This window comes from Deltaproteobacteria bacterium, from assembly GCA_016235345.1.
GTDB lineage: Bacteria > Desulfobacterota > Desulfobacteria > Desulfobacterales > Desulfatibacillaceae > JACRLG01.
Genome location: JACRLG010000002.1, coordinates 212,308 through 269,978, shown reverse-complemented (window position 1 = coordinate 269,978; position 57,671 = coordinate 212,308). Strand labels below are relative to the sequence as shown.

The following is a 57,671-nucleotide window of genomic DNA, read 5'->3' as shown; positions in this document are numbered from 1 at the left end:
CCCCTTCCTCATGGTGCTTCTGGGAGCGCTCCTTCTCATCACCTACGTGCCCGACTTGAGCCTGTGGCTGGTGGAGGCTTTGGGGCAGAAGGCGGAAGTTTTGCCGATGTAAGATTTGATGGTCGATAACAGCGGACCTTTGACGTTGGGTTGCATAAACCGTTCATCCAAAAAGGGAGAAAAGACTCATGCGCATGAAGAAAAAATCCAATAGGTTTTCCGCAGTGGCAGCACTTCTTCTGGCCGCCTTCGTGCTCATCGGGTCCGGGTGCAGCCCCACCATGATGCGCTCGGCCACCATTGGCGCAATTGGCGGGCCTGCTGTTCTGGACATCCTGGACGTTCTGCTTGACAGCCCCAACGCGCGGGTGCTCCAGGAAGCCATGCCCGGCAACATAGCCCTCATCACCGCCGTCACCGAAATGGCCCCCACCCGCGACCTTTACCAGGTCTGCTGCTTTGTCTACACCTCCTACGGGATCATGGTTGAAGACAAGGACGTGCCCTACGCCAAAGACCTTTATGTCATCGGCAAGGAATACGGCATGAAGGCCCTTTGCATGGATCACGATTTCAAGGCGGGCATCGACGAGGGCAAGAAGATTCCCGAACTCACCGCCGGCCTCGACAAGCGCTACACCGCCTCCCTGGCCTGGGCAGGACTTGCCACCGGCCTTCTCATCATTCACCAGATGGACGACCCGCTTGCGCTCATGGGCCTTCCGGACGCCGTGGCCCTGGTGAACCGCTCCGTCGAGCTTGACGACAAGTATTTCTTCGGCGTGGGCAAGGCCTTTTTGGGCGCCTACTACGCCCTCATGCCCGAATTCCTGGGCCTTGGCGGCGGCCCCGTTGCTTCCGCTGAAATGTTCAACAAGGCCCGCGCCATTACCGGCGGGAAATTCCTTCTGGTGGACGTGTTCGAGGCCCGGTATCTGAAAACCTACATCGACGACCGCGAAGGCTTCGACGCCCTTTTGAACAAAGTTCTGGCAGCCGACTCCAAGGAGTTGAAAGGCGGACGGGCTTTGAACGAAATGGCCAAGGTGAAGGCCAATTACTTCATGTCAATAGCCGACACCCTGTTCTGATGAGCGGGGCCATGTTGGCCGTATAGATCGATTCCGCCCCAAGAGGCGGGAGGATGAATGAAAAGGGGGGGATGGTCCGCAAGGACTGTCCCCCTTTTTTTGTGTCAGGCCGTCCACAATCGCGATCTGCTGTGTCAGACTTCGCCGGGCGCGGTACGCACTTACGCGATACGCTTACGCCCGCACCCGGCTCGTCTTCCTTGCGGCTCATCGCTTGTGATCAGCCTGACATGGTGCAGGGAAACGGGACGGGGGTAAAAGATTTATTCCCGGCTGCTGAAAACGAAAGGTAGGCTGGGTGGTTCCGGGCCGAAGGCCCGGGGTCACCCAACATTTTTCACTCTGTTGAGATGTTGTGCAATTTTATCCGGTTGTTACAATCGCAGCAGGAGGTAGTAAAGCAAGGAGAGAACAAGGCCAGCAGTGAAGACCGTGGCGCAAAGGGCGAAAAGTTTCCGCCAGACGGAGGAAAAACCGGAGTGGAAATAGGCCAGGGTAAGGGCCAGGCAGGCGTGGACAGGGGTGATCAAGACCCCCGTGTATCCGGCGCAGAAGGCCAGCGCAACGAGGGGAAGAAGGTTCGCGCCGGGGCCGGAAGCGGCGGCGAGCCCCAGCACCACCGGGAAGGCCGTGCCCACAAAAGCCACGGTGATGCCTGTAACGAGGCCCACGATGAACGGGAGGATTATGGCGGCCAGGGCAACCGGCACCCGGTATCTTACGAGGTCGGCGCTGATGGAGGCCACAGTGCCGCTTTTTTCCAGCACCGCTGAAAACACCATGATGGCCACGATCATGTAAACCATCACCCATAGGGCCTTTTGGGTGAAGACCTCCTTGAAAAGCTCCCTTCCTACCCTGTCGGCCACGGCGGTCCAGGCGATGGAAGCGGCGAGCGCCATGACCAGGGGCACCTCCGAGGGCAAACGGCCAAGGGCCGGGAAGGCCCCTGAAAGCGCCCTGGCCGCTATTTCCAGAACCGCGAAGCCTGCGATCACCACCGCTATGGGCAAAAACTCCCACAAAAAGGGCTTCCAGCCGCCCTTTCCGGCATTTTCGCCCTCTTCCACGCTTCCTGACACTCCCGGAAGAAGCACCCTGTAGCCCGCCAGAAGCGCGATTATAGTCAGGGGCAGCATGGCCGGGGCAAGCCGGGCGAGGCTTATTCCAGAGAGCTTGGATGCCAACAGGATTCCCGGATAGAGCGGCCAGGAAAACTCCCAGATGTGCCGGAACCAGTAGTTCACCAGGGCCTTGTCGGGCTCCGTGAGGTTCTGCTGGCGGGCCGTGGCCTCCACCAGGGGCGCGGAAAACACCGCGCCGCCCGGCATGGGCAGAAGGCCGATCAGGACCGGGAAAAGGATCAGGTTGGCCTTGGCGTTCCGGCTTATTCCACGGAAGGCCGTGAGAAGGCGGGCCATGTGGCCGGATTTTTCCATGAAATGGGAAAGCACCATGATGAGAAAAACCACGGCTGAAATAAGAAGGGTGTCCGGGGCCACAAGGGCCAGGGCCATTGCCGATACAAGCTCGAAAGGCGAAAGACCGGCGGCGAGGCCCAGCACCACGGCTCCGGCCATGAGGGCCGAACCCAGGGAAACCCAGCGCATCAGGACCAGGATAAGGGCGAAGACCAGGGCCAGTATCAGCATTTCACCGCCTTTTCCACGCGGGAGAAAACGTCGGATGAAAGGGGCGTGGGGCCGGATTCGTCAAGAAAGTGAAAACCCGCCGCCGCAATCATTGCCGCGTTGTCCCCGCACAGGTCAAGGGGCGGGATGAAAACTTCGATTCCGGCCTCCTTCGCAGTTTCAACGGCCTTTTCCCGGAGCCTTGAGTTCGCCGCCACCCCGCCCGCCACGACCAGATGATTCAGGCCGTATCGCTGGCAGGCGGCCACGGCCTTTTGGGCCAGAACCTCGCACACGGCCTCCTGAAACGAGGCGGCCACGTGGGCGAGGTCCGTCGAAAGGGCGTCGGGGTGGGTCTCAACGTGGCGAAGGACAGCGGACTTGACCCCGGAAAAGGAAAAGTCGAAGCCGTTCCTGTCCAGAAAGGCGCGGGGAAAGCGTATGCGTTTGGGGTCGCCGGATTTCGCCAGCCGGTCTATGGCGATTCCGCCGGGGTAGCTGAGTCCCAGGATTTTCGCGGCCTTGTCGAAGGCTTCGCCCGCCGCGTCGTCCCTGGTCTGGCCCAAAAGCTCCATTTTCACCGGGGACACCACCCGGTAAAGGGCCGTGTGGCCGCCCGAAACAAGGAGGGCGATGAATGGGTAGGCGGGATGGGGAGGGGGGGCCAGGAAAACCGAGTGGATGTGGCCGTAGAGGTGGTTGACGCCTACGAAGGGGATTTCAAGGGAAAAGGCCAGGGCTTTGGCGAAGGAAAAGCCCGTGAGCAGCGACCCCACAAGGCCGGGGCCCTGGGTGGCGGCAACGGCGTTTATATCCTTAGGGTTCAGATTCGCCTTACGCAGAGCTTCCCGGAAAACCGGCGACAGGGCCTCCACGTGCATCCGGGACGCAAGCTCCGGCACCACTCCACCATAGGGGCCGTGCATGTCGGTCTGGCTTCTCACCACCGAGGAAAGGACGCGCTTTCCGTCTTCCACCAGGGCGGCTGCGGTCTCGTCGCAGGAAGTCTCGATTCCCAAAACTATCATGGGGCCGTGTCCGCGTCCAGAACGCTCACTGCGAAGCGCTTGAGGAAGAGCCGGCGTTTTCGGCAGAATTCCCGTATGGCGGCAAGTTTCTCCGGGTCGTCGTCCTGGAAGCTGATCACGATTCCCGCTATGCCGTGGCGCTCCACAAGGGCCGGGAGATCGCTCCACTGCCCCAGAATGGTGAAGCCCTGGAGGCGCTTTCCGGCCTTCAAGGGGTCGTCGTCTATGAAGCCAGCAGGCTTCAAGCCGATACGCCGGTTATTCAAAATTTCCCGCAGAAGGATTTCCCCGCCCCGTCCGGCTCCGTAGATGAGCACGCTTTCGCCCTCCAGGCGGCTTTTTTTCATGGCGTCCAGAAAAAGCCGGAAGGATGCCCTGGTGCCAAGCAGAAAGCCCGTGGCCAGGAACCAGTCGATGACGAAAATGCCCTTGGAGAAATTCTCGAAACGGTAGGCGTAGGTGAAGACCGCCACGCAGAAAAGGGTCCCCAGGGTGGTGGCCTTCACGTACACGTAGATGTCGTTGAAGCTTAGAAAACTCCAGATTCCCCGGTAGACCCCCATCAAAAAATAAGCGAACAGGCGGCAGGCGATCACCGCCGGGTAGCTTTTTAAGAAGACCGGGAAGAAATGCGAGAATTCGGGCCGGGAAAAGCGCAGGCGGTAGGCCAGGTAATAGGAAAAGGCCACCAGGGCGAAGTCGAAAAGAACCAGCAGAATCTGGCGCTTGTAGGTAAGCTCCATCAGGATGGGCGTGAAGGACTTGTCCCTTAAAACGGAAAATTCCTTTTCCGGGTAAACCCTAAGCTGGGCCAGATACAGCCCCATAAGAAGAAAGGCCGCAGCCACCGGCACCATCACGGCGGGGGATGTGAGGGAATCCTCGGTATGCACGAAATTGGCCGAAAGCCCGGCCACCGCCGCCACTGCGTAGAGAAAGAGCACCGCCCGCTTTTCGGAAAGGCCGATCAGAACCAGCCGGTGCGAGGTGTGGTCGCGGCCTCCCACCGAGGCCTTGCGGCCCGAAAGCGTTCGGATGAGGGTGACTAAGGTGGTGTCGAAAATGGGCACCATGAGGCAGAGGACCGGCACGGCGAACCGGGCGAGGCTCCCCGCTTTGGGCTCGGCGTAGCCAGCGTAGCACACCGAGAGAAAGGCGAGCGAAAACCCGATAACGAGCGACCCGCAGTCGCCCATGAAGATGGAGGCCGGGTTGAAGTTGAAAACCAGAAAGGCGAGAAGCGCACCGCCTAAGATGAGGGCATACTGGGCCACCTGGGGATGGGCGTCGGAAAGCACCAGGAAGAGGAAGAGGCTGGCCACCGCCCCCACGCCCGCCGCCAGCCCGTCCATGTTGTCCAGAAGGTTCAAGGCGTTGGTTATGCCCACGATCCATAAAATGGTGACTAGGGTATCGGCGGTGAGGGAGTTCAGCCAGTGGAGCCGGAACCCGTAATAGGCCACCAGGGAGGCCGTCATTATCTGGCCCAAAAGCTTGGTCTGGGGTTTTAAACGCAGGCGGTCGTCAACGAAACCTAAGATGAACATGAGCGCGGCCCCGCAGAAAAGCACCGCTCCTGCGAAAAGGGCGGATTCCGGGCCGTCTTTAAGGTTTATGGCGGCGCTTCCCGGTAGCAGCAGGTCGGGAAAGGCGCTTCGGCAGATGTAGGCAAGGGGCAGGGCGAGGCCAAAAAAAATGGAGATGCCGCCCATGAGCGCCGTGGGTTTTTTGTGCCAGCGGTCGGCGGTGGGGCGGGCTATCCACTCCCTTTTCCGGGCAAGGATTTTCACCAGGGGGGTGAACAGAAGGACGATTGAAAACGCAGCAAGGGGATAAATGAAGGAGGACATTGGAATGTTTCAGCCGCCCTGAATGGGGATGTCATCCGTTCTGCCGTTTGCGCGGGACATCTATTGAAAGATTATCCTGGGCTCGTCGTTTTTCCGGTCGCTAACCTCGCCAATGAGCCAGGCCTTTTCGCCCAGGGCGTGCAAAAGATCGATGGCGTCGGAAACCTCGTTTTTGGGCACGACCGCCACGAAACCCACGCCGTTGTTGAAGGTGCGAAGCATCTCGAACTCGGTTATCTCCCCGGTTTTCTGCAGAAAGCCGAAAATGGGCGGAACCGGCCAGGAGCCCTTGCGGATCACGGCCTTGCAGGACTGGGGAATGGTGCGCGGAATGTTGTCCACAAGCCCGCCGCCGGTAATGTTGGCAAGCCCGTGAACCTTCACCTGCCGGATCAGCTTACTTATGGTTTCCGAGTAGATGCGCGTGGGGGCGAGAAGCACCGATGAAAGGGTGGCGTTCAGTTCCGGGATGAAGTCGTTGATCCCAAGTTTCGCGCGGTTGAAACAGACCTCCCTTACAAGGGAGTAACCATTGGCGTGAATGCCGGACGAGGCCACCCCTATGATCTGGTTGCCCACCCCAACCATTGAGCCGTCTATGATCTTGGAGTTGTCGGCGATTCCCACCGCGAAACCCGCAAGATCGTAGTCGCCCTCGCGGTAGAGATCGGGCATCTCGGCGGTCTCCCCGCCTATGAGCGGGCAGGCGGCCTGGCGGCAGCCCTCGGCCACGCCCTCCACCAACTGGGCCGCGACCGACACGTCGAGCTTTCCCATCGCAAGATAATCGAGGAAGAAAAGGGGCTTGGCTCCCTGCATGGCGATGTCGTTCACGGACATGGCCACAAGGTCGATGCCCACGGTGTCGTGCTTTCCGGCCATTATGGCGATCATGAGCTTGGTGCCGACCCCGTCTGTGGAGCTTACCAGTATGGGCTTTTCGAACTGGGACGCGTTTAAGGAAAAAAGCCCGCCGAATCCGCCGATGTCGCCCATCACGCCGTTGCGGGGCGTGTTCTTGGCGATTTTCTTGACCACCTGGACGAACTCGTTGGCCTTTTCTATGTCCACGCCGGAATCCGCGTAGGTGAGGGGCTTTGCCATGAAGATATCGCTCCGAAAAGACTTGGGGCCGCCTGTTGGGGACGAGCCCGAAGCTGTTGGTGAAATTTTTTTTCCGGCCCGCCGAGTGCCGGGCCGGCAAGCCTGAAGGGGCCTCCTTCGGCTTGCCGCAACTCCCAAACGCTTGAAATTAAATGCCACGCCTCAAAAAGTCAAAACAAATCTTTGCATCAAGGCACACGGGCGCGGGCGCAGCGGGCCGGTTCCCGCACCGCCGGATACACATCAATTCTTTTGACAGGAAAAAAAGATTGGACTAAAAATGAAGTCTTATCGGTCCACTCACAATATCGGTAACGAGGAAAGATCATGAAAGATTTCGCAAGACTGGACAGGCTGCCCCCCTACGTTTTCGCACAGGTCACCGAGTTCAAAATGGAGGCCCGGCACAGGGGCGAGGACATCGTCGATTTCGGTATGGGCAATCCCGATCTGGGAACCCCGCCCCATATAGTTGCAAAATTGGTCGAGGCGGCGCAGAGGCCCATCAACCACCGCTATTCGGCGTCAATGGGCATACCAAACCTCAGGAAGCAGATTTCGGCGTGGTACAAGCGCCGCTACGACGTGGACATCGACCCCAACCAGGAGGCCATCGTCACCATCGGCGTCAAGGAGGGCTTAAGCCACCTGGTGCTGGTGACCGTGAGGCCCGGCGACGTGGTGTTCACCCCCACGCCCACCTATCCCATCCACCCCTATTCCGCAATCATCGCGGGCGGCGACGTGCGGGGCATCCCGGTGGGGCCGGACCAGGATTTTTTCGAGAACCTGATGACCGCCACCAAGCAGACCTGGCCCAAGCCCAAGGTGCTCATCCTCTCCTATCCGCACAACCCCACAACCGAGGTGGTGGACCGGGACTTTTTCGTGAAAATCGTGGATTACGCCAAAGAGCACGACATAATGGTGATCCACGACCTTGCCTATGCGGACATCACCTTCGACGGCTACCGCGCCCCCAGCTTCCTGGAGGTTCCGGGGGCCAAGGACGTTGGCGTGGAGTTTTTCTCCATGTCCAAATCATACAACATGGCCGGCTGGCGCGTGGGCTTCTGCGTGGGGAACAAGGACATCATCTTTGCCTTGCGGCGCATAAAAAGCTATCTTGATTACGGCGTTTTCCAGCCCATTCAGATAGCCTCCATCATCGCCCTGCGCGAAGACCAGGCCTGTGTTGCGGAAATCTGCAAAACCTACGAAACCCGCCGGAACGACCTTTGCGACGGCCTTAACCGAGCTGGCTGGCCCATCACCCCGCCCAAGGGAACCATGTTCGTGTGGGCGAAAATTCCCGAAAAATTCCGTAAAATGGGCTCGGTGGAGTTTTCCAAGTTCCTGATAAAGGAGGCCAAGGTGGCGGTGTCGCCGGGCCTTGGCTTCGGGGCCTACGGCGACGATTACGTGCGCTTCGCCCTCATCGAAAACCGCATGAGGACCAATCAGGCCATACGCGGCATAAAACAAGTACTCCAGGGATAGCGCCCGTCTAAAAACGCGAATCGCTGTGTCGCGTTTCAAAGCCAACTCCGCCACGTACATTTAGTACGCTTGCTCGTTGGCTTTTCACGCTCCTTGCGCTTCATCGTTTTTAACCAGGCTTCATATTCAGACTGTTTAAAAGGGGTTAAACCAATTTTTATTTTCCCTTGGGGGTTCGGTCTTGAAATCCGGCAAAAAAGAAATCGGCGTGGGGCTTTTGGGTTGCGGTACGGTGGGCGTGGGGGTGGTGAAGATTCTCACGGGCCGGTCCGAGCTCATAAAGGACCGGGTGGGGGTGGCCATCCGCCTTCTCAAGGTGGCGGATCCAAGGCCCGAAGCGGCGGACGGCCTTGGACTCGCCGAGGGCGTCTTCACCGGTGACGCCCAGGCAGTGGTGGAAGACCCGGACATCCCCATCATCGTGGAGCTTATCGGCGGCGAGGGCGCGGCCCGGAAGCTGGTCACCGAGGCCCTTTCGCGGGGAAAGACCGTGGTCACCGCCAACAAGGCGTTGATCGCAAGCCACGGGGACGAGCTTTACAAGGCGGCCTTAAAGGGCGGTGGGGACCTTTTTTTCGAGGCGGGCGTGGGCGGGTGCATGCCCGTAATCAAGTGTCTGCGCGAATCCCTGGTGGCCAACCGGGTGGAATCGGTTTTCGGCATCCTAAACGGCACGTGCAACTACATTCTCTCCAAGATGACCCAGGAGGGCATTTCCTACTCCACGGCCCTTGCCGAGGCCAAGGACAGGGGCTACGCCGAGGCCGACCCCACCCTGGACGTTTCGGGCATGGACACGGTGCACAAGCTGGCCATAGTGATCTGCCTGTCCTTCGGCACAAGGGTGGCCTACAAGGACATCTTCGTTGAGGGCATCGAGCGCATCACCCCCATGGATATTTCCATCGCCAGGGAATTCGGTTACCGCATAAAGCTTCTGGCCATCACCAAGAACTTCGGGGACTGGGTGGAAGGACGGGTGCATCCCACCATGATTCCCGAAAAGGACCTCATCGCAAGCGTCAACGGCGCCATGAACGCGGTGAAAATCGTGGGGGACGCAACCGGCGAGATGGTTCTCTACGGCGCGGGCGCGGGAAGGATGCCCACGGCCAGCGCCGTTATAAGCGACATCGTGGACGCTGCCCGCAACATGATGAGCGGCGGCAAAAACCGGGTGCCCATCTACGCGTTTCAGCCGAAATACATCAAGAAGCTGCCCATCATTCCCATGGGCGAGGTTTACACGCGCTATTACATGCGCTTCGCCGCAGCCGACCGGCCCGGTGTTTTGTCCAAGATTTCCGGGGCGTTGGGCAACCACGCCATAAGCATCCAGTCGGTTCATCAGAAGGGCAGAAAGAGCGAGGGCTCGGTGCCCATAGTTCTTCTCACCCACAGCGCCCAGGAATCACGGGTGAGGGCCGCCATAAGCGAAATAGCGGAGCTTGACGTGGTTCAGGGGCCGCCGGTGTTGATACGTATAGAGGACCCCGCCGAAGACGCATGACAGGCCGTTCACAAGCGCGATCTGCGGTGTCAGGCTTCACGAAAAAGTCGGTCACGTACAAAAGCGTACGCTCCTTCCTTTTCCGCTTGCCTTCCTTGCAGCTCATCGCTTGTGAACGGCCTGTCGGTGCTGCAAATAAAAAGGTTTTTTAGTAAGCCCGCGTTTTGGGGTGCATGTTGTAGCCGGGAAATTTTTACCGGCCTTGTGAATTTGATATCCAGGAAAGAGGATTGACATGTTTTTGATCTGCTCGGACATGGAAGGGGTTTTCACCCCTGAAATCTGGATCGCGGTGTCCAAAAAGACCGGAATCGAGAAGCTGTCCCTAACCACGAGGGACATCTCCGATTACGATCAGCTCATGAAAATGAGAATCGAAATTCTGGACCAGCACGGCTTGAAATTAAAGGACATCCAGGACGTGATCGCCGGGATGGACCCTCTGCCGGGCGCGCGCGAATTTTTGGACTGGGCGCGCAAGGCCGCGCAGATCATCGTGGTTTCGGACACCTTCGTGCAGTTCGCCGATCCTTTGATGGACAAACTTGGCCGCCCCACGCTTTTCTGCAACAGCCTCGTTGTTGATGAAAACGACCGGATCACCGGCTACACCCTTCGCATGAAAGACGGCAAGCGGCACGTGGCCGAGGCCATGAAGGGGCTTAATTTCACCACCATCGGGGTTGGCGACTCGTACAACGACGTCACCATGTTGAAAGCCGCGCACCGGGGGATACTCTTCTGCCCGCCTGATAAAGTTGTGGCGGAATTTCCGCATTTCCCCGTGGCCCGCGACTACGCCACGCTCAAAAGCCTCATCGAAACGGCCATGCGGGAGCTTTGACGGAATGGAGATCAGGATTTCTCCCCACTCCCTGGAATACCGCGTCATCTACGGCGACACCGACCAGATGGGAGTGGTGTACCACGCCAACTACCTTCGTTTTTTCGAGGCGAGCCGCACCGAGTACCTTCGGGTGCGGGGCTTCACCTACAGGGAGGTGGAGGAAGGCGGGTTCATGATGCCCGTGGCGGAGGCGGCCTTGAAATACCACTCCCCGGCCCGTTACGACGATCTCATTCTGGTGGAGACCCTGCCGGACCCAAAGGTACGGGTGGGTTTCCGCTTCAATTACCGCATCTTCCGCAAGGAGACCGAAGAACTTCTGGTTTCCGGCCACACCCTCCACGCCTGCATGGAGGCGTCCACCGGCAGGGTCATAAGGCCGCCAAAGGATATGGTGGCCAAGGTTTTCCTTGACATGCCGTTTATAAAGGCTCTATAGATCGGATCAATGGCGGGCAGAAGCCCGTGTAACAGTCTTTTAAGTCAGGTTGACGGATATTCCGGGTTCCGGAAAATCCGTTCCAAATAATCCAGCAAGGTCATGAAGGCCGTTCCCGAACAGGGGGCGGCCTTTTTTACGTTTAAGGGAAAGGAAAAAGATCATGCATATGGCTGACGCGCTTTTGAATCCGGTTGTGGGCGGCGGGATGTGGGCGGTCACTGCGGGGCTCACCGCCTGGTGCGCCAAAAAGGTGAGGACAGATGCCAACGAGGGCAAGGCCCCTCTGATGGGTGTTCTGGGAGCCTTCATTTTCGCGGCCCAGATGATCAACTTCACCATTCCGGGTACCGGCTCCTCCGGCCACCTGGGGGGAGGGCTGATCCTTGCGATTCTGTTGGGGCCGCACGCGGCCTTTCTCACCATAGCCTCGGTGCTCACGGTTCAGGCGCTCTTTTTCGGGGACGGCGGCCTTCTGGCCCTTGGTTGCAACATTTTCAACCTTGGCCTTTTCCCTTGTTTCATAGCCTACCCGTTTATCTGGAAGCCCGTCGCAAAAGACGCCTCCAGCAAGGGACGCCTTGTTGCGGCTTCAATTGCTGCGGCGGTTGCGGGCCTCGTTCTGGGCTCCTTTTTCGTGGTTCTGGAGACGGTTTTTTCCGGCGTCTCGGAGCTTCCCTTTATGGCCTTTTCGGCCATCATGATTCCCATTCATATCGCCATCGGCGTGGTGGAGGGGCTTGTCACCTCCGCCGTGGTGCTTTTCGTGGCCCAGGCAAGGCCGGACATCCTGGAAATGGCCTCCCCCAAGGCGGGAGGCGCTCTTTCCATGAAAAAGGTGCTGGGGGTCTTCCTGGTGCTGGCCCTTGTAACGGGCGGGGTGGTTTCCTGGTTCGCCTCGGAGCATCCCGACGGCCTGGAATGGTCCATGGGCAGGGTCTCGGGCAGGGAGGAACTGGAAGCGCCCGAAAAGGGAGTGCACGCGACACTTGCCCAGGTTCAGGAGAAGACCGCGTTCCTGCCGGATTACGGATTCGCCGGGCCTTCAGGCGAAGCCGCCTCTGAAGAGCCCGCTTCCGAACCGTCCTCGCCCGTCAGCGCCGGGACCTCGGTTTCGGGCGTCGTGGGCGGGATCATGACACTCGCCATAGCAGCAGTCATCGGCCTTCTTCTGGGCCTTGGACGAAAAAAAGCCCCCAAACCCTGATTTCGAGGAAGCCTGCCGCAAGCCATTCGGCAAAAAAAAGAGCGGGCCGCCGGTCTTCCGGGAGCCCGCTCTTTTAATTTTCGGGATTTTCCCGCAAACCCGTGTCAGGGCTTTTCCTTCATCCTCTCAAGAAAGCGTTTGGCCTCGTCGCTTCCCTTGGCGGCGGCGTCCTCAAAGCCTTTCCTGGCCTTTGCCTCGTCGCCCGAAAGAAGATGAATCCTCGCCCTGCCGTAAAGGTAGTCGGGATTTTCCGGGACGATTTCGAGCGCCTTTTCGATGTGGAAAAGCGCCTTCTCGAACCTTTTCGACTCTGCATAGGCCGTGGCAAGGGCGGAATGGACCTGCCCGCTTTCCGGAGCGCTCTTGAGAGCTTTCAAAAAATACCGCAGGGCCATCTCCGGGCTTCCGTAAACCAGGGCGAGGTTTCCGCGCTCAAGAAGCGCTGCGGCCCTTGGGTCGAGCTCGTCAGCGCCGGGCTTCAAACCGGCTGTCTGGGCGTCTTCCCCGTCCGCGTCTCCCCCGTCCTCATATTCGTCCAGGTTTCCGTCGCCGTTTCCGTGGCCGTCGCGGCTGCCTTCGCCGTCGTCTTCATCATCTTCCTCTATGTCGCTCCAGGAATCACCCCCTTCCTTGGGGGCCGTGTCCTTGGCGGCCTTTTCGATCTGTGAAAAAAGCGCCCTCATTTGCTTCATGTTGGCCCAAAGAAGGGTTTCGGCCACGCCTTTTTTTATGTCGAAGGTGAAATTCAAAGGGGAGGTCCCGGCTAGTTCGGGCACATCGGCTTCCTTTGCCCCTTCCATCAGGGCCGCGCCGCTGATGAGGGCGGCCAGGTCGATGCGGCCCTCCATCAGGGGGCCTGCCGCCTTTCCCGGCTTCATTTTGTCGGCCTGGGCCAGAAGCTCGGCCAGGCGCTTGTCATCTGCGGCCAGCACCAGGATGCGCCCGGAAAGCGCCGCGCGGATGTTGAATAATGTTGACTTGCCCGATTCGAGGGGCATTCGCATTGAAATTCCCGTGGCCTTGCGCCCGGCTACGGTGGTGTCTTCGGTGCGCGACAAATAAGGCTGCGGGGAGACTGAATCAAGAATCTGATGCATTTGCTTTGAGCATTCCAGCCACTTGCTGACGAGGCCTTCAACCGATTCGCCGTCCTTTTTAAGAGTCAGCATGCTTTCGATGTTCAATCCGGCCTTGGGGAACGAAACGCTCACTACGTATTCGCCCGTGTAGCGCGCCATGTTTTCGCGGTTGCAGGACAGGTCAATGCCCGCCTTTGCGTAGAGGTCATTGAGAACCTGCATAAGGGGGCCGTAATCGAATGTCTTGGTGCGAATGGTGATGGGGCCTTCGGGGAGATACCCGGCAAGCAGGCTTTTCCCGCCCGTTTTTTGCGTCGTTGCCATTGCCCTGGCAAGGGCCGAGCCAGGAACCGGAACCGATGAAAGGCGGAGCGAAAACAGGTTCTCGTCGGCGTTGAGGCCGATCTCCGTTGTCTTTACGTCCCGCAGAAACTCGTAGAAAGCCTTGGCCATATTCAGGGTCTGTCGGGTCAGCGGTTCGGCTTTTCCTTCGGGTTCTCCCTGTTTTTTTTCATCGGCCTTTTTCAGGGACGCTTCCAGGGCGGGTATGCCGCGCTCCAGAAAACCGGATGCCAGCCCGGAAACCGGGATTTCAAGGGCCAGCATGTCCGGGCACTTTGCCTTCGAGGCTGCGATGAGGCGGGCGATCGTAGCCTTTTTCATCACCCAGCCCGCCGGGTGGGTGAAAAGATAATAGCCCCTGCCCTCGATGGCGGAAAAAGTCTCGCGGAATTTTTCGTTCTTTTTCGTGAATGGCACAAGGCCCACCAGGGTGAAGGAGCCACCCGCCTCCTTTCCCGTGAACGCCGGAATGTTTCCGATTATAACTATCGAGCGCTTTTCGTCCAGCCAGTCAAGGCCGCCGAACTGCTGCTCGATGGTGTCCCTTACCGCTCCCTTTCGCGCCGCCTTGGAGTCTTCCGCCATGCTTTCCACAAAATTTACAAGGCCTTCTGCGTCACGGATTCTAAGGACGATTTCGTCGCCGCCGGATTGGGGTGCGGCAACGATATCGGCTGCCGGAGCCTTTGACGGGGGGCTGGTGGCCGAGAATGCGCCGGGAGGAACCAGGACGAGCCCTGCGACAAGGGCCGCTACGATCACAGCCATCAGGCGGGAAGTGTTTTTCATTGCGCGCTCCTTGCGTGGAAAGGCCCGAAAGGCGATTTTGGCGAAAATATGGCGCTGCGGGAAAAATTGTTGCCTCACCTCAAAATACATTATGCAGCAATCTTGTGAAAGCCTGCGCTAAAAATTTTTTTGCCCTTGTTATCAATACAACATGATTTTGCTTATATTTGCAATCACTTTCCAATGAGTCGGCTTAGGGCTGGCGGAGGTTGCGCCGTCAGGACCTGCGCCAGAGCCACAGGAAAACCAGGTACAGGATTATGTATGCGCCTGTCCAGACTGCGAGAAATGTTGGGAGGATGAAAACCGTTACAGGGAAGGAAAGACCGAAAATCCATTTTACCGCATATATGAGAATGGTGAGAAGGGTTGCGAAAAGGGCCGAATCAACATGGGCGTGGTTCATCATTCCAGTGTCCTCCGGGATTCCGGCCCGTCACTCAATGGCCTTCTGTTCGGCCAGGAAACGCCGGAAAAATTCCTCCATGAAGGCGTGGCGATCCTTGGCCATCGCCCTGCCGGTTCGGGTCAGCATCCTTTGGCTTATGAAGCGCAGTTTGAGGGAATACTCCCTGAAGCCGGTGTCGTCTTCTCCGTAGGGCGAGGTAAGCTCCGGGGCCTTGTCCGGGTTGTGCAGGCGCGCGCCCACCTCGCCAGCGAACTGGAAAGCCCTGGCGACGCCCACCGCGCCTATGGAATCGAGCTTGTCAGCGTCGAAGAGCACCTGCGCCTCCAGTGTTTCCGGCGCTCCGTTTCCCCTGTACCTGTGGGTTCGGATGGCGTGGAGGACGTTTTCCCGCCTGCCCGCGTCGATATTAAGCCCAATGAGAACAGGCCCGGCCAGATCCGCGCCTTTTGCCGCGTGGCACACGGCTCCGCATGACTCGTCCTCGAAGGGCCGCCCGACATCATGCAGAAGGGCCGCCAGGCGCACCACGAGAAGGTCCGCGCCCTCGGCCTCTCCGATGCGGGAGGCAAGGGCCAGCACTCGCAGGGTGTGGTCCCAGGCGTGGCTTTTCTGCGCCCCATCGAGCATCCGCCGGGCGACATCAGTCACCGCCTGTTCAAGCAAAAGATCGCTGTTCGATTCCATCCGCTAGTTTCCCGCCTGCAACATCGTCCCTCTTGTGCGAAGCCCCCTGGCAACGAGAAAGCCTGCGTCACCCTCTTCTTGCCGCTTATGAACGCCTTACCCTGCAGTTCGCGCTTGTGCCCGCCCTAAGGGGTGATGCGGATGGTGGGGCACAGCCCCTGAAGGTCTCCGGCAGGGTAGGGCTGCAGCACGTTATAAGTGATGTGCCTGCCCTTCTGGGCGTGGCCGGATTTTCCGGAGCCCGTGGAGTACGCCCCGTTTTCTTCAAGGATGTGGGCGATGCGGTGTTGAAACGAGTGGACGAAATCCTTGCCGGAGCCGGTGAAGCGAAGGTTTCCCAGAGTCAGGCCGCCCTCGGTGTTCATAAGGGTTTCTATGGGGATGCTGTGTTTTGAAAGGTCGTCCGCGTTTTCCACAAGCCCCCATACAAGGGTGTCCGGGGGAATTTCGAGGGGTTCGGTAATTTCCACTATGGTGTGGGGCATGATGATGCAGTTTGCGCCCACGGTGAGGGGGCATGATGTGCGCCCGTGGAGAAAAGCGTTGAACCCGGTGAAGGTTCTGCGGCCCATTTCCGCGCCCATTATGGTGGCCCCGTGTGCGGTGACGTTCATGCCCATAAGGGTTGAGTTGATGATGCAGCAGTTTTCCTGTGCGTTTGCGCCGTCGCCCATGATGGCGTTATCCAGGTAGGCCCGCTGGGCCACCAGGACGTTTTCGCCCAGTTCTGTGTCGCCCTTCACCACGGCGTAGCGGGAGAGGGCGGTTCCCGACGGAACGCGAACCGGGGGAGCGCCCTTCACGGTCTTGTACACCTCGTCGAAATCCGGGCGCAGGCCTTCCATGGTTTCCATGAAAAGCCCCTGGGGAGTCTGCCATTCGCCCATGCGGATGAAGGGGGCGAGGGCGTTTTCGTCAAAGCGGTAAAAAAACTCGAAATCGCTGGATTTGATCCAGACAATTCCAGGGTCCACCCTGTGATGGGCCAGATGTCCGGTCTGCACGTATGAAAAGGTTCCGATTACGGAGTGATGGGCCGAGGTGAGATCGAGCGTTGAAAAGGGGCCAAGGAAGCAGCCGTCCACGGGGGAGCCGTGGATGTTGGCGTAGGGAAGCGATACCGTGTTGGCTATGAGGAAGCGCTCCGGGCTTTCCGGGTCGTGGGAATTGTTGTGGACCAGGGTTTTCACCAGGAGGCTGTCCTGAATTTTGATGCGTTCGTCCTCGTCCAGCATGAGGAACAGGCCCTGGTACGAGAAGGCGTCCCCGGCGTTTTTCAGCTCGTCGCCGCGAACGTCGGTATAAAAGAGGAGGGAGCGCTCCACCGAGCAGTTTCCCAGAAAATAGCTTCCGGCAAGGGCCGAGCGCGAAAAGTAGAAATCCACAGGGTGCAGGTGGGAAATGCCGTAAAACGAGTGGTTTTCGAAAAACTTTTCCAGAGGAACGAGCTGTTCGACCCAGGGCCCCACGTCGAAGACCGGCTCCCTTAAGTTGATGTTGACCCTCGTGATTACGCGATCCAGAAGTTTGCTTATCTGAAGCATCCCAGGCTCCCTTTTTGGTTGGAGTCGAGTTCGGGCTGATTCCCATGTTTGGCTCAACGTTTCACGATAGCACATTTTGCAACAGTTCGTCATCCGGAAAATGGCGGAAGGGAAAAGGGGAGGGCGGCCCTGACGAAAGAACGAACGGTGATGCGGACGCCAGGCCGGAAGGGGACGACCGGCGCGCCGCCGGTGTTTGGCGGCGCAGTGGGTCAGCGCGGAATTATCATGAATAGATTTTTTCTATGTGTTTCAGAAGGCTTTCCACGTTCGGCCTTGCGTATTTGGCGGCCCGGAGAAGGCGGTCAACCTGGCGGCCCTGGCTGATTACGCCTTGCACGCCCCTGGGGATGTTGCCATCGGAATAGGGCGAGGGCGGAGATTTTTTCATGGCTAAGGCCACTTCGGAGGGGATTTCCTCCACGTTGCGCACCTTGGAGAAGCTCACGGAAAGGCCGCTCACCATGGAGTTGTCGTGGCCGCCGAAAACCGTGCGGTCGTCGTTCTTGTAGATTACCAGGGGCTTTCCGGCTGTGAAGGCCATTGCGGTTTCCGCCACAGCGCCTTCGTCGGGAACCCTGCCGTTCATGTTGAACACCAGGGCGTCGCAGCCTTCAAAAATCTGAAAAACGTCCACGGCGAAAATCGCCCGGTGAACGAGGCCCGTCACCCCCGGAAGGGCCACCGGCGTATTGGCCAGCCCCATGACCCAGTACTCAAGGCCGTCGCGCTGGGGCAGAAAGGTCTCGAAACCGGCCTTTTCCAGGGCCTCGGAAATCGAGGCCATGGCAGCCCGCTCCTCCGGCGAAAACAGCGGCCCTGAGCAGTATACGCGGATTTTTTTCGAATGGGTCATGGGGTCTCCATAAGTTTAGGCGAAGCCTCTGTCTGCGACTCGCTTTGTTTATCAACGGTATCCGAAAATGGCTAAATCTATGGGAATGATGCTTTGCAGCAATGCTGCGGTGGAAGGAATACATAAAGAGATGATTTCAACATCATTGCCGATTTTCCTGATTTCACATGGGTAAAAATAATTAGATTCACAGGAAGAATCAATACAATACTGCGCAATAATATCAAGGGTCTGTTCATTGGCATCCAGTATTCGTATTTGAACTCCATGCGAGATATATAACCCGTTTTCTTCCATAGCCTTAAGCGTTACCGGTTTGCCTGGGTTATGAGTGAAAAAAGACTCCGATGCAGTAAAAGCATTTTTTGCATTGGCAACTGCTCGCCCACAATATGACTGATAACTTATTATCATAAATTGCAGCAAAGTTATTAATAATAATATGTTAAATGATAAAACATATAAATATATCGTCACATTATGTTTTATTTTTAATAATTTAATTAAAGCAATTCGACATAACAAAAAAATTATAAAGTACATTATAATGCATTTTATGACAAGATATTGATTAGTACTATTGAATAATACATCTTCATTAATAATGACAAATGAAATCAGTATATAAATTATGCATAAAAACATTATAAAAAATAGTGGGATATAATATTTTTTAGCATCATACAATTTTTTGTTGCTATATATAGCTCCTGAAAACATCATATATAATACTATGATTGGAAGATAAAATACTATCATCAGGTAATAACGGGCGAGTTGCCTGAAATCGTCGTGGAACAGAACGTGGTTAACTCGCAAGTTCTGCATGGCGAGTTGAAAAACGATGAACATGAGCCAGCACAGAAGGCCGACAATGAGGCACCACCTCGTTACAACCGGAGGAATGGCCCTTTCTTCGGCCCCGGACTGGCTTTGAATTTCTCGTGGCGTTTCCATGGCGGCCCTCGTCAAATCAATAAACACGTCCCTGAGCAGTAAACGCGAATTTTTTTTGAAGGGGTCATGGGGTCTCCATAAGTGAAAAGCAAAATAGCTTCCTGCGATTCGCCGGGCTTGTTAACGGAATGTGATAATGGTCAAATTAACAGGAATAATACTCTTAAGCAATTCGGCGGTGGAAGGAACCCACAGATAGCTGATTTTCACGTCATTGCCGGTTTTCCGGATTTCGCACGGGTAAAAATCGCCAGATTCATCGGAATGATCCGAACCGAACTGCGCAACAATATCAAGAGTCCGTTCGTGCGCGTCCAGTATTTTAATTTGTACGCCTTGTGAATGGACGAACCCACTTTCTTCCATCATTCGCACGGTTATTGGTTTGCCGGGGTTATCGGTGAAAAACGCTTCCGATGCCGTAAAGGCATTTCTCAAATCGGCTATTGCGCGGCTACTATAATGTGAAGGATAACTTATTATCATAAATTGCAGCAATGTCATTAATAACAATATATTCAATGTAAAAACGGATGAATCTATTACAGTATTCTTTTTTAGTTTGAGTACTCTAATTAAAGTGAGGCAGAAAAATAAAAAAATTATAAAGTATATTATAATACATCGTATGATTAGGTATTGATTAGTATTATCGAATAGTTGCTTTTCATCAAACAAGACAAAAGCGCTTAGTATATAAATTGTAAATAAAAAAATAACAAAAAATAATGGGATATAAGATTTTTTGGCATCATACAATTTTTTGTTGCTATATATGGCTCCTGAAAACATCAGATATAATACTATGATTGGAAGATAAAATACTATCATCAGGTAATAACGGGCTATTTGCCTGAAATCGTCGTGGAACAGAACGTGGTTAACTCGCAAGTTCTGCATGGCGAGCTGAAAAACGATGAACATGAGCCAGCACAGAAGGCCCACAATAAAACTCCATCGGACAACGACCGGAGGAATGGCTCTTTCTTCGGCCCTGGACTGGCTTTGAATTTCTCGTGGCGATTCCATGGCAGCCCTCGTCAAATCAATAAACACGTCCCTGAGCAGTAAACGCGGATTTTTTTCGATGGGGTCATGGGGTCTCCATAAGTGAAAAGCAAAATAGCGTCCTGCGATTCGCCGAGTTTAACCATATCTTATGATTGCCAAATCGAAGGGTATGACACTACTGATCAAGTCGCCCATGGGAGGCGGGCGAAGATAATGGGACTTAATTATTTCTTTGCCATCAAGTATCATAAGTTCCTGTGAAAAGTCCTCGATATGCGCCTTGATGTGAAGGCTGGTTTGACGCCCGTCCAGGATTTCAAGTTGAACATATCTCGAACCGATGAACCAGTTTTGCTTAAGTGTTTGCAAATTTACAACTTTACCAGGATTATCTGAAAAATATGCATAGCTTGCCACGGTAGCATTCTTGAGATCTGCTATTACACCGCATCTGTATCCGCAATTGGCCGAAATCAATATAAATTGAAATAATACTACAATAAGTAAGATATTAATATACGAAGAAAAAATAATACTAATTAAAGTATTGCTTATAATATAATTTTTAATCTTTATAGCATATAATAGTAAAAAGATTATTATTAAAATAATTTTGCATATTATAATATAACTAAATAAATTATTTTGAATATCTATATCCAAATACTCATGACATATTATTGTAATAATACAACTCGTAATATATATAATAATTGATACAAAAATAAATGACGCTATAAATTTGCTTTCAATCAAATCTACTGCGTTAGCACAATATAATAAAAATGATAGCGCCAATACAGGAACATAGATTATAATCATGAGATAATATCGTAAAAATTGCATTAGATTGTCTTCAAAAGGAATTTTTCCGTTTATCATTTCTTTATGAGCGAAGTAAAAGGCAATGAACATGATCCAGCATATTGTGCCAGCCAACACGCTACACCGGATGATAACCCGGATGTGGCGTTTTTCCAGCGGGTGCAAATCAAGCAGGTAATAGCCGTTATTGTCCATTGACTCGCCTTGCAATTAAAGATGTCTGATGAATAAGCAAATATGCAGCCTACAAGTGCCATATAATATCATGTTTGAAAATTGCCAAATAATCTCAAATATTCTTCAATACCGATTATTATGGTAGCAATGATAATCATTAGCCGAGGATTTTGACATAGACCGGCCTGCAATAAGTCTGCTTTCTGTCTATCAACCGCATCCAGGAATACAAAGACAATTCATGTATGACCTCGCTGACAGGCTTGGAGAAAAAAATAAAACAAGACCCCAGGCCGACCCCCATAACCAGAACCCAAATCAGATCCGAAATAGTGCTTATCGGTTGGCCTATAGCGCCCACAACGAACCTCCACAGTTTTTGTAATTCTCATGCCATTGGCTATTTGAATTTAACCGCCGCGCCCAGGCGAGCTTAGAGCGATGAAGTGCGAAGGTTGTGCGTTGTTGGGGCAAATCCTACTCTTGCAGTTTCACCCTTACGAGATTGTCGCTTTGCATGGACATCTGTGCGCGCTTGGGAAGGTCAGATGTATTTTCTCCCGGCATGTCGATCTGAGGCATTGGGGCGTCGATGCTAAACTGCGTCATGGAGGCGATTGTGCCTGATATGAATTCGCGGCTTGCAACGTCAAAGTAATACACTGATGTGTCTCGTGATGAAAATTTGTACTCACCCTCCATTTCCGGCGGGATTTTCAAATCCGATATGTAGGTATCCACATTGAACTGAGCGCAAGTTTTCCCGCCGATATCGACATACTGCGCAAGAGTAATTCGGGTATGGCCCGTTACCTTAAGCACGGACCCGCTGACATTGAACGGCATTTGTGCAGGAACATCCACGGATTCCCCCACCATGAGCGTTTGAGGCGGCAGGGGGAACAAATCCTTGAAGACTTCATACTGGGGGCTGTCCCCGCAAGAGCCGGAGCCGTCTTCTTTCACTCCCTGGATAGCGATTGGCGGCATCTGCTGTTCCATGGTCTTGGGGCCTTCCAAGCCCGCACCTATCTTCATGCTCATCTTCATATCTTTGAGCACCATTTCCGCTGTGCCGTTTCCCTGGCTCCTGACGAGCAAAACGCCGTTTCCTGATATTTCTTGCCTCATGGGACCTGAGTTACCCCACAAAGCGCTTGTCGTACTGTTCGACACCTCCTGGGTGTATGAATAGGCGCTAACGCCATCCGCCTTGGAAAAATCCCACCGGAAAACCGGAGCCGTGGCCGGTGGGTCCGTCTTCCTGTATTCATCCTTCAAGACTTCTTTGACGAACCTTGACGTGTTTGCAGCTTCATCGTCTTGCGCTTTGCACGGCGCGCCGCCAATGCTTATGGATAGCAACAGGGCGATGGCCGCGATGGTGGATTTTAGATTTCTTGTCGGCGTCATCATGGGCATAGGGAGTTCCTTTCTGTTAGCCGAAAAAACAGGGCGGATATTGAGGTTGAGTTACCACAATATCCGCCCGAAGTGTAAGCCGCAACCTATTTTTTTTGCCGAAGCCTATGCCTTCCCCGGTTTTACACCTCCGCGCCCAGGCGAGCTGAGAGCGATGAAGTGCGAAGGTTGGGCGTTGCGGGCGGGGAAAAGTAATGCCAAGGTATATAACGACCCGACCGCAACGGCCTGACACCGCAGATCGCTCTCTCAGACCCTCTGGAGGAGATGAATGCACATGGCGGCCTCTTCTACTCCTATGTTTCCTCCGCCGTTTTCCGCAAGCCCTATGCGAGCGCCCTCCACCTGCCGCTTTCCAGCCTCGCCCCTTAGCTGCAAGCCTATCTCGTAAATCTGGGCAAGACCGGAGGCTCCGATGGGATGGCCCCGGCATTCAAGCCCGCCTGAGGTGTTCACGGGCAGGAGGCCGCCAAGTTTGGTGGCTCCCGATTCCGCGAATGGTCCCCCCTCGCCCATGGGGCAGAAGCCCATCGCCTCGGTCTGGTGAAGCTCTCCGTAGCTGGTGGCGTCGTGAAGCTCGGCTAGGCTCACGTCCTTTGGCCCGATTCCGGCTATGTTGTAGGCTTTTTTCACGAGCCGCTCGCCGATGTCCTCTTCATCCAGGGTCCTGTCGCGGCCCGTTCCGAGAACCGACGCCAGTATTTTTATGGGCCGCGCCCCGGTTAGCTTTTTGAGGTAGGATTCCGAGCAGACGATTGCCGCAGCGGCTCCGTCGCCAACCGGGGCGCACATGGCCCTTGTCAACGGATAGGCCACGGGCTTGTCCTTCATCACCTCGTCCACGGTCATGTCCTGCTGATACTGGGCAAGGGGGTTTAAGGAGCCGTGAAAGTGGTTCTTGGCGCAGATCGTCGCAAGCTGCCTTTGAGTGGAGCCGAACTTGTCCATGTGCCAGCGCGCGCCCATTGCGTAGGCGTCCATGAAAATGGAGCGGCCCTGGCCGGGGGCCCCGTCGTCCTGGCCGCCGGTTATGTGCTTGAAGCGCTCGCTCATCTCCATGAAAAGCTTGATGCCGGCCTCGATGTTTTCGAGGTCCATGCAGGATGCGTAGGCTCCAAGGGCGAAGGCTTTATCGGGGTGGGTGATTTTCTCCGAGCCGATGGCGATGGCGACATCGTACATTCCGGCCTTGACGCCCACGTAGGCGTGGTGGAGGGCCGTGGACGCGCCCGCGCAGGCGTTTTCCACGTTGGTGACGGGGATTTTGCCGATTCCCATGCCGCGCATGACCACCTCGCCCCTTATGGAATGCTGGTTGGTGTACATTCCCCAGAAGGTGTTGGAGAACAAGGCCGCTTCCAGGTCATCCTTGGTGAGCCCGGCGTCCACAAGAGCAAGCTCGGTGACCTCGGTGGCCAGTTGCCGCACGGTCTTATCGGGGTACTTCCCGAACCGGATCATGCCCAGGCCGATTATAAAGACGTTATCCATAGGATTTCCTTTTCAATGTTTGCGGCCGCCCAAAAACGCGAACTGCTGTGTCACGCATCAAAGCCGATTTCGGTCACCTACAAAAGCGTACGCTCATTCATCGGCTTTTCGCGCGACGTGTTCATCGTTTTTTGACGGCCTTTTGCAGGGTGGTTAAACAACTTATTTCCATTCGACTTGAAACGTATCCCGTTTGACAATTCCGTCGATCTTCCCCTTGGGCCAGCCAACCGCGATGGACGTCACGGCCTCCCAGGGGTGGACTATGCCGAGCTTGCGCCGCAGGGCCGCGTTTTGCGGGTAGCCCAGAGGCTCCACCGCCAGTCCTATGTAGCAGGTTCCGAGACCAAGGGAATGGGCCGCGAGCACCATGTTCTGTGCGCACATGCCGCAGTCGAGGTCGGGGTTCGAGATGCCCACCTTGTTTTTCAGTATGAAGATGACCGCCGGCGCGTGCCAGTAGATGACGTTCTTGTCCTTGTCGGCCTTGTCCATTGCCGTGAAGGGCCGGGGGTCGGTCTTTCCGGCCATGAACAGAGTGAGCGCCCCGAAGAGGGCCGCCCGCCACGCCTTGCGCTTGCCGGTTTTTTCCAGGTAGAGGTTCTTGAAGAGCCGAAGAACCTTCATGGCCCCGTTTTCGATCTCGGAAATAAGGGCCTGGTCGGTTATCACCACCACCTTCACCGGCTGGCAGTTTCCGGCTGAAGGCGCGAAGCGGCCCGCCTCGATGATCCTGTGGAGAAGCTCCTTCGGCACCTCCTTTTTCTTGAAAAGGCGGTTGCTTCGGCGGGTGTAGATGACCCGCTCGACTCCGGTCAGGGATTCCTCGATTTCGGCGTAGGGCCGCGTGTCACCCGCGATGGGCCGGGGATAGTCCATAACGCCCGTGAGGCGGCTCTTGTAGGGGCCTTCCTTTATGGCGAATGGGCCTTCAAGGTTTATTGCCCCTTCCGGGCACATGGCCACGCAGTTCCAGCAGTTGATGCAAGCCTCTTTGAATCCGCCGTAGCCGACGGGTTCGGGGAAGCCGTCCTTGCCCTTCACGAATCCGCCCGTGGGGCAGGCCTCTATGCACCTGCCGCATCTGGCGCATTTTTCCTTATCCACCGTGCGGGCCGGAAAGGCCGTGTCAGGAAGATAGGATTTGCCGATTTCTTCCATTGTCGTGTCTCCAGTAAATGAATCGCACAAAATCGCATGATTCGTCACCACGGCGAATGACGGAAAACGGCTTTCCCCTGGGAGCGCGGGCGTCCCGCCCGCTTTTGCCGTAAATAGCGGGCAAGATGCCCGCGCTCCCAGGGAAGGCTCGCCCTGTCGAAAATGGTTCATCGCCAAATTAAAGAGCCACAACGTTTTCAGCCGTGGGCGAAAAAGCATCCCTCAAAAGCCGGTCCAGGGGCTTTTCGGAGACGGTCTTGGGGATTTCAGGAACAATCTGAAGCCAGCTCGGAACCGAGTTTCTCTCCAGCTTTTCCATGCAGCGCCTTTTGACGGATTCCACGTTGACGGCCTGCCCCGGAAAGGGCGCGACGGCCGCCACAAGGTCGCTTTCCCCCGGAGCACCGGCCCTGGAGGGAATGCCGTAAACCACCACCTCCGATACCGATTCGTCCTCGCCGATCATCTTTTCCACGTAGTCGGGCTGGATGAAGTCCCCGTGACGCCGCAGGCCCCCGCCCTTGCGGAAATCGAAGTAGAAGAAGCCGTCGGCGTCCGTGTGGCAGATGTCGCCGGAGCGCAGCCAGCCGCCCCGCGTCTTTTCGGCTGACTCCTTCTCTTTCCCGTAATAGGCGACTTCCGTGGCCCCGCTTTTCATGCGGCTGATGAGCTCGCCCTTGACGCCCGCCGGAACCTCGTTGTCGGCCTCATCCACGATCTTCATTTCCAGCATGTCAGAAGGCGGCTTTCCGAATGAGCCTACGGGGCCCGTGCCCGGCGGATTGTGGGCAAGCCCGCCCTCCACTGCGCCGTACCACTCGTGGATGGCCACATCGAAGCGTTTGGCGAAATCCTCCCAGATGGCCCGTGGGGTTCCGGCGCTGATGACCCGGCGCACGGGGTTTGCGGCGTCATCCGGCCTTACCGGTTCATTATATATGCCGCTCATCATGCCGCCTAAAAGCGAGAAGCTGGTCACCCCGTATTTGCGGCAGATGTCCCAGAGGCGGCTTTTGGTGAAGCGCTCGGAAATGACGGCGGTTATGTTTTTCGCCATTGCCGGAAGAATCGTCGCCGACTGGGCGTTTCCGTGGGTCATGGAAAGGCCGGTGTAGAGAACGTCGTCAGGCTGGTAGTTCCAGATAAGGGACGCCATGAAGCCGTACACCATGAAGCGGTCGGCCTTGAGGACCACGCCCTTGGGGTCGCCGGTTGTGCCGGATGTGTGGATTATCTGGACCGGGGCCGCGAAGTCCAGGGGCGGAAGGCCTGTTAGCTGCGCCCCGCTTTCCGAGGCCAGAAGATCGTTCAGCGACGGATAGGCCGGGTCCACGGGAATCCCGTGCCACTTCTTGTACGCCACGCCCGCCACTTTCACGCCGGGGATTTCGGCTTTTACCTCCTTGAAGGCGGGCAGAAGGTCGTCAGTAAGAAGTATCGCCTTTGCCCTTGTGTTTTGCATCTGGAAGCTGAGCTTCCGGCCCTTGGATCGCGGGTCTATGGGAACCGCCACGGCCCCAAGGGACAGGGCCGCGAAAAGTGCGTAGAGAAACTCCGGGTGGTTTTTCATGAAAAGGGCGAAACAGTCACCCTTTTCCACGCCGCATTTTTTAAGGATGCGGGCGCACCTGTTGACGTTTTCGTAAAGAAGCCCCCAGGTGACGATTTCCTCGGTCCCGTCGTCGCCCAGGAAGATGAAGAGCACCTTGTCCGGCTGCGGGGCCGAGGCCCCCACCAGCTGAAATATGGCAAGATCGTTCATTGTCGGTCCTTTCGCCCATTATCTTTTAAACAGCCGGGGCGTAAGGCTTTCGGAAAACGATGAGCCGCAAGGCGCGCGAGAAGCCAATGAGCAAGCGTACCCGCCCAAGAAATCGCAGAGTTCTTGGGCTAAATGAAGATGTTCGTACGTGGCGGAATTGGCTTTAAAGCGCGACACAGCGGATCGCGTTTTCAGGAAGCCGATCAGTAAGACGTCAAAGCGTGGGCGCCAGTGATGATAAGCGTATCGTTCGCCCCGTCCTCTATGAGGGATGCCCTGGCGTCCCGGAAGAACTTCTCGATGGGGTACTCCTTTGACAGCCCTATGCCGCCGAAAATCTGCACTGCGTCGTTGGCCACCTCGAAGGCCGCCTGGGTGCAGAAGACCTTGGATGCGATGGAGTAGTGGGTGAGGGGGGGCGAGTTGCACAGGTTGAAATTGAGCGCCGCCCGTGAAAGGCTGCGGGCCGCCTCAACCTTGGTGAACATGGAAAACAGCTTATGCTTTATGTGCTGGTGGGCGAAAAGCGGCTTGCCGCCCTGGATTCGCTCCTGTGAGTAGGCCAGGGCCGCCTCGAAGGCGGCACGGGCAACGCCGGTGAACATGGCTCCCATGCTGGCGTTGGCGGTGGCCAGGGTCAGGTCCACTATACCCTCGTAGGACTCCGGGTCCACCAGCATGTAATCTTTCGGAATCCGCACGTTGTCGAAAAATATCTCGCCCTGGTTCAGGGCCCTTTGTCCGATCTTGTCCAGGGGACGGCCCCGGCGCACGCCCGGCGCGTTCAATGGCACTATGCCGATGCCTCCCCCCGCCATGCCCATGGAAGGGTCTATGGTGAGAAAGGTCATGGAGTGGGTGGCGATGGTGCCGTTGCTGACCCAGCTCGACTTCTGGCCGGAAATCACCCAGTCGTCGCCGTCAAGCCTCGCCGTCACCTGGCAGGAAATGTTCGGGTCGCAGAAATGTTCGGTTCCGGGGCAGAGGGTGTCGCTTCCGTGGTCCGGCTCGGTTATGCCCCAGCAGCCGATGAAGGTGGCGTCGGTGTTGGCGCAGAAGGGCTCGATGATCTCCTCGATCATGCGGTCGTTGGGCATCATGGAGGCGAAAAAGGCCGGAAAGCAGGCGACTCCCAGGCCCACCGCGAAATCCGCGCTGCCCCAGGCCAGCTCCTCCAACACTATGTGGGTGCCGATGGGATCCAGGCCCATGCCGCCCCAGGTGTCCGGGATGAAGATGGAGTGATAGCCCAACTCGTAGCCCTTTTTCATGGCGTTCCAGAAGACGGGGCTTTTGATGACGTCTTCGGGGTCGCTTAGCTTGTCCAGTTCCAGGCTCGCCGGGCGCAGAACGTCCCGGGCGAACTTGTGGGTTTCCTTTTTCAGGGCCTCGTGTTCGGGCGTCAGCTCCACGTTGAGATCGATGTAAGCCATGGAAATACTCCTTTAGGTCACTTGGACGGAAAGATTACATTGGGAGGTTATATTTTTTTGCGATTTCGGGGTACGCCTCGTGGGCGGGTTTGAGAAGCGGAAGGAGTTTCAAGACTTTTTGTATCGGCCCCTGGGTCTTTATCTTGCGGGTTGCGATGGCCACCGGAAGGGAGAGCTTCTTGAGCCAGAAATTGTGGCAGGAGTCGCCGGAAAGGGTCATGGTGACGTCGGGTTTCAAGTTGGAGGGGCCGCAGATGACGTCGCCCTTTTCGTGGGAGAGCCAGATCTGGCCCGAAGGCTCCGTGATGCTGAAAAGAATGGTTATTTTGGCGTCCATGGCGTTTTTCAGCACTTCGGGATTATCCATGAGCCCCCTGAAAAGTCCTCCCAAAACCTCGTACATTTTTTCGGTATTCTCGAAAACGGGCATTGTGTGCTCCTTTTGTGTTGGGGTAGCCGCCTGTCTAAAAACGCGAATCGCGGTGTCAGGTCTCGCCGGAAAGTCGGTCACGTACGAAAGAGTACGCTCCCTCCTTTCCGGCTCACCTTCCTTGCGCTTCATCGTTTTTATCCAGGCTTCCTATACAGTCTTTTCATCGGATATTTACTTTATCCTCCAACTACTGATTAACGATATACGGGTTCATCAAGCGGGTTATGGCGTCTTTGACCGCGTTTACGGCCCACTCGCGGGAGTGCCGGGTGGGGGCCAGGAACCAGCGCTCGGCTGTTCCCTGGTAGATGGCCGAAATGGCCCGCGCCAGCGGGTCGGGGTCCAGAGGCCGGAAAAGGCCGCGTTCGACTCCCAATGCAAGCGCACCCGACAGAAGGGCTATCCAGCCTTCCACCCATTCCTCGAAAACCTCCCGGTAGGCCGGGTCGTGGGCGGCTTTTGCCATGCAGTCGAAAAGTATCGGGTAGCCCAGGGGCACGTAGGGCTCGTCCGGGTCGAAAAGAAGGCCGAAGGCCAGGAGCTTTTCAAGGGGATCGTCCGTTACCTCCATGCCCAACCTGCACCGCTCGAAAACCTGGGCGAAGAACTCCCGGAACGCGGCTATGAAAAGCTCGTTCTTGCTCTTGAAGTAGTGGGCCAGGCCCCCCTTGGAAAGACCGGCCTCGGAGGCGATGTCCTCCATGGTGGCGTCGAAGGAGCCCTTCTGGGACATCACCTTCAAGGCCGCCAGAAGAATTTGGTTGCGCCTTATCTCTTCCAGTTCGCTTATGGCCATAAGGAACTTTCCGTTATGGGTGCGGTGGAATTTTTGTGAGGATGTTTGACCGACTGGTTGGATTATTTTCCGACCGTTCGGTCGGTTTAGTGCCAAATTAATAAATCACCCAGGCGATTGTCAAGGCCAAATTGCGATGCCGCCCAAAAATTTTTACGTGCGGGAAAATAAAGGGATTATGAATGGAATGGCAGGGTCACCAATTTTCAGTTTTTTTAAACCTGCGATAGGGGCGGTCACAAAGGATGAGATGCCAGGGTTGGCGAGCGTCCCCCCTCTTTATCGGCCGGATGCGTTAGTCTGGATAAAAACGATGAATCTCTTTTGCCTTTATCGCGGCTTCGAGGGGCGATCACAAGCGATGAAGCGCAAGGAAGAGCAAAGCGGGCGGGGAGGAATAGTACAAACGGTACATGACGACCCGCCCGCTTTGCTCTGACACAGCGATTCGCGCTTGTGGACGCCCCTACGCAAGCAAACTGTTCATGACCAGGCCCGTGACGACCTTGGGGTAGAAATAGGTTGACTTGCGCGGCATGACGAGCCCGGCTCCGGCCACTTCCCGAACCTCTGAAATCCGGGTGGGATTGATTACGAAACCCGCCGCCATGCGGCCTTCCCGCACCTCTTCGGAAAGCAGTTTCGCGTTCACGGTGTAGCGGATGAGGTCGTGGTCGTCCATGTCCGCCTGGGTAAGGCCCAGGATGGTGAAAAATATCAGGTGGGTGAGTACGGAAACATCCAGGCTGCGCAACGAGGGTTCGAGAACATCAGAAAACAGCGTGTCCATAACGCCGGGTTTTACGGTCAGAAGCCTTGTGCCGGGCTTTGTCATCACCACGATGCCGGTTTTATCAGCGGGTGTGGCCGTAAGTTTTGAAAGGGCGGAGTCCCTGCCCTGGTCGGTGAGGGGGAAGGTTTCCACGTCGAAATATTTCGGGGCTTCGGATTCAAGCCTTGCGAATGCTTCGTCCGAAAGCTTCGACACCATGCGGTGCGCCGGAAGAATCACCAAGCCTGGGTCTTCCATGCTGCAAAGGTAGATCATTACGAACCGGGCAGGGTGGTCTTCGGGAAGCGGGCCTTCCAGCTCTTCCCGCCAAGCCATGTAATTCAAGGCGGTTTCGTAGCGATGGTGGCCGTCGGCTATGAATATTTCGCTTTTGGCGAGCTTTTGGGCGAAAGCGGACTGTGTGGCCGGGTCTGTTATGCGCCACATTTTGTGGTGGTGGCCCACAGTTTCGGTGAAATCCATTTCAGGGGCCGCGCTTTTGCAGCAGGCGTCAAGGATTTTAAACACCTCGCCGCCTTCATCGGGGTAAAGGCCGAAGATGGGTGAAAAATTGGCGTGGCAGCGCTTGAAAAGGGAAAGCCGCTCGCTTTTCACCGTGCTGAAGGTTTTTTCATGGGGCCGCACCACGCCCTTGTCGAAGGTTTCCAGGCGAAGCCTTGCCAGAACGCCCTGGCGCACTATTTTTTTGCCGTCCACCATAAATTCGTGGGTGGTGAGGTAAAAGGCCGGGACCGGGTCATTCACCAGGGTTCCGTCCTTTTGCCAGTCGTCGAAAAAACAGGCCGCCCGGGTGTGGGGGTTGCAGACCTCCGAGTCCGAGTTTTCCGGCTTGCCCAGAATGAGCCGCACGATGTTCTTGGGGTGCCTGCCGTAGAAGGCGTCCTGCTCGGAAGGGGAGATCACGTCGTAGGGCGGGGTCACCACGTCGGCCATATCGGGGACCGTTTTCGGATTATATACGATAGCCTTGAAGGGCCTGACTTGCGCCATGATTGCGTTGTCCTCGTTTCTCATGAAATGGGTTCAAATCATCCCATCTGATACAACGGGGCGCAAGTCATGGCAAATGAATTTTTCCTCAGAATGGAAAAAAACGTATGATTCGTGGAGGAGCGGGAAAGCCGGAATCAAAGCCGATCATGAGCCTGTCTGTCGGGTTCGGGCCACCGGGGATTGAGGGCATCGACTGCCACGAGGCATGAAACAAGAAGAAGTTATGGCCGGGCCACCTGGGATCAAGGCCGATCACAAGCGATGAAATGCAAGGAGCGCGAGCGGCGCGGGAGCAAGCGTACTAAATGTACGTGGCGGACCGCGCCGCGATTCGCGACACAGCAGTTCGCGCTTGTGGACGGCCGATTAATTACCGCCAGCGAGGGCAACAAATGCGTGGGCCCAGTCCGGCGTTCCCAGGGCATGTATGTGGGTGTAGGTGGCGAGGACGTTGTTGGCGGAAAAGCCGTCCATCCCCTTTATCATTCCCTTGCCCCGGTTCATGGAAAAGGCGAGGGATGCGGGGTCTCCTTCAAAGGATTCAACCTTGGAATAGTGGAACTCGTGGCCGCGAAGCTCGGTCCCCACCGGGTAAAAGGGGTTTTGGCCCGTCACCCTCACCATCGTGTATCCGTGTCCTGCAGGTTTTTCGCAAAGGCTTATGGAGGCCGGAACAACGCCCGCCATGGGGTAGGTTCCCGAAGGCAGCCTTATTTCGCGGGAAAGGTACATGAGCCCGCCGCACTCGGCGTAGATGGGAAGCCCGGCTTCGGCCCAGGCGCGCACCTTCTCGCGGGCATCGGCGTTTTCGGAAAGCTCGCGCGCGTGGGTTTCCGGGAAGCCGCCGCCGATGTAGAGGCCGTCTAAGTCCGGGAGAACCGCGCCCGGAAGCAGGCTTACGATAACCACCTCGGCTCCTGCTTCGGTAAGGGCCTCGATGTTTTCCGGGTAGTAGAACTGGAAGGCGCTGTCACGCACCACGCCAATTCTTGGACGCCTGCCCGCGCCTGATTTTCGGGGAGGGATATTTTCGCAGGCGTCATGCCCGGAAACACCCGGCAGAATGGGCGAGCCGGCCACGGAAAAAAGGCCGTTCAAATCCAGGTATTTTTCCGCCACTTCGGCTGCGCGGGAAACCGCCGCCCCGGCCCACTCGTGCTCCGGGGCCGGAACAAGGCCCATGTGGCGCTCCGGGAAGTCCTCGCGGGAAAGGTTGGGTATGGCCCCCATCACCGGGATTCCAACGTGGCGCTCGATGTTGGCGCGCACGTTGTTCTCGTGCCGGGTTCCGGCCACGCGGTTCAAAATCACGCCCCTTATGTCAACGTGGGGGTCGAAATGGGAGCAGCCAAGGATCATGGCGGCGACGGTGCGGGTGGACTTGGTGCAGTCCGCTATCATTATGACCGGGCAGGTGAGGAGCTTGGCAAGCTCCGCCGTGCTGGTGGAGCCTTCGGTATCCATGCCGTCGAAAAGGCCCCGGTTGCCCTCGATCACCGCGATGGAGGAGGGATCGGAGTGGCGGCAGAAGGCGGATTTGACGAGATTTGGCGGAACCATGAAGGTGTCCAGGTTCCTGCACGGACGAAGTGCCGCAAGGGTGAGCCAGCCTGCGTCAATGTAATCCGGCCCTTTTTTGAAGGGGGTGACGCTCCTGCCGCTTTTGGTCCACGCGGCTATTACGCCCGTGGTGATTATGGTTTTTCCCGATCCGCCCCTTAAGGCGGAAAATATTATGCGCGGCACGACCATTGGGCGATCCCGATCAGATGGTGGTGAAACGGATTTCAAAGGCCCTGATTATGCTTATCGGGTAAGACATGGTTATCCGTGTTTTTGCCAGGAAAAAACGCCTGCCCGGAAAAAAGGTTTCGGACCAGATGTATCCTTGAAATATTAACAGAAAGCAAGCATGAAAAAAAGGGGATAATCCTCAAAAAACACTGTGAAATATATCACTATGGCTGACCCGATACAAGGCGCAACCTTCCCGGTCACTGCTTCATTTCCACCGGAAAATTCTGAGAGCAAGGAAAAAGCCGATAGTCCCCCATACGGCAAGAATGGCGCACTGGGACCAGATTTCCCCTATCCCTGCGCCCTCGTTCAGCACGAGCCTTGCCGAGTCGTTGAAGGCGGTTAATGGCAGGAGCCTGATCAGCGGGTGAAAGGCTTCGGGAAAGCGGTCGTAGGAGAAAAACGAGCCCGAAAAGAGCCACATGGGCACCTGCACCAAGTTCATCCAGCCGGACGCCGATTCCGTGGACGTGGCGCGGGCCGCGATCAGAAGGGCGATTCCGGCGAAGGCCGACATGGTGAGAATGCAGACAAGGCCGAAAACAGTAAGCGAACCCGCGATGGCGAACTTGAAGACCAGGATAGCGAAAACCAGCAGAATGGCGGCTTCGGCCACCAGAAAGCCCACCCGGGACAAAATGAAGGCCAGGAGGAAATGCGCCCGGTTCATGGGGGTCGCGGCGAAGCGCTTGATGAGCTTCTTGCGCCTGAAATCCACTATGGCGTAGCCCATGCCCCACATGCACCCGCTCATTATGTTGAAGCCGATGAGGGCCGGCAGCAGAAAATCGATGTAGCGGCCCGATTTTTCGGTGAAGCGCTCCTCGGTCACAAGCACCGGGTCCTTGCGCCCGAAGGCCTCCTGCACGCGCTTTTCTGCGGCGAGCGCGGCCTCCCGCGCTCCTGGCCGGGCAGGGTCCAGGCGGAAGGACAGCTTCTGGGGAAAGGATGGTCCGGCCACGGCCACAAGGTCCGTTTTGCCGCCCTTGAGGGCCTTCGCGGCCTCCGCCGCTTCCATGACCGAAGGTTCCAGAAGGGTTTCGGAGGGCCTGCCCGATGATTTTACCGCCCCAAGAATCCCATAAAGCACGCCCGCCTTTTCGCCGGTAACGGCTACCCTGAGCGCCGCGCTTTTTCCGGGGGTGAAGGCGACCCCCAGAACCAGGGCCAGGATCACCGGAAAGACGAAGACCCAGAAAATGGCCTCCGGGTCCCTTATGAATTCCAGGAACCTGACCCTGGTGAGTTCCCATAGGGGATGATACTTCAAAGGCCTTGCTCTCCGGCAAAAGATAGCCCCTTACGGGCTTGTAAGTGTTTTTCCGGTAAGGTGCATGAAAACGTCCTCCAGGGTGGCGTCACGGGTCTTGACCGTGGTGTGCGAAAGGCCGTTTTCCGCCAGAAAGGAAAGAAGGCCCGGAAGAACTTTGACCGGGTCATCCGTGAAAAGAACCGAGCCGTCGCCCCTTGTCTGCGCCAGCCTTACCCCTTTCAGGGTTTCGGCGGCCTTGCGGGCGATTTCGCCGTTTATGGCAAGCTCCACCAAAGATGGCGCGGGAAGCATTCGGATCAATTCCTCAGGCGTTCCAAGGCTCCTTATGGTCCCCTGGTCCATTATGCCCACCCGGTGGCAGAGGCGCGCGGCCTCCTCCATGTAATGGGTGGTAAGAAGCACGGTCCCGCCTTCCTTCACGAAACCTTCCACTCCGGTCCAGATGCCATGCCGGGCGTTGGGGTCAAGGCCGGTGGTGGGCTCGTCCAGAAAGAGTATTTCGGGCTTTCCGGCCAGGGCGCAGGCAAGGGCCAGCCTCTGCCTTTCGCCGCCGGAGAGGTTTCCCACACGGGCGTCCCGCTTGTGGGCGATGCCCATTGATTCTGAAAGAGCTGTGATATCGGCGCGGTTTTTGTGGAAGCTGACGAAAAGCCGCAGGGTCTCCCAGACGGTGAGCTTGTCTGGAAACCAGGTCTCCTGGAGCGTCACCCCGATTTTTTCCCTGAGGCTGCGGTTTTTGTTCTCGTTTTTATGCCAGGGCCGACCAAGGATGAGAATGGTTCCGGCCCGTTTGGTGTTCAAGCCCTCGAAGGCCTCAACAGCCGTGGTCTTTCCCGCCCCGTTGGGGCCCAAAAGGCCGAAGCATTCCCCCCGGTTCACGTCAAGGTCGAGATTGTCGACCGCTATGAAATCCCCGTAGGCCACGACCAGGCCACGGCAGACGATGGCGGGCGATTTTTCGGAATCAGTCATGGCTTGCGGGCTTCTACTTGTTCATCTCTTTGATCACTTCCTCGGTGATATCCACCCTTGGGTCCAGAAAGCCCATCACCGTGGGGTCTTTGATCACGATGCTGTAATTGCGTTTCTGGGCCACCTTTTTCACCACGTCGTCGGCCTTTTTATAGACGTCTCCGGCCAGGGCCTGATCCTTGGCCTTGAGTTCCTCGCGGGCGTCCTGAAGTGCGCGGTCATAGTCCTTCTTGGCCTGGGCGTATTCATCCGCCGCCTTCTTGCGGGCATCCATGGGGGATTTGGCGTCCTCCGCCTCTTTTTTCAGGCGAACGACCGATTCGGCCAGGGGCTTCAAGGATTCGGCCTTGGCCTTGTCTGCGTCAAAAAGCAGTTTTGCTGCTTCCTGGCCGACCTTGGTTTCCTTCATGATCCTCTGGAGGCTGACGTAGCCAACCCTGTCCCCGGCGTCGGCGGCAAAGGCTGCGGGGGCCGAAACCAGTGCAAGAAGAAGAACTGCCCCTATCACGTAAGTTGCTTTTTTCATGGTATTATGGTCCTTCGATTCGGGTTTATCAACCTGTTGAAAAAGGCTCGATGTGAAGCCTGGATGCCATTCTGAATATTGGCGATGAAGCGCTAAGGCTGGCGAGAAGCGCGGGGAGGAATAATACTGTTCGTATATGACCGACCCGCGATTGCTCTGCCTGACACAGCGATTCGCGTTTTTAGACAGGCTGCCAACGATTGTTCAGAAAGTCGACAATAGCCGCGCTGACGGTTTTTTCATCCTCCCAGTGGGGCATGTGGCCGGTGCCGGGCACGGACAGGAATTTTGCCTGGGGAATGAGCGACAGCACCATGCGGTGGTTCTCGTACGGAACCACGGTGTCGTGAACTCCCCAGATCAGCATGACCGGCCTTTTCTGGCGTCCCACTTCGGCGAAGCTGGCGGCCTGGTCCGTGAGGTCGAAATTGGCCAGGGTGTCCATGATGGCCCTGCGAAAACCCCTGAAACCCATCTGGGCGCGGTACTTGTCCATAAAGGCGTCAACGCCGTCGGTTTTTTTGAAAAAGGCCGTGGCTGCGCCCTTTTCCAGGATCAGGCTTCCGAAAATCCGCATGAGCGCAGCTCCCAGCATGGGGGCTACGGAGGCCCTGGCCAGGGCGGGGACGTCAATGGGGGTGCCTGCCGGGGCGATCAGCACCAGGTTTTCCACGCGCTCCGGGTGGCGGGCGGTGAAAATCGCGGAAATGGCCCCGCCCATCGAAAGGCCCATCACGTGTACGGGGCTTTTGACTTCCAGCGCGTCCAGAAGCTCGCATACCTGGGTGTCGAAGAGATTTTCATCGTACACCACGTTGGGCCTGTCCGAAAATCCCCTGCCGTAGAGATCGAATGAAAGCACCCGGAAACCCGCCCTGGCCAGGGCGGGGGCCGTTCTTTCCCACACCGCGATCGGCGCTGAAAAACCGTGGATCAATACCACTTTCGGCCCTGTTTCCGGCCCGTCCCAGCGATAATGGACGTAGCCCTGGGAGAGCCTCACCCGGTTATTGAAATCGGGACGCGTCACGGCCTGGGAAACGTCGGCGCTTTCCCTGTCAGGCAGGACGGCCTGGGTGATTTTGTCGAAAAAGTCTTCCATCATGAGGTAAGTCTTCCTTCCAAGTCATGCGTGCATCATGTGGCGAACCCGTTTCAGGGGGTGCCGCCGGGACAAAATTTGTCATGCCGCGTCAAAAAGAGTATTACTCCAGTTGCCAGCATCCCTGTTTTGAATTATCTTTCAAAACAAATCAAGGCCAAAGCTCTCCAAACACTTCACACTGCGGAATATTCGGGCGGTTTCAAAGGAAAAACAGGCTGGCCGCTCTTGAGATTTTCGCCCATAACCGAAAAGGGATAGTTTTTCATGACCAAGCCCATGGGATATTTAGTGGTTTTCTTCGTGCCCGTATCGGTGATACTGGGCGCCGTGCTCGGCGGGGCCTGGAACTTTCTAACCCCGGTCCTGGTCTTCGGCCTTGTGCCGGTTCTGGACCTCGCCTTCGGCAGCAACACGAAAAACCCCACGCCCGAAGAGGAAGCGGAGCTTCTGGCCGCGCCGATTTACAAAAACATCGTGCTGGCCTGCGGCGCAACCCAGATTCTGATGGTGGCGGGCGGGGCCTGGGCCTTCACCCACGGAGACTGGACTTTTCTCGAAAGGGTGGGATTCATCTTTTCAATGGGCTCGTCATCCGGCATAATAGGCATCAACGTGGCCCACGAGCTCACCCACCGCATCCACGAGAAGGACGGAATCGAGCACAGGCTGGGAAAGGCCATGCTGGCCACGGTTCTTTACATGCACTGGGCCATCGAGCACGTGATGGCCCACCACAAAAACGTGGCCACCTTCGATGACCCGGCCACGGCCCGTTTCGGCGAGAATTTCTGGAAGTTTTTGCCCCGCACGGTTTCGGGCGGTTTCCGGGACGCGTGGAACATGGAGGCGGCGCGTCTTGCCCGCAAGGGTCTTCCCGCTTACGGGTTCGAAAACAGGGTCATCCGCTATCTTCTGATAGAGCTGGCCGTTCTGGTGTTCACCGGCGCGGTCTTCGGAGCGGCGGGACTGGCGTATTTTGTTTTGCAGGCCGCCGTGGCCATCTGGCTTCTTGAGGTGGTGAACTACATCGAGCATTACGGAATGAAAAGAAAGACGCTCCCGGACGGCTCCTTCGAGACGGTGAAGCCCATACATTCCTGGAACTCGTCCAACTGGTTCACCAATTATTTTCTCTTCAACCTGGAGCGCCATTCGGACCATCATTTCAAGCCCAACCGCAGGTACCAGATTCTGCGGCACTACGAGGAAAGCCCGCAGCTTCCCACGGGCTATGCGGGTATGATACTCTTGGCGGTGATTCCGCCCGTGTGGCGCAAATACATGGACGGGAGAGTGAGGCTACATAGGGCGGCCAACAACATGCCTGAGTGAGCGCCTTCCTGAAAACGCGAATCGCCGTGTCAGAGGAAAGCGGGCGGGTCGTTATGTACGAAAAGTACACGGCCTCCCCGCCCGCTTTCCTCTTCCTTGCGCTTCATCGTTTTCAGGAAGGCTTCACACCCAGCTTGTTTCATGGGATTACAGGAGAGTACGGCCGGTTTGCGTTGCAGGGCAAGGATGAGGCGCACGCTGAACGGCCATTTATCTTTTTGGAAAGGAAGCGCCATGAACAGGCCCGATCCGTTTGAATCCTACAGGGCTGAGCTTTCCAGGTCCGTCATGGACAGCCTTTCCGGCATCCCGATTTTTGCGGCCCTTTCGGATGAGGAGCTTTCCGAAGTCGCCGGGTTCATGAACATGGTGGACGTCATGCAGGGCGACGTTGTGTTTCTTGAGGGCGAGCGAGGGGATTACGTCTGCTTCGTGGCAGAGGGGCTTTTGGAGGTCTCCAAGAAGGCGGGCGACTCGGACAGGCGGGCGGTCATCACCACGCTTTCGCCCGGCCACTCCATCGGCGAGATGGCCCTGATCGACGAAGCCCCCCGTTCGGCCACCGTGGTTGCCCTTGCCGACACCCGCATGGTGGCCCTTACAAGGCAGGCCTTCGAGGGCCTCATCAAAAAAGACCCCATGATCGGCATCAAGCTCATGAAGGGCATCTCCCGCCTTCTTTCGTCGAATTTGCGCAAAACCTCCTCCCAACTGGCCGAGACCATGCTTCCGGTGTGCTGACCGGCGGCCCGAAAAAAAGAAGGCGCATGAAAAGAATAGTACTGGGAACCGCAGGCCACATCGACCACGGCAAGACAAGCCTTGTGCGGGCGCTCACGGGCATAGACTGCGACAGGCTGGCCGAGGAGAAGGCGCGCGGCATAACCATAGAACTTGGCTTCGCGCACCTCGCCCTTCCCTCCGGCCAGCGCATCGGCATAGTGGACGTGCCCGGCCATGAAAAATTCGTGAAGAACATGGTGGCCGGAGCCACGGGCATAGACGTGGTGGCCCTTGTGATCGCGGCGGACGAGGGCGTGATGCCCCAGACCCGCGAGCACCTGGACATCTGCTCCCTTCTGGCCGTGAAAAAGGGGCTGGTGGTCCTCACCAAGTGCGACATGGTGGAGGAGGAATGGCTGGAAATGGTGTCGGACGACATCCGCACAGCCCTTGTCGGCACCTTTCTTGAAGACGCCCCCCTGGTTCCCGTGTCGTCGGTCACGGGCGCAGGCCTTGACGAGTTGAAGGCGGTTCTGGACGACATCGTGAAGGACGTCGCCGAAGCCGCAGGGGCGAATATTTTCCGGCTTCCCGTGGACCGCGTTTTCACCATGCACGGCTTCGGAACGGTGGTCACCGGGACCCTGGCCTCCGGCCACGCGGCGGTGGGCGACATGGTGACCCTGTACCCATCCGGAGTGCGCTCCAAGGTGAGGGGCCTGCAGGTTCACAACGATTCCGTGACCGAATCTTTTGCCGGAATGCGCACGGCGGTCAATTTCCAGGGCCTGGACAAGGCTGCGGTAAAGCGCGGCGACGTGGTGGCGGCCCCCGACACCCTCAAGAACAGCCGCATGGTGGACGTGTGGCTCTCCCTGTTAAAAACCGCCCGTCCCCTCAAAAGCCGCGCCCGCGTGCGCTTCCACACCGGTTCCAGCGAGATAATGGGCAAGGTGGTGCTTTTCGGCTGTGACGAGCTTCTGCCGGGCCAGGAGGCCCCGGCCCAGATGAGGCTGGACGAGCCCGTGGCCCTCATACGGGACGACCGCTTCGTCATCCGCTCCTATTCTCCGGTTCACACCATAGGCGGCGGCAGGGTGCTGCACCCCTTTCCGGCCAAGCGCAAGCGGGGCCGCCCCGGAACCACCGAAAGCCTCATCGAGCTTTCAGAGGCCGAAGGCGAAGCGCTTGCGGAACTTTGCGTGCGCCTGTCGGATTTCGGGGGCATCAGCCAGGCCGAGCTTGCCGTGGCCACCAACTTCGCCGGAAAAAAACTCAAGGACTCCGTTGAAAAGCTCCTCTCCAAAAAGGCCCTGGTGGTGGTGGACAAGGAGGCGCGGGTCTTCATCCACGCCGAAACCCTGGCCCGCCTGGAGGAACTCGCCCTTTCGGCCCTTTCGGCCTACCACGCCGCCAACCCCCTCAAAACCGGAATGCCCAAGGAGGAACTGAAATCGAGGCTCGACGACCGCATCGGCCCCAAGACCTTTCATCTCCTTATCGCAAGCCTTTCCGGCTCGAAAAAAATCGAGGCGGACCAGGACCTTCTGCGCCTTGCCGGGTACACGGTTTTCCTTGCGGAAGACGAGGCGGCGGCTGAAAAGAAGATACGAGACGCCTACGAAAAGGGCGGGCTCACCCCGCCTTATTTCAAGGAGCTCACGGACGGCCTTGGGGTTTCGGAGAAAACCGCCAGGGGGATTCTGGCCCACATGGTCCAGGAAAACGCCCTGGTGAAGGTGAAGGAGGACCTTTATTTCACGAGGGCCGCCCTGGATGATCTGAAAATCCGGCTGGTTGCGCATTTAAAGGCCCAGGGGGAACTGACCCCGGTGCAGTTCAAGGAGATGACCAACGCGTCGCGTAAATACGCCATTCCGCTCCTGGAATGGTTCGACTCGGCCAAGGTGACCCTGAGAGTCGGCGATGTCAGGAGGTTAAGGTCAGGGTAAGCGCCCGTCTAAAAACGCGAACTGCTGTGTCGAGCGTCAAAGCCAATTCCGCCACGTACCTGTGGTACGCTTGCTCATTGGCTTCTCGCTCTCCTTGCATTTCATCGTTTTTAGTCGGGCTTTTGCAGGTTACAAATGGGATATTGATGGCCTGCCGTGATGTGGGTGGCCCGGCAAAAAAGGTTGAGGATAAACTAAAAGCATGAAAACAGACGGAACCTTGAGGCTCGTGGCCTGGGAAACCACCCGGAACTGCAACCTCTCCTGCGTTCACTGCCGGGCGGCGGCCACACAGGGACCCTATGAGGGCGAGCTTTCCACTGGAGCGGGCGCGAAGCTTCTGGAGGAAATTGCAAGGGCCGCCAGGCCGGAACCGGGAAGGGCTTCGGGGCATCCCGGCGGACCTCCTGCAGGACATCCGGGCAGGGCAGGCGAGGGCGAAGGTCCGCCCGAAGCCTTCCAGCCCATAGTCATTCTCACGGGCGGGGAGCCGCTTCTGCGGCCCGATATTTACGATCTCGCCTCCCACGGAACGGGCCTCGGCCTTCGCATGGTCATGGCCCCCAACGGCACCCTGCTTACGGAGGACGTGGCAAAACGGCTGGTATCCTGCGGAATCCAGCGCATAAGCATAAGCCTGGACGGCGCGGGCCCGGAAATCCATGACAAATTCCGTGGGGTGCCCGGAGCCTTCCAGGCGGCCCTGAACGGAATAAGGAACGCGAAGGAAGCCGGGCTGGCCTTCCAGATCAACACCACGGTCACCCAACAGAACCTTGCGGACGTGGAAGCCGTGCAGGAAATGGCGGTGAAGCTTGGCGCGGCGGCCCATCACGTCTTCCTTCTGGTTCCCACCGGGCGCGGAAAATACATCCTGGACCAGGCCATAAGCGCCGACCAGTACGAGGAGACCTTAAACTGGTTCGCGGCCCGGCAGGCCGGGGTCCCCATGCAGTTAAAGGCCACCTGCGCCCCCCATTATTACCGGATCATCCGCCAGAGGGCCAGGGCGGAAGGCAAGAGCGTAACCTTCGCGTCCCACGGCCTGGACGCCGTAACGCGGGGCTGCCTGGGCGGCACCGGCTTCTGCTTCGTATCGCATACCGGAATCGTCCAGCCCTGCGGTTTCCTGGACTTGAACTGCGGAGACGTCACCAAAACTCCCTTTGACCGGGTGTGGCGGGAATCCGAGATTTTCCTGAAACTCCGGGACTACGACAACCTGAAGGGCAAATGCGGCAGATGTGAGTATAAGGCCGTTTGCGGCGGCTGCCGGGCCAGGGCCTATGAGAAGACCGGCGATTATCTGGCCGAAGAGCCTCTATGTTCATACGATCCGGCCTGATCCAGGCCGTCCACAAACGCGAACTTAAGTGTCAGGTTTCGCGGCGCGGGAGCGTCATGTACGAAAAGTACTATTCCTTCCCGCGCCGCTCACCTTCCTTGCATTTCATCGTTTGTGATCGGCCTGGAAGAAACGGTGGTTTTGCAGGGAAGGTTTTTTCGGCTGGGCGATTACTCCGGCTGGCTGGCAGCGTTTTTGGGGGCCTTGCAAGGAATTCATGGAAAACGAATACCGGCTGAGATGCCCCAACTGCGGGCTGGATGTTTTCTGTCTCCGAACCACGGCCCACGGGCTTGTGATAATAAGGGTGGCGGCGGATGGATCCGTGGTCCCACAGGACCTTGACCCGGCCCTTTTGTCAGATGCGGACAAAGAGGCGGTTTTCTGCCTGAATTGCGGCTGGACCGGCGCAGTACCGGAACTTGTAGGAGAACAGTCCGTAAAAATGGCTGAATACAAAGCCTGAATATCAATCATGATTATGGCGATGAAATGCTAAGGTTGGCGAGCGGGGCGGGGAGGAATAGTACTTTTCGTACATGACGACCCGCAAAGCTTTCCTCTGACACTTAAGTTCGCGTTTTTAGGCAGGCTGGTAAGGGAAATAATGGAAGAGGAACACTACCGCGAACGCGACATGGCCTCATTCAACGAGGCCGTGGACATGATGACCGAAGGTACTGCGGGTTTCGATCCCCGCCTTGTCCGCCTGATAGCGAAAGCCGTCGAACCGGAGGCGAAGAAAATCGCCCTTGCCTTTTACCGGGAAATGCTCGCCCTTCCCGCCGCCCGCGCCTTTTTGGACCACGAGATGGTCTCAAGCCGCCTTGGCCACAGCATGGAGGAGTGGGTGAGGGCGCTTTTTCAGGTCCGGGACGATAAGGCCCTGCGGGCCTATCTTCTGCAACAGACCCGCGTGGGTCAGGTCCATTCCCGCATCAGCGTGCCCATCGCCCTGGTCAAGCGTGGGGCGGCCATATTGAAGGGGCATGTTTTTTCCGTTCTCGAAAAAGCCTTTTCCAATGATTCCCGTACGCTCGTCGACACCATGAGGCTCACCGACCGGATGCTCGAACTTGCGGTTTTTTTCATCAACCTAAGCTACGTGGTGGAGAGCCTCAATACCGAGCAGACGGTTCTGGCCTTTCGCCAGCAGGCCACCAGCCGCTACACGGCCCTTGACTGCGAGAGGATAAAGGCCTCTGTGTTCGACTGGATAAGGGGTTTTTTTTCGCAGATTTATTTCAAAAACGCCAAGGGCCTTTCCGACATCATCCTGCCGGAGCAGACGGATTTCGGCCTCTGGGTGCGCTACAAGGCGGACATGCTTTTCCCGGATCAAAAAGACGACGTGGCTGTTTTGAAGGGCAACATAGAGGAGATGAGCTACCTGGCCCGCAGGGCGGCTGCGGCCCTTTCTGCAGGCGGCCAGGACCTGACCATGGACACCATCGTCTCCCGCATGAACGAAATCGCCATCCACGTGTCCTTTCTGCTCTCGTCCTTCGTGTCCGTGCTCCTGGAGGCCGAGGCGGGCCGGGACCAGCTCACACAGGTCTACAACCGCAAGTACCTGCCCATAATCATGCGAAACGCGGTGAGGGTGAGCATGGAAGGCGGCGAACGCTTCGCGGTGGCCATCCTGGACATCGACCACTTCAAAAACGTGAACGACACCTACGGGCATGACCGGGGTGACACGGTGCTGGAGAAGATTTCCGAAATCCTCATTGACTCGGTTCGTATGGGGGATTCGGTGTTCAGGTACGGCGGGGAGGAATTCCTCGTGGTGCTTTTGGGGGTGGATGCGCCTGCAGCCCGAAACGCCGCCGAAAAATTGCGAAGGCGGATAGAGGAGGCTTCCGTGAACCTTGGCGAAGGCCGCTCGATAAGGGTGACGGTGAGCATCGGCGTGGCCCTTCACGACGGGCACCCCGACTATTCCCGCACCATAAGCCAGGCGGACGAAGCCCTGTACCGGGCCAAGGAGCTTGGCCGCAACCGGGTGGCATTAGCCGGAAGCGCCGGATGATCCGGGTCCGGGATGGATTGCGGATGCTCCGGCTTTCACCGTTCCAACTTTAACTTGACGGAACCGGGCTTGGGCTGTAAATGAAAATGTTGGAACGGGGCGATTTGCCTGCAAAACCCAAGACAGCCGGTAAAAATCGTCACAGGCTAAATCCGGTCCGGCGCGGTCCTCGCTGCCCTTCACCCTCTATCTGTCCGCCGCCGCAGCAAATTTGACCAAAAACAAAAATTCAGGGTGCGCCCCCAAGCGGGGTACGCCCTGTTTTCACGGATCATCGGGTACATCATGGCAGCCATAGAAAACATCGCAGAAGTCATCCGAAGGCATTCCACAGCCGCCATGCTCATTCTGGTGGGCTTCGTCCTCATCGAAATCCAGATCATGGCCATTGCGGTCATGAAAAGCGGACACAAATCCACTCTCCAGGTCATGGACCAGGAGGGTCAGGTGGTTTACGAAACAAGCGGAACGGCCCTTTCGGCCTTTGACCGCCAGTATTTCGAGAAGAACTTCGGCCCGCTCGAAAAATACCAGACCCGCCTTGACTCCAAAAACGTCCCCTTTCCCTTTCGCGCCTGGTTCTTCGCGGCGGTGGGAATCCCCATCGGCGTTGTCTTTCTGGTCTCCTTCATCATAAAAGCCTTCGCCCACCTGCTCTACGGCGACAGGGTCCACGCCCCGCCGCCCGAAAGGGGCGATCCGCTGGCGGGCAACAATCCCATTGGCTTATCGCCCATGGACTCGTTTTTAAAGAGCATCTCGAAACAAAACGTCTATATTCTTGGCGCGCTGGTCTTTGTGGTGGTGTTTCTTCTTTACGCGGTCCCCAATTTTTTCCTTTTCCTGGGAAAAACCAGCGTACAGTTCATAATCGACTTCAAGTGGGTCTTTCTTGGCGGCTTCGCCGTTCTTTTCGGATTCGTGGTCTGGCTGGTCTACCTGCGCTTTCTGCTTGCGAAAAAGAACATCGACGCCCACACCGAGATTCAGAAACTCCGCGTGGAGCTTGAATTCAAGACCCAGGCGATCAACCCGGCCATGGAGATTTCCTACACCCCGGAAAAGGACGCGCCGCCCCCGGCCTTGGTGCCGCCGCCCGAATCAACGAATTGACCACCAGGGCGTCCACAAGCGCGATCCGCTGTGTTGCACGCTTTCGTCCGGCTCGTTGCGCAATTTTAGTACGCGGCCTCCCCGCCCGAAAACGTGCGCCTTGCGGCTCATCGCTTGTGATCGCCCTGGGCGGATCACATGATTATGTAGCGTTTTTTTGCGCGCTCTTTTTTCCACGCCCGTAACAGGGCGTTTTTTTTGCCTTCCGCCGACTCCCGCCTTTCCCTCGTCAAGACCCTTCGGTCAAGCGATAAGCTCCTATTGACACGCGCGAATTTTTGCGCTTATACATTTCTACATCATTTGCTGGAACAAGGTGCTGGAAAAAATCGATGGAGGCAGCCAAGTCCTTCATCTTACTTTTGAAACCGCTTGAATTGAAAAAGGAGAGCTTCCATGAAAATTCTTAAAATCGACCACCTGGGAATTGCGGTAAACTCCATTGACTCCGGGCGCAAGTTCTGGGAAGACATTCTTGGCCTTTCTTTCGAGGGGGCCGAGACCGTGGAGGCCCAGAAGGTGACCACGGCCTTTTTCCCGGTTGGCGCAAGCGAGGTTGAGCTTCTGGAGTCCACCTCGCCTGAAGGCCCTGTCGCCAAGTTCATCGAAAAGCGCGGCGAGGGCATTCAGCACGTGGCCTTCCGGGTGGAAAACATAGAAGAGGCCCTTGCGGAACTTAAGGAAAAGGGCGTGGCCCTGATCGATCAGACCCCCCGAATCGGCGCGGGCGGGGCCAAAATCGCCTTCCTGCACCCCAAGGCCACTGCGGGCGTCCTTGTCGAGTTGTGCGAACGCCAGGAAAAATGACAGCATTAAAACCCGGATATCAATTTTGCCGGAATATTAATCAGGCCGATCACAAGAGATGAGATGCAAGGAAGGCGAGCAACGCGGGGAGGTACTGTACTTTTCGTACGTGACCGACCCGCGTTGCGACGCCTGACACAGCATATCGCTCTTGTGGTTGGCCTGAGGTGAAAGGAAACCACATGGGAATAGTCGAAGACAAAATCAAGGACTTGGCCGCGCGCGAGGCCAAAATCATGGAGATGGGCGGCAAAAAGGCCGTTGACAAGCAGCACGAGGGCGGCAAGCTCTCGGCCCGCGAGCGCCTGGACCTTTTGTTCGACAAGGGGACCTTCAGGGAGCTTGACCTTTTCGTCACCCACCGCTCAACCAACTTCGGCATGGAAAAGGTGGACATCCCGGCTGACGGCGTCATCACCGGCCACGGCCTTGTGGACGGACGCCCGGTCTTCGCCTATTCCCAGGATTTCACCGCCCGTGCCGGAAGCCTTGGCGAGATGCACGCCAAAAAAATCGTCAAGGTCCAGGACATGGCCCTAAAGGCGGGCGCACCCCTGGTGGGCTTAAACGATTCCGGCGGCGCGCGCATCCAGGAAGGGGTTGACGCCCTTTCGGGTTACGGACAGATATTTTACAGAAATTCCGTGGCAAGCGGCGTTATCCCCCAGATTTCGGCCATCATGGGGCCCACGGCGGGCGGCGCGGTTTATTCCCCCGCCATGACCGACTGGATTTTCATGGTGAAAAACACCAGCTACATGTTCATCACCGGACCCAACGTAATCAAGGCCGTGACCGGCGAGGAGATCAGCTTCGAGGAGCTTGGCGGGGCCATGACCCACAACGCCAAAAGCGGCGTGGCCCAGTTCGCCTGCGAGGACGACTCCGACGCCATAGCGCAAATTCGGGCGCTTCTGGCCTTTTTGCCGTCCAACAACATGGAAGACCCTCCCTACGTTCCTCCCGCCGACTCGGCGGAGCGCTGTGACCCGGCCCTTGATTCCATAATACCTGACAACCCCTCGGTCCCCTACGACATGAAGGCGGTCATACGCTCCATTGTTGACGACGGCGTGTTTTTCGAGCCGCACCTTTATTTCGCCAAAAACATCATAGTGGGCTTTTCGCGCCTTAACGGCAGGGTCTTGGGCATAATCGCCAACCAGCCGGGCGTGATGGGCGGAAGCCTGGACATCAACGCTTCCGACAAGGCCACACGGTTCATCCGTTTCTGCGACGCCTTCAACATCCCCATGCTCACCATTGCAGATGTCCCCGGTTATCTTCCCGGAAGCGACCAGGAATGGGGGGGCATCATCCGCCACGGGGCGAAACTTCTGTGGTGCTACTCGGAAGCCACGGTTCCCAAGCTCCTGCTCATCACCAGGAAGGATTACGGCGGATCGTATCTCGCCATGTGCTCCAAGGACCTTGGGGCGGACTACGCCATGGCTTGGCCCACCGCCGAAATAGCCGTCATGGGAGCCGCCGGGGCCGCCAACATTATCCACGCCAAGGAAATTTCGGCGGCTGAGGATCAGGTCGCCAAGCGCAAGGAAAAGATCGCCGAGTACGAGGAGCTTTTCTCCAACCCGTACAAGGCGGCGGCCAGGGGCTACATTGACGCAGTGATAAGGCCCAGCGAGACAAGGCCCCGGCTGATAGCGGCCCTGGAAGCCTTCAGTGGCAAGCGGGAACTGCGCCCACCCAAGAAACACGGCAACATCCCTGTCTAAGGAGGCGGAAATGGACAAGAAAAAAATCGCCGCAGCCGTTGCCGGGGTGATGGAGTACTTGAAGGTCGAACAGGCCGCGATAGCCCAGGCGGGCGGGCAGGCGCAAGACGCAGCCCCGGCCTTTGTAATGGCCCCGCCCATGCCGCCGCCGAGCCTTTACGCCATCTCAGGCCGCCAGATGGCCATGCAGTGGCGCAACATGTTCCAGATGCGAGCCGTACGCGGCCTGAAATAACGGATACCACAGTCTTTGTTAACGGCTTAAAACACGTAAGGCGGATGGAAAACGAGATGCAAGGAGTGCAAGCCACGCGGCGCAGCACGACACAGCAGGTCGCGTTTTCCGACGGCCGCACAGGAGAGAATGATGAGTGAGCACAATTTTATCGAACTGACTGAAGTCAACTACGGCAAGGACCGGCCCAAGGCCAAGAATCCCGTCAAGATCGAGGACTTGTCCTTAAGAGACGGGCACCAGAGCCTTTTCGCAACCCGTGGCCGCACCGAGGACATGATCCCGGTGGCCGAGATGATGGACGAGGTGGGTTTCTGGGCCTTGGAGACCTGGGGCGGGGCCACCTTCGACACCATGCACCGCTTTTTGAACGAAGACCCCTGGGAGCGCATCCGCACCCTCAAAAAATACATCAAGAAAACGCCGTTCTCCATGCTTCTGCGCGGCCAGAACCTTGTTGGGTACCGCAACTACGCCGACGACCTCGCCGACATCTTCGTGGAGCGCGCGGCGGAAAACGGCATGGACATCTTCCGCACCTTCGACGCCTTAAACGACTACCGCAACTTCGAGACCGTGGTTCCGGCCATCAAGCGCTGCGGCAAGCACTTCCAGGGCTGCATTTGCTACACCTTAACAGCGCCCCGGCTGGGCGGCGAGGTGTACAACCTTGATTATTACGTCAACAAGGCCAAAGATCTTGAAGCAATGGGCGCGGATTCCATCTGCCTTAAGGACATGGCGGGCCTCATTTCCCCCTACGACGCCTACGCCATCATCAAGGCGCTGAAAAAGAACTGCAAGGCCCCCATTCATCTTCACAGCCACTTCACATCCGGCATGGCCCAGATGAGCCAGTTGAAGGCAATCGAGGCGGGCGTCGACATTTTGGACACTGTCATGGCCCCCTACGCCTTCCGCACCAGCCACCCGGCCATCGAGCCTTTGGTGATGAGCCTTCTTGGCACCAACCGCGACACCGGCTTTGACATCAAACTTCTGGCCCAGATCGACGAGGTCTTCGAAAAAGAGGTCATGCCAAAGTACAAGCATCTTCTTGACGACACCAAGATGAGCATAATCGACATCAACGTGCTTCTGCACCAGACTCCGGGCGGAATGCTCTCGAACCTCGTGAACCAGTTACGCGATATGGACGCCCTGGACCGCATAGACGAAGTTTACGCCGAGCTTCCCAGGGTGCGCAAGGAACTGGGACAGATTCCCCTTGTCACCCCCACAAGCCAGATCGTGGGCGTGCAGACGGTGATGAACGTCTTGAACGACACGCCGGGCGAGCGCTACAAGATGATCACGAGCCAGGTGAAAGACCTGTGCTACGGCCTTTACGGCAAGACTGCGGTGCCCATCGACCCGGAAGTCCAGAAAAAGGCCCTTAAAGGCTACATGCGCGAGGGCGTTCCCGCCGAGACCCCCATCACCGTGCGGCCCGCCCAGGTTCTGCCCCCGGAGCTTCCCAAGGCCAAGGAGGACACCAAGGGCCTGGCCAAAGACATCGACGACGTGGTGCTCTACGCCATGTACCCGGTCACGGGCAAGCGCTTCCTCAACTGGAAATACGGCAAGGAGGAAGTGCCAGCAGACGTCAAGCCCCGCACCATGGAAGAGGTGAAGGCCGAGGCCGAGCTTCTCCGCAAGGCCAAGGCCGGGCTTCTGGTGGAAAAGACCGTGAAGGAGGCCCCGGCCAAGGGCGAAAACGCGCGGAGTTTCAACGTGTTCGTGGACGGCGAGTACTTCGAGGTAGAAGTGGAGGACCAGGGTGGCGGCCCCCTTGTCACCGGCGTTACCCAGCCCCCCGTAACGGCTCCGGCTCCCGCAGCAAAATCCGCTGGCCCCAGGCTGGCCACGGGAGGCCTTAAGCCCGCGCCCGTCACCAGGGCGCAATCGAAGGTGTCACCTGCTCCGGCCCCTGCTCCCAAGCCCGCAACGGCAGCGCCTGCGCCAGCCGCCGCACCCGCCCCGGCCTCAAACGTGGCGGGAACGCCCCTTCCATCCCCCATGCCGGGCATGGTGGTTTCCTGGTCCAAGAACGTGGGCGACGCAGTTACGGCGGGCGAGGCCGTCATGATCCTGGAGGCCATGAAGATGCAGAACAGCCTGGAAGCGCCGTGCGCCGGAAAGATTGTGGCCATCAACTTCCAGTCCGGAGAGAATGTGGCCAAGGGCGCGGTCCTTTGCGTCATAGGATAGTCGGCCGTCCACAAGCGCGAACTGCTGTGTCACGCATCACGGCGCGGGTCGTCATGTACGGCAAGTACTATTCCTTCCCGCGCCGCTCGCGTTCCTTGCATTTCATCGCTTGTGATCGGCCAGGGCGTAGCAGCAATAATGTCAAAAACCTCGATAAATGCAGGATCATCGCCATGCGGATGGAAAGCGTGACACGGTAGCTCGCGTTTTCGATTCGCCTGGAAGGAGAAGTGCATGAAAATCCACGAGTACCAGGCAAAAGAGCTTTTTCGGAAGTTCGCCATTCCGGTTCCAAGGGGAAGGGCGGCTTTTAGCGTTGATGAGGCCATGGAGGCCGCAGGCGAGCTTGGGGCCTATCCCGTCGTGATAAAGGCCCAGATTCACGCGGGCGGGCGCGGCAAGGGCGGAGGCGTGAAGCTGGCCAAGAGCCTTGGCGAGACCAAGGAAATCGCGGGGCAGATTCTTGGCATGACGCTCGTCACCCACCAGACCGGCCCTGAAGGGAAGCTGGTCCAGAAACTCCTGGTGGAAGAGGGCCTCGATATCGCCAAGGAGCTTTATTTTTCCATTGTTCCCGACCGCGCCACGGCAAAGATCGTCCTGATGGCAAGCGAGGCGGGGGGCATGGACATAGAGGAAGTGGCGGCCACAACGCCCGAAAAGATCATCAAGGTTCCGGTTGACCCGCTCCTTGGCCTTTCGGGCTTTCATATAAGGGAGCTTGCCTACGGCCTGAACATTCCAGCAGGGGCCATGAAGCCCTTCACGGGCCTTGTCCAGGGCCTGTACAAGCTCTTTTTGGGCTACGACTGCTCGCTTCTGGAAATCAACCCGCTGGTTCTCACCAAGTCCGATTCCGTCATAGCCCTTGACGCCAAGGTGAACTTCGACGATTCCGCCCTTTACCGGCACAAGGAACTGGCCGAGCTTAGGGACCTTGCCGAAGAAGACGCCCTTGAAGTCGAGGCATCCAGGTTCAACCTGAACTACATCAAGATGGACGGCAATGTGGGCAACATGGTGAACGGCGCGGGCCTTGCCATGGCCACAATGGACATCATAAAGCAGGCAGGGGCCGAGCCAGCCAACTTCCTGGACGTGGGGGGCGGAGCCAACGCCGAAATGGTGGAAAACGGCTTTCGCATCATTCTGTCCGACCCCAACGTGAAGGGCATTCTCATCAACATCTTCGGCGGGATACTCCGCTGCGACATCCTTGCGACGGGGGTCGTTGAGGCGGCGAAAAAAGTCGGCCTCATGTTGCCCGTCGTTGTGCGCATGGAGGGCACCAACGTGGAGGAGGGGCGGCGCATTCTGGCCGAAAGCGGCCTCGCGCTTACCGGAGCAACGGATTTGGCGGATGCGGCCCAAAAAGTCGCCCAGATGGTGAGGTGATCCATGAGCATATTCGTTAACACTAATACGAGGGTCGTTGTTCAGGGAATCACCGGCAAGGAAGGCCAGTTCCACACCCTGGCCTGCAAGGCCTACGGAACCAATGTGGTTGCAGGCGTCACCCCCGGCAAGGGCGGGCAGGACGTGGACGGAATCCCGGTCTTCAACACCGTGGCCTCCGCGAAAAAAGCCACGGGAGCGGACTGTGCCATGATCTTTGTTCCGCCCCCCTTTGCGGCGGACGCAATACTCGAAGCAATAGACGCAGGCATTCCCCTGGTGGTGGCCATAACCGAGGGCATCCCGGTTCTGGACATGATGCGGGTGAAAAATTACCTGGCCCGCAGCAGCACGCGCCTCATCGGCCCCAACTGCCCCGGAATCATCACCCCGGGCGAGTGCAAGGTGGGCATCATGCCGGGCGTCATCCACAAGCCGGGCGGCCCAATCGGCGTGGTTTCCCGCTCCGGCACCTTAACCTATGAAGTGGTGCACCAGCTTACGCAGCAGGGAATCGGCCAGACCACCTGCATCGGCATAGGCGGCGATCCTGTGAACGGCACCAATTTCATCGACTGCCTGGAAGCCTTCAATAATGACCCTGAAACGCGCGGAATAGTGATGGTGGGCGAGATCGGCGGAAGCGCCGAGGAGGACGCGGCGGCCTTTGTGAAGGCCAAGGTCAAAAAGCCCGTGATAGGCTTCATCGCGGGTCTCACCGCTCCTCCGGGGCGTCGCATGGGGCACGCCGGAGCCATAATTTCCGGCTCGTCCGGCACGGCCACGGCGAAAATCGCGGCAATGAAGGAAGCGGGCATATCGGTGTGCGAAAACCTTGGCGGCCTGGGAGTGCTGGCCAAAGAGGTTTTTGCTAAGATAATCTGAAAAAGAACGGTGATGCATGTAAAGGCGGGTTGGCCCTGTTTCGACGGAAAAGGACCGGCCCGCCTTTTTTTCCCCAAGAGCCGCGATTGGTGCGGAATCCCCAAAAAATTCTCTCGCCGGATTTTTTGCCGCTCCGGCTTTCCTTGACACCCGACCGCCTCTTTCTTATTATTGAATCAACCCCTTAAAGGCCCTGGGAGCGGCGGGTGATCCTGCCGCATAAAAAGAGGGCCTTTGCTGCGTTAAATATAATGGTGAAAACGGCGGAACCTATGGCTTCAAAAGATTATTACAAGGTGCTTGGCGTGGCCAAGGACGCTGACGAGTCGGCGATAAAGAAGGCGTACCGGAAGCTCGCCATGAAATATCACCCGGACCACGCCAAGGGCGACAAGAGCGCCGAGGAGCGGTTCAAGGAGATCAGCGAGGCCTACGCGGTGCTTTCGGACAAGGAAAAGCGCCAGCAGTACGACACTTTCGGAAGCGAGGGTTTCCGAGAGCGCTACAGCCAGGAGGACATTTTCGGCGGCTCCAACCTGGACGAAATACTCCGCAGTTTCGGCTTCGGCGGTGGGGGTGGGGCCTTCGGCGGCGGCGGGCGCAAGTTCTCATTCCGCACGGGCGGCGGCGGCGACCCTTTCGGCGGGGCCTTCGGCGGCATGGGCGGGACGCATTTCCCCCAAAAGGGCACGGACCTGGTTTATGAGCTTCCACTCACGCTAAACGAGGTGGTCCACGGCGCGGAAAAGACCATCAGCTTCACCCACAAGGGCCGCCAGGAAAAGATGACGGTGAAGATTCCCGCCGGAATGGTTTCAGGGCGCAAGCTCAGGCTTTCGGGCAAGGGCGAGCCGGGGGAATCGGGAGGCCCTGCGGGGGACCTTTTCATCCAGAGCAAACTTCTGGACGATCCGATTTTCAAGGTGGAGGGCCTTGATCTTCACGTTGACCGCGAAATCAAACTTACGGATTCGGTTCTGGGAACGTCGGTTGAAGTCCCTACTGTGGACGGAACCCGGAACAGCCTGAAAGTTCCGCCAGGAACCCGGCATCAGACAAAAATGAGAATGGCGGGCCTGGGTCTTTACGACATGCAGACAAAAAAGCGCGGGGACCTTTACGTGAAAATCCTGGTGACGGTTCCCAAAAAACTCTCCCCCGACCAGGCGGAACTGGTCAAGAAGCTCGCCGAAACCGGCCTGTAGCAGCCTGAATAAAAACGCGAACTGCGGCGTCAGACGAGCCGCCCGCATTTCTCTTAAAAAGGGGAAGCGTCTCCGTCTCCCGGAAGCGCTTCCCCTTTTTATTGAATCCATCGGACGGCCTTTTTAAAGCACGGCGCGCGGGCTGGTCAAAAACGATGAGCCGCAAGGCGAGCGAAAAGCCAACGAGCAAGCGTACCAAAGGTACGTGGCGGAGTTGGCTTTGACACTCAACACAGCGGATCGCGTTTTTGACCAGCCCGCGTTACCAGACGTTGCGGGCTTCTATGAGCCTTGCCGTAAAATTCCCCACCACAACGCCGCTTTTGATGCGCACGGGTATTTTTTTGTCGTCGTCCGAAAACCAGATGTGAAGTTTTGCATTGGGGCTTTGCTTGAACACCCCGCCAACATGCTTCAACTCCGGCTCGAAAAGGGCCACCTTACGCTTTTTGCCGATTACTTCCATCTGTTCGGTTTTAAGAACCCTGCCTATGGCCTCAACGTGTTTTTTCCCGTCGGTTATGGGAAGCGTCACGCTGCTGCCTGCCGCAAGGCTCATGAGGCGCAGTCGGTAGAAGAAGGAAAGCGGGTCGAAGGTGCCGGGGCTTATGCCGGTGGGTTTTTCCGCGCGGCCATCCTCGGTGAAGAGGGCCTTGTTGTTCTTCCAGTCAAAATCCACCGTCACCTCGTGGTGGGAGCTTCCCTCGTGCTGGCTTTTCACGTAGCGCAGGGACCGGGTCATGGCAAGATCGGTGTAGGCGTCCACCCGGTCGCGCACCTTGTAGAAGGTGTCGGCGAAATTGTTGGTTTTTATGGTGAGCATGAAATGCCGGGCGGGCTCGCCCTTTATAACGGTGTCGGGAAGAACCGTCAGGGTCGCCTCGCCAGCCGGGACGAACTCCCAGTAAAGCTTCATTATAAGTTTTTCACCGGGTTTGAAGGCGCTTATGTCTGTCTGCGCGGCGGGCGCCGGGTTCAGGGGCCAGAGTGCGAAGAAAGCGAGAACGGCCAGGGCCAAAAACATGGCGAAAACGTGAGATTTTTTCATGGTCGGCCCGGATAACTGCTTCATCAATCCTCCTTATATGGAACCAGCATAACCTTGCATGGCGATTTTTCAAAGACCGCCATGCCAACAATATCCACCCTGTCCAGGTTGAGCATGTTTTTTCCCCTGTGGCAGCCTATCACCACCATGTCGGCGCCAAAGGCGGTGGCTGCCTGGCAGATGGCGTCTGCGGGATAGCCCGGCTCGCAGTGGAACTCCAGGCGCTCGAAATCCGGCAGGCGCGGCCTTACAAGAGTCTCGAAACGCTTATGCGCCTCGTCGGCTGCCGACCGGCGGCGGGGGTCCGACACCGGCGCTCCTTCCAGGTGGCCGTCCAAGGCGTGGAATATCACGACGGATGCCCCCGTGTCACGGGCCATTTCAACGGCTGCCCTGGCTGCGGCGACTCCGGCGGCGGTGAATTTGAGGCTGGCGAGGATAAGGGCGGTTGACCTGCCCTTGTGAGTACGGAGCAGGGAGCTTGCGCGACGCTCCCCTGTGGCCTTGGCAGGGGTTTGGGCGCTTACCGGCAGGGTGTGGCGAAGAACATTATAAACGTGGCGGCCCTGCTCGCGCCTCTGGGGGGACTCCTCGAAAACCGCGCCGACGCCGTAAGCGGCTTTCCGAACCACGCGGGCCTTGATGGCGAAGGGCTCCTTTTCCAGCGGGAGATGCAGAAGAAGTTCGATTTTTTTCCCAAGCGGCAATGCTTCCAGGTTTTTTCCACCAAGAAAAACGCCGCCTTCGCTTATGTTCACCACCTCGATATCACCCGGAACGCCCTTCACCGTGCATTCCAGGCCGCACGGGATTCGTGGGCTGATTCTTTTTTCGTGGCTCACGGTTATGTCCCCGTTGTGGTCCAGGTGTCGGTTAATGACATTTTTCTGTGATACGAGCTGAAAATATTACACCAATCCATATAATTCTTCCACGTGAAATTGGCAATCCCGCCTGGCATCCTCAAAAAAAATTTTTGGACAGAGGGCGAGGGGGGGCTTCTCGGAAGAGCCTGCCCCGGCCCTTGTTAGCCTGCATGGCGTGGTCATGCGCCCCTTCAGGGAAAAAGAGCCAAAATGGATCGTTTTGGATATTATTGGTATCGGTGCCGACATTATCACTTCATAATAATTCATATTATTGTCTCTCTTTGAGATAGTTTTCTCAAAATATTGAGAGGGTGCTATCGTTTTGATAGTGGCGGGGCCGGAGAACTGCTGAAGAAAAGTCCGTCGGCCACGGGTTAAAAAATTTTTTATATATCAAAAACAGCCTGTTGAAATTTTTTTGGGGGTCCCGGGGCATTTTGGCAAGGCTTTTGCTTCTATAATAATGCAACGAGCCGCAAAGATGCGGAACCAAGCGGGGATTGGCCCCCGCACCCCCCCAACACCAAAGGAGAAGAAAAATGAAGAAAGCCCTCTTGGCAACAGCGTTGATTTTGGCAGGCATGGTGTTCGTTTCCGGTCAGGTTTTCGCCGGCGTCATCATAGGCGAGGTCGATCCCATCAACGCCATTTCAGGCGACACCTACACCTCGGACATCAACACCACCGTGGGCGCGGGCGGCAACTCCCTGGATGACGGCGGCACCGACATCGCCGTGGTCGGACTCGTGATCAACAACAACTACCAGGACGGCTGGAGCCTGGACGTCACCTCCTCCAACTCCGGCGGGCTCCTTCGCACCGGCACCGTGGCCGCGCTGATAGGCGTTGATACCGGCACCTACGCCGACCGCATCCAGATTCAGCAGATGCGGATCGTCCAGACCGGCGGCACCCTTGGTGCCGGCCTCACCAATCCCCAGGTTGCGGGCTACCAGGACATGACCGGCGGCGCCCAGAGCTTTCACACCGGCCTTCCCGGCCTCGGCACAACAGCCACTGTGGACTACGCAGCCAACCTCGAAATCCAGTGGAACGCCGATACCAGCCTCCTGGAAGGTGTGTATCAAAACACCATCACCCTGACCCTCTCCATCCCCTAACCATCTAAGCTCCCTAACCCCCAACCCGGAGAGCCAAGCTCCGGCCCGCCGCAACAACCCGGCCACCGCCTGATGTGGGTGGCCGGGCTTTCCAGTTGAAGGACAGTTGGAAGGCACATAAAATAATCATCGAAACGGAGGGAGCCATGATGCATATAAAACGTTTGATTTCGGCATGTTGTCTCCTTCTGGCGTTTTCGGCCCCAGCTTTCGCCTATTCCTTTTCGCCTTCGGTTGCGAGCCTTTCGCCATCGGGAAAAAATTCCAGCCGGATTTATTCCTTGAGCAACGAGGCAGACAAGCCGGTGGCCGTTGAAATAACGATCAGCCGTTTCAAGAGGGACGAAACCGGCAAGGCCGTGGGCGTGGAAGAGGACGCCATGCAAAATTTCATGTTGTATCCCGCCCGTGTCGTCCTCATGCCCAAGGAAACCCGGCTGGTGCAGGTGGCCTGGATCGGCCCCGGCGACATAAAGGAGGAAAGGGGCTACCACATCTTGGCCAAACAGGTTCCCGTTCCCCTTGGCGAGGAAAAGGAGGATCTGCCTCCGGGCAAGGCCAGGATCGAGATAGACGTCCTGTTCAATTACAGGGGTATTGTCTATATCACCCCCAAAAAGGCCAAGCCGAAGGTGGTGGTGGAGTCGGTTGCGGGATGGGAGGGCGAGGCGGCGGAACTGACCGTAACCTGCGCCAACCGTGGCACCGGGCTTGCCAACATGCAGGGATATTGCATTAGGATCGCCCCCCTTGACAAGGACGGCGGAGTTCAGGCCGAAAAGGCGGTGGTGGTGGGCCATGCCGACCACAAGGTGGGAACCAAGT

At 57.3% G+C, this 57,671-nt stretch carries 51 protein-coding genes (2 of these 51 only partly in view); 23 read left to right on the top strand and 28 right to left on the bottom strand.

Going from position 1 to position 57,671, the window contains the following annotated elements; all coding sequences use genetic code 11:
* Positions 1-112 carry the 3' portion of a TRAP transporter large permease subunit gene (locus HZB23_01925; GenBank protein ID MBI5843410.1) on the top strand. It extends 995 nt beyond the left edge of the window, so the window shows 112 of its 1,107 coding nt (coding positions 996-1,107); its start codon lies beyond the left edge, outside the window; it ends in the stop codon at positions 110-112.
* 82 nt (positions 113-194) lie between these two features.
* Positions 195-1,091, top strand: coding sequence for a hypothetical protein (locus tag HZB23_01920; GenBank protein MBI5843409.1), 897 nt, complete (start codon positions 195-197; stop codon positions 1,089-1,091).
* A gap of 374 nt (positions 1,092-1,465) precedes the next feature.
* On the opposite strand, the gene HZB23_01915 is transcribed toward HZB23_01920, so the two are convergent.
* From HZB23_01915 to HZB23_01900, 4 genes are read right to left on the bottom strand one after another with little or no spacing between them, the layout of a single operon-like run.
* Positions 1,466-2,743 (bottom strand): DUF401 family protein, encoded by a 1,278-nt coding sequence (locus tag HZB23_01915; GenBank protein ID MBI5843408.1) that lies wholly within the window; start codon positions 2,741-2,743, stop codon positions 1,466-1,468.
* On the bottom strand, positions 2,737-3,750 hold the full coding sequence (gene tsaD / locus HZB23_01910) for a tRNA (adenosine(37)-N6)-threonylcarbamoyltransferase complex transferase subunit TsaD (GenBank protein ID MBI5843407.1): 1,014 nt from the start codon (positions 3,748-3,750) through the stop codon (positions 2,737-2,739). Before tsaD ends, HZB23_01915 begins: the two co-directional genes overlap by 7 nt.
* Positions 3,747-5,600 carry a glycosyl transferase gene (locus tag HZB23_01905; protein MBI5843406.1) on the bottom strand — a complete coding sequence of 618 codons (1,854 nt, stop codon included), beginning with the start codon at positions 5,598-5,600 and terminating at the stop codon, positions 3,747-3,749. The genes tsaD and HZB23_01905 overlap by 4 nt, the downstream gene beginning before the upstream one ends.
* A 60-nt stretch (positions 5,601-5,660) precedes the next feature.
* Positions 5,661-6,704, bottom strand: a complete 1,044-nt coding sequence (locus tag HZB23_01900; GenBank protein ID MBI5843405.1) for a phosphoribosylformylglycinamidine cyclo-ligase — start codon at positions 6,702-6,704, stop codon at positions 5,661-5,663.
* Between the two features lie 327 nt (positions 6,705-7,031).
* On the opposite strand from HZB23_01900, the gene HZB23_01895 reads away from it, so the two are divergent.
* The 5 genes from HZB23_01895 to HZB23_01875 all read left to right on the top strand — a co-directional run bounded on the left by HZB23_01895 (position 7,032) and on the right by HZB23_01875 (position 12,207).
* On the top strand, positions 7,032-8,204 hold the full coding sequence (locus HZB23_01895) for an aminotransferase class I/II-fold pyridoxal phosphate-dependent enzyme (protein ID MBI5843404.1): 1,173 nt from the start codon (positions 7,032-7,034) through the stop codon (positions 8,202-8,204).
* A gap of 181 nt (positions 8,205-8,385) precedes the next feature.
* On the top strand, positions 8,386-9,714 hold the full coding sequence (locus tag HZB23_01890) for a homoserine dehydrogenase (GenBank protein ID MBI5843403.1): 1,329 nt from the start codon (positions 8,386-8,388) through the stop codon (positions 9,712-9,714).
* A gap of 235 nt (positions 9,715-9,949) precedes the next feature.
* Positions 9,950-10,558: a bifunctional phosphoserine phosphatase/homoserine phosphotransferase ThrH gene (gene thrH, locus HZB23_01885; GenBank protein MBI5843402.1), complete on the top strand. Its 609-nt coding sequence runs from the start codon at positions 9,950-9,952 to the stop codon at positions 10,556-10,558.
* Positions 10,559-10,562: 4 nt separating this feature from the next.
* Positions 10,563-11,000: an acyl-CoA thioesterase gene (locus HZB23_01880; protein MBI5843401.1), complete on the top strand. Its 438-nt coding sequence runs from the start codon at positions 10,563-10,565 to the stop codon at positions 10,998-11,000.
* 163 nt (positions 11,001-11,163) lie between these two features.
* Positions 11,164-12,207 carry an energy-coupling factor ABC transporter permease gene (locus HZB23_01875; protein ID MBI5843400.1) on the top strand — a complete coding sequence of 348 codons (1,044 nt, stop codon included), beginning with the start codon at positions 11,164-11,166 and terminating at the stop codon, positions 12,205-12,207.
* A gap of 104 nt (positions 12,208-12,311) precedes the next feature.
* Here the strand turns inward: HZB23_01875 and HZB23_01870 are convergent, their stop codons facing one another.
* The 21 genes from HZB23_01870 to HZB23_01770 form a co-directional block, all read right to left on the bottom strand.
* Positions 12,312-14,417 carry a tetratricopeptide repeat protein gene (locus HZB23_01870; GenBank protein MBI5843399.1) on the bottom strand — a complete coding sequence of 702 codons (2,106 nt, stop codon included), beginning with the start codon at positions 14,415-14,417 and terminating at the stop codon, positions 12,312-12,314.
* A gap of 217 nt (positions 14,418-14,634) precedes the next feature.
* The gene (locus HZB23_01865) at positions 14,635-14,826 is read right to left on the bottom strand and encodes a hypothetical protein (GenBank protein MBI5843398.1); all 192 of its coding nucleotides are present in this window, start codon (positions 14,824-14,826) and stop codon (positions 14,635-14,637) included.
* 27 nt (positions 14,827-14,853) lie between these two features.
* On the bottom strand, positions 14,854-15,510 hold the full coding sequence (locus HZB23_01860) for an HD domain-containing protein (GenBank protein MBI5843397.1): 657 nt from the start codon (positions 15,508-15,510) through the stop codon (positions 14,854-14,856).
* Positions 15,511-15,635: 125 nt separating this feature from the next.
* Entirely contained in the window at positions 15,636-17,054 is a 1,419-nt protein-coding gene (locus HZB23_01855; GenBank protein MBI5843396.1) for a transferase, read from the bottom strand.
* Between the two features lie 226 nt (positions 17,055-17,280).
* On the bottom strand, positions 17,281-17,910 hold the full coding sequence (locus HZB23_01850) for a nucleoside 2-deoxyribosyltransferase (protein MBI5843395.1): 630 nt from the start codon (positions 17,908-17,910) through the stop codon (positions 17,281-17,283).
* Positions 17,911-17,961: 51 nt separating this feature from the next.
* A complete protein-coding gene (locus HZB23_01845) occupies positions 17,962-18,867 on the bottom strand; it encodes a hypothetical protein (GenBank protein MBI5843394.1) in 906 nt (301 codons plus the stop codon).
* Between the two features lie 120 nt (positions 18,868-18,987).
* Positions 18,988-19,896, bottom strand: a complete 909-nt coding sequence (locus HZB23_01840) for a hypothetical protein (protein ID MBI5843393.1) — start codon at positions 19,894-19,896, stop codon at positions 18,988-18,990.
* A gap of 117 nt (positions 19,897-20,013) precedes the next feature.
* Positions 20,014-20,898, bottom strand: a complete 885-nt coding sequence (locus HZB23_01835) for a hypothetical protein (protein MBI5843392.1) — start codon at positions 20,896-20,898, stop codon at positions 20,014-20,016.
* Between the two features lie 459 nt (positions 20,899-21,357).
* Positions 21,358-22,302 carry a hypothetical protein gene (locus HZB23_01830; GenBank protein ID MBI5843391.1) on the bottom strand — a complete coding sequence of 315 codons (945 nt, stop codon included), beginning with the start codon at positions 22,300-22,302 and terminating at the stop codon, positions 21,358-21,360.
* A 249-nt stretch (positions 22,303-22,551) separates the two neighbouring features.
* A complete protein-coding gene (locus HZB23_01825) occupies positions 22,552-23,793 on the bottom strand; it encodes a thiolase family protein (GenBank protein ID MBI5843390.1) in 1,242 nt (413 codons plus the stop codon).
* Positions 23,794-23,955: 162 nt separating this feature from the next.
* Entirely contained in the window at positions 23,956-24,954 is a 999-nt protein-coding gene (locus tag HZB23_01820) for a nitroreductase family protein (GenBank protein ID MBI5843389.1), read from the bottom strand.
* A 178-nt stretch (positions 24,955-25,132) separates the two neighbouring features.
* Complete coding sequence (locus tag HZB23_01815; protein MBI5843388.1) at positions 25,133-26,716, bottom strand: AMP-binding protein; 1,584 nt, start codon at positions 26,714-26,716, stop codon at positions 25,133-25,135.
* A gap of 203 nt (positions 26,717-26,919) precedes the next feature.
* Entirely contained in the window at positions 26,920-28,149 is a 1,230-nt protein-coding gene (locus HZB23_01810) for an acyl-CoA/acyl-ACP dehydrogenase (protein ID MBI5843387.1), read from the bottom strand.
* A 34-nt stretch (positions 28,150-28,183) separates the two neighbouring features.
* Positions 28,184-28,579, bottom strand: coding sequence for an SCP2 sterol-binding domain-containing protein (locus HZB23_01805; GenBank protein ID MBI5843386.1), 396 nt, complete (start codon positions 28,577-28,579; stop codon positions 28,184-28,186).
* A 190-nt stretch (positions 28,580-28,769) separates the two neighbouring features.
* On the bottom strand, positions 28,770-29,378 hold the full coding sequence (locus tag HZB23_01800; protein MBI5843385.1) for a TetR family transcriptional regulator: 609 nt from the start codon (positions 29,376-29,378) through the stop codon (positions 28,770-28,772).
* A gap of 466 nt (positions 29,379-29,844) precedes the next feature.
* A complete protein-coding gene (locus tag HZB23_01795) occupies positions 29,845-31,161 on the bottom strand; it encodes a DUF1015 domain-containing protein (GenBank protein ID MBI5843384.1) in 1,317 nt (438 codons plus the stop codon).
* Positions 31,162-31,530: 369 nt separating this feature from the next.
* Complete coding sequence (locus HZB23_01790) at positions 31,531-32,916, bottom strand: cobyrinate a,c-diamide synthase (protein MBI5843383.1); 1,386 nt, start codon at positions 32,914-32,916, stop codon at positions 31,531-31,533.
* 250 nt (positions 32,917-33,166) lie between these two features.
* Positions 33,167-34,231, bottom strand: a complete 1,065-nt coding sequence (locus HZB23_01785) for an ABC transporter permease (protein ID MBI5843382.1) — start codon at positions 34,229-34,231, stop codon at positions 33,167-33,169.
* Positions 34,232-34,261: 30 nt separating this feature from the next.
* Entirely contained in the window at positions 34,262-35,206 is a 945-nt protein-coding gene (locus HZB23_01780) for an ABC transporter ATP-binding protein (GenBank protein MBI5843381.1), read from the bottom strand.
* Between the two features lie 13 nt (positions 35,207-35,219).
* Positions 35,220-35,732: an OmpH family outer membrane protein gene (locus HZB23_01775; GenBank protein MBI5843380.1), complete on the bottom strand. Its 513-nt coding sequence runs from the start codon at positions 35,730-35,732 to the stop codon at positions 35,220-35,222.
* A 181-nt stretch (positions 35,733-35,913) separates the two neighbouring features.
* A complete protein-coding gene (locus HZB23_01770) occupies positions 35,914-36,837 on the bottom strand; it encodes an alpha/beta hydrolase (GenBank protein MBI5843379.1) in 924 nt (307 codons plus the stop codon).
* Between the two features lie 264 nt (positions 36,838-37,101).
* On the opposite strand from HZB23_01770, the gene HZB23_01765 reads away from it, so the two are divergent.
* Positions 37,102-38,169, top strand: a complete 1,068-nt coding sequence (locus HZB23_01765) for an alkane 1-monooxygenase (protein ID MBI5843378.1) — start codon at positions 37,102-37,104, stop codon at positions 38,167-38,169.
* A gap of 29 nt (positions 38,170-38,198) precedes the next feature.
* Here the strand turns inward: HZB23_01765 and HZB23_01760 are convergent, their stop codons facing one another.
* Positions 38,199-38,405, bottom strand: coding sequence for a hypothetical protein (locus tag HZB23_01760; protein MBI5843377.1), 207 nt, complete (start codon positions 38,403-38,405; stop codon positions 38,199-38,201).
* Here HZB23_01760 and HZB23_01755 point away from each other — a divergent pair.
* The 13 genes from HZB23_01755 (at position 38,404) to HZB23_01695 (ending at position 53,808) form a co-directional block, all read left to right on the top strand.
* Positions 38,404-38,910, top strand: coding sequence for a cyclic nucleotide-binding domain-containing protein (locus HZB23_01755; GenBank protein MBI5843376.1), 507 nt, complete (start codon positions 38,404-38,406; stop codon positions 38,908-38,910). The two genes, HZB23_01760 and HZB23_01755, sit on opposite strands and share 2 nt — an antisense overlap.
* 26 nt (positions 38,911-38,936) lie before the next feature.
* On the top strand, positions 38,937-40,844 hold the full coding sequence (gene selB, locus HZB23_01750; protein ID MBI5843375.1) for a selenocysteine-specific translation elongation factor: 1,908 nt from the start codon (positions 38,937-38,939) through the stop codon (positions 40,842-40,844).
* Between the two features lie 202 nt (positions 40,845-41,046).
* Entirely contained in the window at positions 41,047-42,189 is a 1,143-nt protein-coding gene (locus HZB23_01745) for a radical SAM protein (protein MBI5843374.1), read from the top strand.
* Between the two features lie 217 nt (positions 42,190-42,406).
* Positions 42,407-42,655 carry a hypothetical protein gene (locus tag HZB23_01740; protein MBI5843373.1) on the top strand — a complete coding sequence of 83 codons (249 nt, stop codon included), beginning with the start codon at positions 42,407-42,409 and terminating at the stop codon, positions 42,653-42,655.
* 141 nt (positions 42,656-42,796) lie between these two features.
* On the top strand, positions 42,797-44,221 hold the full coding sequence (locus tag HZB23_01735) for a GGDEF domain-containing protein (GenBank protein ID MBI5843372.1): 1,425 nt from the start codon (positions 42,797-42,799) through the stop codon (positions 44,219-44,221).
* A 285-nt stretch (positions 44,222-44,506) separates the two neighbouring features.
* Positions 44,507-45,334: a hypothetical protein gene (locus HZB23_01730; GenBank protein ID MBI5843371.1), complete on the top strand. Its 828-nt coding sequence runs from the start codon at positions 44,507-44,509 to the stop codon at positions 45,332-45,334.
* 396 nt (positions 45,335-45,730) lie between these two features.
* Complete coding sequence (gene mce / locus HZB23_01725) at positions 45,731-46,141, top strand: methylmalonyl-CoA epimerase (GenBank protein MBI5843370.1); 411 nt, start codon at positions 45,731-45,733, stop codon at positions 46,139-46,141.
* Positions 46,142-46,323: 182 nt separating this feature from the next.
* The gene (locus tag HZB23_01720; protein MBI5843369.1) at positions 46,324-47,877 is read left to right on the top strand and encodes a methylmalonyl-CoA carboxyltransferase; all 1,554 of its coding nucleotides are present in this window, start codon (positions 46,324-46,326) and stop codon (positions 47,875-47,877) included.
* Between the two features lie 10 nt (positions 47,878-47,887).
* Positions 47,888-48,112, top strand: a complete 225-nt coding sequence (locus tag HZB23_01715; protein ID MBI5843368.1) for a hypothetical protein — start codon at positions 47,888-47,890, stop codon at positions 48,110-48,112.
* A 132-nt stretch (positions 48,113-48,244) separates the two neighbouring features.
* Complete coding sequence (locus HZB23_01710; GenBank protein ID MBI5843367.1) at positions 48,245-50,323, top strand: pyruvate carboxylase subunit B; 2,079 nt, start codon at positions 48,245-48,247, stop codon at positions 50,321-50,323.
* Between the two features lie 234 nt (positions 50,324-50,557).
* Positions 50,558-51,718 (top strand): ADP-forming succinate--CoA ligase subunit beta, encoded by a 1,161-nt coding sequence (gene sucC, locus HZB23_01705; GenBank protein ID MBI5843366.1) that lies wholly within the window; start codon positions 50,558-50,560, stop codon positions 51,716-51,718.
* Positions 51,719-51,721: 3 nt separating this feature from the next.
* The gene (gene sucD, locus HZB23_01700) at positions 51,722-52,603 is read left to right on the top strand and encodes a succinate--CoA ligase subunit alpha (protein MBI5843365.1); all 882 of its coding nucleotides are present in this window, start codon (positions 51,722-51,724) and stop codon (positions 52,601-52,603) included.
* A gap of 272 nt (positions 52,604-52,875) precedes the next feature.
* A complete protein-coding gene (locus tag HZB23_01695) occupies positions 52,876-53,808 on the top strand; it encodes a DnaJ domain-containing protein (protein ID MBI5843364.1) in 933 nt (310 codons plus the stop codon).
* A gap of 262 nt (positions 53,809-54,070) precedes the next feature.
* Here the strand turns inward: HZB23_01695 and HZB23_01690 are convergent, their stop codons facing one another.
* Together HZB23_01690 and HZB23_01685 are read right to left on the bottom strand one after the other, a co-directional pair.
* The gene (locus HZB23_01690) at positions 54,071-54,880 is read right to left on the bottom strand and encodes a DUF3108 domain-containing protein (GenBank protein ID MBI5843363.1); all 810 of its coding nucleotides are present in this window, start codon (positions 54,878-54,880) and stop codon (positions 54,071-54,073) included.
* Entirely contained in the window at positions 54,880-55,698 is an 819-nt protein-coding gene (locus HZB23_01685; protein MBI5843362.1) for a universal stress protein, read from the bottom strand. The genes HZB23_01690 and HZB23_01685 overlap by 1 nt, the downstream gene beginning before the upstream one ends.
* 566 nt (positions 55,699-56,264) lie before the next feature.
* Here HZB23_01685 and HZB23_01680 point away from each other — a divergent pair.
* Both HZB23_01680 and HZB23_01675 read left to right on the top strand, forming a co-directional pair.
* Entirely contained in the window at positions 56,265-56,846 is a 582-nt protein-coding gene (locus HZB23_01680; GenBank protein ID MBI5843361.1) for a hypothetical protein, read from the top strand.
* A 146-nt stretch (positions 56,847-56,992) separates the two neighbouring features.
* Positions 56,993-57,671 carry the 5' portion of a molecular chaperone gene (locus HZB23_01675; GenBank protein ID MBI5843360.1) on the top strand. It continues 110 nt past the right edge of the window, so only the first 679 of its 789 coding nucleotides appear in the window; its start codon is at positions 56,993-56,995; its stop codon lies beyond the right edge, outside the window.

What these genes read in the sequence shown, in the direction of transcription:
- HZB23_01680 (MBI5843361.1), top strand. Translation starts at nt 56,265, where the DNA reads ATGAAGAAAGCCCTCTTGGCAACAGCGTTGATTTTGGCAGGCATGGTG.
- HZB23_01895 (MBI5843404.1), top strand. Translation starts at nt 7,032, where the DNA reads ATGAAAGATTTCGCAAGACTGGACAGGCTGCCCCCCTACGTTTTCGCA.
- HZB23_01880 (MBI5843401.1), top strand. Translation starts at nt 10,563, where the DNA reads ATGGAGATCAGGATTTCTCCCCACTCCCTGGAATACCGCGTCATCTAC.
- HZB23_01845 (MBI5843394.1), bottom strand. Translation starts at nt 18,867, where the DNA reads ATGGAAACGCCACGAGAAATTCAAAGCCAGTCCGGGGCCGAAGAAAGG.
- thrH (MBI5843402.1), top strand. Translation starts at nt 9,950, where the DNA reads ATGTTTTTGATCTGCTCGGACATGGAAGGGGTTTTCACCCCTGAAATC.
- sucC (MBI5843366.1), top strand. Translation starts at nt 50,558, where the DNA reads ATGAAAATCCACGAGTACCAGGCAAAAGAGCTTTTTCGGAAGTTCGCC.
- HZB23_01905 (MBI5843406.1), bottom strand. Translation starts at nt 5,600, where the DNA reads ATGTCCTCCTTCATTTATCCCCTTGCTGCGTTTTCAATCGTCCTTCTG.
- mce (MBI5843370.1), top strand. Translation starts at nt 45,731, where the DNA reads ATGAAAATTCTTAAAATCGACCACCTGGGAATTGCGGTAAACTCCATT.
- HZB23_01735 (MBI5843372.1), top strand. Translation starts at nt 42,797, where the DNA reads ATGGAAGAGGAACACTACCGCGAACGCGACATGGCCTCATTCAACGAG.
- HZB23_01805 (MBI5843386.1), bottom strand. Translation starts at nt 28,579, where the DNA reads ATGCCCGTTTTCGAGAATACCGAAAAAATGTACGAGGTTTTGGGAGGA.
- HZB23_01765 (MBI5843378.1), top strand. Translation starts at nt 37,102, where the DNA reads ATGACCAAGCCCATGGGATATTTAGTGGTTTTCTTCGTGCCCGTATCG.
- HZB23_01715 (MBI5843368.1), top strand. Translation starts at nt 47,888, where the DNA reads ATGGACAAGAAAAAAATCGCCGCAGCCGTTGCCGGGGTGATGGAGTAC.
- HZB23_01860 (MBI5843397.1), bottom strand. Translation starts at nt 15,510, where the DNA reads ATGGAATCGAACAGCGATCTTTTGCTTGAACAGGCGGTGACTGATGTC.
- selB (MBI5843375.1), top strand. Translation starts at nt 38,937, where the DNA reads ATGAAAAGAATAGTACTGGGAACCGCAGGCCACATCGACCACGGCAAG.
- HZB23_01870 (MBI5843399.1), bottom strand. Translation starts at nt 14,417, where the DNA reads ATGAAAAACACTTCCCGCCTGATGGCTGTGATCGTAGCGGCCCTTGTC.
- HZB23_01835 (MBI5843392.1), bottom strand. Translation starts at nt 20,898, where the DNA reads ATGGACAATAACGGCTATTACCTGCTTGATTTGCACCCGCTGGAAAAA.
- HZB23_01790 (MBI5843383.1), bottom strand. Translation starts at nt 32,916, where the DNA reads ATGGTCGTGCCGCGCATAATATTTTCCGCCTTAAGGGGCGGATCGGGA.
- HZB23_01900 (MBI5843405.1), bottom strand. Translation starts at nt 6,704, where the DNA reads ATGGCAAAGCCCCTCACCTACGCGGATTCCGGCGTGGACATAGAAAAG.
- tsaD (MBI5843407.1), bottom strand. Translation starts at nt 3,750, where the DNA reads ATGATAGTTTTGGGAATCGAGACTTCCTGCGACGAGACCGCAGCCGCC.
- HZB23_01695 (MBI5843364.1), top strand. Translation starts at nt 52,876, where the DNA reads ATGGCTTCAAAAGATTATTACAAGGTGCTTGGCGTGGCCAAGGACGCT.
- HZB23_01825 (MBI5843390.1), bottom strand. Translation starts at nt 23,793, where the DNA reads ATGGATAACGTCTTTATAATCGGCCTGGGCATGATCCGGTTCGGGAAG.
- HZB23_01795 (MBI5843384.1), bottom strand. Translation starts at nt 31,161, where the DNA reads ATGGCGCAAGTCAGGCCCTTCAAGGCTATCGTATATAATCCGAAAACG.
- HZB23_01760 (MBI5843377.1), bottom strand. Translation starts at nt 38,405, where the DNA reads ATGGCGCTTCCTTTCCAAAAAGATAAATGGCCGTTCAGCGTGCGCCTC.
- HZB23_01810 (MBI5843387.1), bottom strand. Translation starts at nt 28,149, where the DNA reads ATGGCTTACATCGATCTCAACGTGGAGCTGACGCCCGAACACGAGGCC.
- HZB23_01820 (MBI5843389.1), bottom strand. Translation starts at nt 24,954, where the DNA reads ATGGAAGAAATCGGCAAATCCTATCTTCCTGACACGGCCTTTCCGGCC.
- HZB23_01755 (MBI5843376.1), top strand. Translation starts at nt 38,404, where the DNA reads ATGAACAGGCCCGATCCGTTTGAATCCTACAGGGCTGAGCTTTCCAGG.
- HZB23_01770 (MBI5843379.1), bottom strand. Translation starts at nt 36,837, where the DNA reads ATGATGGAAGACTTTTTCGACAAAATCACCCAGGCCGTCCTGCCTGAC.
- HZB23_01815 (MBI5843388.1), bottom strand. Translation starts at nt 26,716, where the DNA reads ATGAACGATCTTGCCATATTTCAGCTGGTGGGGGCCTCGGCCCCGCAG.
- HZB23_01775 (MBI5843380.1), bottom strand. Translation starts at nt 35,732, where the DNA reads ATGAAAAAAGCAACTTACGTGATAGGGGCAGTTCTTCTTCTTGCACTG.
- HZB23_01875 (MBI5843400.1), top strand. Translation starts at nt 11,164, where the DNA reads ATGCATATGGCTGACGCGCTTTTGAATCCGGTTGTGGGCGGCGGGATG.
- HZB23_01780 (MBI5843381.1), bottom strand. Translation starts at nt 35,206, where the DNA reads ATGACTGATTCCGAAAAATCGCCCGCCATCGTCTGCCGTGGCCTGGTC.
- HZB23_01850 (MBI5843395.1), bottom strand. Translation starts at nt 17,910, where the DNA reads ATGACCCATTCGAAAAAAATCCGCGTATACTGCTCAGGGCCGCTGTTT.
- HZB23_01840 (MBI5843393.1), bottom strand. Translation starts at nt 19,896, where the DNA reads ATGGAATCGCCACGAGAAATTCAAAGCCAGTCCAGGGCCGAAGAAAGA.
- HZB23_01720 (MBI5843369.1), top strand. Translation starts at nt 46,324, where the DNA reads ATGGGAATAGTCGAAGACAAAATCAAGGACTTGGCCGCGCGCGAGGCC.
- HZB23_01855 (MBI5843396.1), bottom strand. Translation starts at nt 17,054, where the DNA reads ATGCTTCAGATAAGCAAACTTCTGGATCGCGTAATCACGAGGGTCAAC.
- HZB23_01800 (MBI5843385.1), bottom strand. Translation starts at nt 29,378, where the DNA reads ATGGCCATAAGCGAACTGGAAGAGATAAGGCGCAACCAAATTCTTCTG.
- HZB23_01745 (MBI5843374.1), top strand. Translation starts at nt 41,047, where the DNA reads ATGAAAACAGACGGAACCTTGAGGCTCGTGGCCTGGGAAACCACCCGG.
- HZB23_01915 (MBI5843408.1), bottom strand. Translation starts at nt 2,743, where the DNA reads ATGCTGATACTGGCCCTGGTCTTCGCCCTTATCCTGGTCCTGATGCGC.
- HZB23_01740 (MBI5843373.1), top strand. Translation starts at nt 42,407, where the DNA reads ATGGAAAACGAATACCGGCTGAGATGCCCCAACTGCGGGCTGGATGTT.
- HZB23_01830 (MBI5843391.1), bottom strand. Translation starts at nt 22,302, where the DNA reads ATGCCCATGATGACGCCGACAAGAAATCTAAAATCCACCATCGCGGCC.
- HZB23_01865 (MBI5843398.1), bottom strand. Translation starts at nt 14,826, where the DNA reads ATGATGAACCACGCCCATGTTGATTCGGCCCTTTTCGCAACCCTTCTC.
- HZB23_01710 (MBI5843367.1), top strand. Translation starts at nt 48,245, where the DNA reads ATGAGTGAGCACAATTTTATCGAACTGACTGAAGTCAACTACGGCAAG.
- HZB23_01690 (MBI5843363.1), bottom strand. Translation starts at nt 54,880, where the DNA reads ATGAAGCAGTTATCCGGGCCGACCATGAAAAAATCTCACGTTTTCGCC.
- HZB23_01730 (MBI5843371.1), top strand. Translation starts at nt 44,507, where the DNA reads ATGGCAGCCATAGAAAACATCGCAGAAGTCATCCGAAGGCATTCCACA.
- HZB23_01920 (MBI5843409.1), top strand. Translation starts at nt 195, where the DNA reads ATGAAGAAAAAATCCAATAGGTTTTCCGCAGTGGCAGCACTTCTTCTG.
- sucD (MBI5843365.1), top strand. Translation starts at nt 51,722, where the DNA reads ATGAGCATATTCGTTAACACTAATACGAGGGTCGTTGTTCAGGGAATC.